This window comes from Acinetobacter rudis, from assembly GCF_031157835.1.
Taxonomy (GTDB): domain Bacteria; phylum Pseudomonadota; class Gammaproteobacteria; order Pseudomonadales; family Moraxellaceae; genus Acinetobacter; species Acinetobacter rudis_A.
Genome location: NZ_JAVIDR010000003.1, coordinates 173,014 through 230,684 on the forward strand (window position 1 = coordinate 173,014; position 57,671 = coordinate 230,684).

The 57,671-nt window shown below is 38.6% G+C and carries 55 protein-coding genes (1 of these 55 running past the window's edge); 21 read left to right on the top strand and 34 right to left on the bottom strand.

Annotation, left to right across the window (positions count from 1 at the left end; genetic code table 11):
• Positions 1-359 precede the first annotated feature (359 nt).
• Entirely contained in the window at positions 360-1,505 is a 1,146-nt protein-coding gene (locus tag RFH42_RS04745; protein ID WP_308974438.1) for a porin, read from the top strand.
• Between the two features lie 46 nt (positions 1,506-1,551).
• Here the strand turns inward: RFH42_RS04745 and RFH42_RS04750 are convergent, their stop codons facing one another.
• Complete coding sequence (locus RFH42_RS04750; RefSeq protein WP_308974440.1) at positions 1,552-2,319, bottom strand: hypothetical protein; 768 nt, start codon at positions 2,317-2,319, stop codon at positions 1,552-1,554.
• 78 nt (positions 2,320-2,397) lie between these two features.
• On the bottom strand, positions 2,398-3,234 hold the full coding sequence (ppsR, locus tag RFH42_RS04755) for a posphoenolpyruvate synthetase regulatory kinase/phosphorylase PpsR (protein WP_308974441.1): 837 nt from the start codon (positions 3,232-3,234) through the stop codon (positions 2,398-2,400).
• A 157-nt stretch (positions 3,235-3,391) separates the two neighbouring features.
• Between ppsR and ppsA the strand changes: the two genes are divergently transcribed.
• The 17 genes from ppsA (at position 3,392) to RFH42_RS04840 (ending at position 21,418) form a co-directional block, all read left to right on the top strand.
• Positions 3,392-5,770 (top strand): phosphoenolpyruvate synthase, encoded by a 2,379-nt coding sequence (gene ppsA, locus RFH42_RS04760; RefSeq protein WP_308974442.1) that lies wholly within the window; start codon positions 3,392-3,394, stop codon positions 5,768-5,770.
• A gap of 130 nt (positions 5,771-5,900) precedes the next feature.
• A complete protein-coding gene (locus tag RFH42_RS04765; RefSeq protein ID WP_308974443.1) occupies positions 5,901-6,677 on the top strand; it encodes an RDD family protein in 777 nt (258 codons plus the stop codon).
• 277 nt (positions 6,678-6,954) lie between these two features.
• Entirely contained in the window at positions 6,955-8,001 is a 1,047-nt protein-coding gene (gene cyoA / locus RFH42_RS04770) for a ubiquinol oxidase subunit II (RefSeq protein WP_308974444.1), read from the top strand.
• A gap of 3 nt (positions 8,002-8,004) precedes the next feature.
• The gene (cyoB, locus tag RFH42_RS04775; RefSeq protein ID WP_308974445.1) at positions 8,005-9,987 is read left to right on the top strand and encodes a cytochrome o ubiquinol oxidase subunit I; all 1,983 of its coding nucleotides are present in this window, start codon (positions 8,005-8,007) and stop codon (positions 9,985-9,987) included.
• A 4-nt stretch (positions 9,988-9,991) separates the two neighbouring features.
• Positions 9,992-10,609 (top strand): cytochrome o ubiquinol oxidase subunit III, encoded by a 618-nt coding sequence (gene cyoC, locus RFH42_RS04780; protein WP_308974446.1) that lies wholly within the window; start codon positions 9,992-9,994, stop codon positions 10,607-10,609.
• A complete protein-coding gene (gene cyoD / locus RFH42_RS04785) occupies positions 10,606-10,938 on the top strand; it encodes a cytochrome o ubiquinol oxidase subunit IV (protein WP_308974627.1) in 333 nt (110 codons plus the stop codon). Before cyoC ends, cyoD begins: the two co-directional genes overlap by 4 nt.
• 10 nt (positions 10,939-10,948) lie before the next feature.
• Positions 10,949-11,827 carry a heme o synthase gene (cyoE, locus tag RFH42_RS04790; RefSeq protein ID WP_308974447.1) on the top strand — a complete coding sequence of 293 codons (879 nt, stop codon included), beginning with the start codon at positions 10,949-10,951 and terminating at the stop codon, positions 11,825-11,827.
• A gap of 187 nt (positions 11,828-12,014) precedes the next feature.
• Positions 12,015-14,138, top strand: coding sequence for a hypothetical protein (locus tag RFH42_RS04795; RefSeq protein WP_308974448.1), 2,124 nt, complete (start codon positions 12,015-12,017; stop codon positions 14,136-14,138).
• Positions 14,139-14,141: 3 nt separating this feature from the next.
• Positions 14,142-14,906, top strand: a complete 765-nt coding sequence (locus RFH42_RS04800; RefSeq protein WP_308974449.1) for a DUF3142 domain-containing protein — start codon at positions 14,142-14,144, stop codon at positions 14,904-14,906.
• Positions 14,907-15,095: 189 nt separating this feature from the next.
• Positions 15,096-15,482: a 30S ribosomal protein S6 gene (gene rpsF, locus RFH42_RS04805; protein ID WP_016656107.1), complete on the top strand. Its 387-nt coding sequence runs from the start codon at positions 15,096-15,098 to the stop codon at positions 15,480-15,482.
• A gap of 11 nt (positions 15,483-15,493) precedes the next feature.
• Positions 15,494-15,721, top strand: a complete 228-nt coding sequence (gene rpsR, locus RFH42_RS04810) for a 30S ribosomal protein S18 (RefSeq protein ID WP_004719336.1) — start codon at positions 15,494-15,496, stop codon at positions 15,719-15,721.
• Positions 15,722-15,729: 8 nt separating this feature from the next.
• Positions 15,730-16,176 (top strand): 50S ribosomal protein L9, encoded by a 447-nt coding sequence (rplI, locus tag RFH42_RS04815; protein ID WP_308974450.1) that lies wholly within the window; start codon positions 15,730-15,732, stop codon positions 16,174-16,176.
• Between the two features lie 92 nt (positions 16,177-16,268).
• On the top strand, positions 16,269-16,802 hold the full coding sequence (locus tag RFH42_RS04820) for a DUF4303 domain-containing protein (protein WP_308974451.1): 534 nt from the start codon (positions 16,269-16,271) through the stop codon (positions 16,800-16,802).
• Positions 16,803-16,991: 189 nt separating this feature from the next.
• The gene (dnaB, locus tag RFH42_RS04825) at positions 16,992-18,437 is read left to right on the top strand and encodes a replicative DNA helicase (RefSeq protein ID WP_308974452.1); all 1,446 of its coding nucleotides are present in this window, start codon (positions 16,992-16,994) and stop codon (positions 18,435-18,437) included.
• Positions 18,438-18,558: 121 nt separating this feature from the next.
• Positions 18,559-18,924: a hypothetical protein gene (locus RFH42_RS04830; RefSeq protein ID WP_308974453.1), complete on the top strand. Its 366-nt coding sequence runs from the start codon at positions 18,559-18,561 to the stop codon at positions 18,922-18,924.
• A gap of 251 nt (positions 18,925-19,175) precedes the next feature.
• Entirely contained in the window at positions 19,176-20,252 is a 1,077-nt protein-coding gene (gene alr / locus RFH42_RS04835; RefSeq protein ID WP_308974454.1) for an alanine racemase, read from the top strand.
• A 170-nt stretch (positions 20,253-20,422) separates the two neighbouring features.
• Positions 20,423-21,418 (top strand): helix-turn-helix transcriptional regulator, encoded by a 996-nt coding sequence (locus RFH42_RS04840; RefSeq protein ID WP_308974455.1) that lies wholly within the window; start codon positions 20,423-20,425, stop codon positions 21,416-21,418.
• A 333-nt stretch (positions 21,419-21,751) separates the two neighbouring features.
• Here the strand turns inward: RFH42_RS04840 and RFH42_RS04845 are convergent, their stop codons facing one another.
• The 5 genes from RFH42_RS04845 to zapE all read right to left on the bottom strand — a co-directional run bounded on the left by RFH42_RS04845 (position 21,752) and on the right by zapE (position 30,292).
• Positions 21,752-24,829 carry a MexW/MexI family multidrug efflux RND transporter permease subunit gene (locus tag RFH42_RS04845; protein ID WP_308974457.1) on the bottom strand — a complete coding sequence of 1,026 codons (3,078 nt, stop codon included), beginning with the start codon at positions 24,827-24,829 and terminating at the stop codon, positions 21,752-21,754.
• A gap of 11 nt (positions 24,830-24,840) precedes the next feature.
• Positions 24,841-25,965 carry an efflux RND transporter periplasmic adaptor subunit gene (locus RFH42_RS04850; protein ID WP_308974458.1) on the bottom strand — a complete coding sequence of 375 codons (1,125 nt, stop codon included), beginning with the start codon at positions 25,963-25,965 and terminating at the stop codon, positions 24,841-24,843.
• Positions 25,962-26,393, bottom strand: coding sequence for a DoxX family protein (locus tag RFH42_RS04855; protein WP_308974459.1), 432 nt, complete (start codon positions 26,391-26,393; stop codon positions 25,962-25,964). Before RFH42_RS04855 ends, RFH42_RS04850 begins: the two co-directional genes overlap by 4 nt.
• A gap of 225 nt (positions 26,394-26,618) precedes the next feature.
• On the bottom strand, positions 26,619-28,784 hold the full coding sequence (locus RFH42_RS04860) for a malate synthase G (protein ID WP_308974460.1): 2,166 nt from the start codon (positions 28,782-28,784) through the stop codon (positions 26,619-26,621).
• Between the two features lie 371 nt (positions 28,785-29,155).
• Positions 29,156-30,292: a cell division protein ZapE gene (zapE, locus tag RFH42_RS04865; RefSeq protein ID WP_308974461.1), complete on the bottom strand. Its 1,137-nt coding sequence runs from the start codon at positions 30,290-30,292 to the stop codon at positions 29,156-29,158.
• Positions 30,293-30,489: 197 nt separating this feature from the next.
• On the opposite strand from zapE, the gene RFH42_RS04870 reads away from it, so the two are divergent.
• Positions 30,490-31,398, top strand: a complete 909-nt coding sequence (locus RFH42_RS04870; RefSeq protein WP_308974462.1) for a lysine exporter LysO family protein — start codon at positions 30,490-30,492, stop codon at positions 31,396-31,398.
• A 92-nt stretch (positions 31,399-31,490) separates the two neighbouring features.
• Here the strand turns inward: RFH42_RS04870 and pyrF are convergent, their stop codons facing one another.
• The 25 genes from pyrF to RFH42_RS04995 all read right to left on the bottom strand — a co-directional run bounded on the left by pyrF (position 31,491) and on the right by RFH42_RS04995 (position 52,403).
• Positions 31,491-32,171 carry an orotidine-5'-phosphate decarboxylase gene (pyrF, locus tag RFH42_RS04875; protein WP_374990814.1) on the bottom strand — a complete coding sequence of 227 codons (681 nt, stop codon included), beginning with the start codon at positions 32,169-32,171 and terminating at the stop codon, positions 31,491-31,493.
• 176 nt (positions 32,172-32,347) lie between these two features.
• The gene (locus RFH42_RS04880) at positions 32,348-32,716 is read right to left on the bottom strand and encodes a LapA family protein (protein WP_308974464.1); all 369 of its coding nucleotides are present in this window, start codon (positions 32,714-32,716) and stop codon (positions 32,348-32,350) included.
• A gap of 24 nt (positions 32,717-32,740) precedes the next feature.
• On the bottom strand, positions 32,741-33,046 hold the full coding sequence (locus RFH42_RS04885; RefSeq protein ID WP_308974465.1) for an integration host factor subunit beta: 306 nt from the start codon (positions 33,044-33,046) through the stop codon (positions 32,741-32,743).
• Positions 33,047-33,206: 160 nt separating this feature from the next.
• Positions 33,207-34,883: a 30S ribosomal protein S1 gene (gene rpsA / locus RFH42_RS04890; protein ID WP_016656087.1), complete on the bottom strand. Its 1,677-nt coding sequence runs from the start codon at positions 34,881-34,883 to the stop codon at positions 33,207-33,209.
• A gap of 118 nt (positions 34,884-35,001) precedes the next feature.
• Positions 35,002-35,676 (bottom strand): (d)CMP kinase, encoded by a 675-nt coding sequence (gene cmk, locus RFH42_RS04895; RefSeq protein ID WP_308974466.1) that lies wholly within the window; start codon positions 35,674-35,676, stop codon positions 35,002-35,004.
• Positions 35,677-35,693: 17 nt separating this feature from the next.
• Complete coding sequence (locus RFH42_RS04900) at positions 35,694-36,143, bottom strand: SRPBCC family protein (protein ID WP_308974467.1); 450 nt, start codon at positions 36,141-36,143, stop codon at positions 35,694-35,696.
• A 48-nt stretch (positions 36,144-36,191) separates the two neighbouring features.
• On the bottom strand, positions 36,192-36,725 hold the full coding sequence (tadA, locus tag RFH42_RS04905; RefSeq protein WP_308974468.1) for a tRNA adenosine(34) deaminase TadA: 534 nt from the start codon (positions 36,723-36,725) through the stop codon (positions 36,192-36,194).
• A gap of 4 nt (positions 36,726-36,729) precedes the next feature.
• Positions 36,730-37,851 (bottom strand): enoyl-CoA hydratase/isomerase family protein, encoded by a 1,122-nt coding sequence (locus tag RFH42_RS04910; RefSeq protein ID WP_308974469.1) that lies wholly within the window; start codon positions 37,849-37,851, stop codon positions 36,730-36,732.
• A complete protein-coding gene (ung, locus tag RFH42_RS04915) occupies positions 37,848-38,567 on the bottom strand; it encodes a uracil-DNA glycosylase (protein ID WP_308974470.1) in 720 nt (239 codons plus the stop codon). The genes RFH42_RS04910 and ung overlap by 4 nt, the downstream gene beginning before the upstream one ends.
• Before the next feature lie 58 nt (positions 38,568-38,625).
• Complete coding sequence (locus RFH42_RS04920) at positions 38,626-39,222, bottom strand: 6-pyruvoyl trahydropterin synthase family protein (protein WP_308974471.1); 597 nt, start codon at positions 39,220-39,222, stop codon at positions 38,626-38,628.
• A gap of 186 nt (positions 39,223-39,408) precedes the next feature.
• On the bottom strand, positions 39,409-40,356 hold the full coding sequence (gspK, locus tag RFH42_RS04925; RefSeq protein WP_308974472.1) for a type II secretion system minor pseudopilin GspK: 948 nt from the start codon (positions 40,354-40,356) through the stop codon (positions 39,409-39,411).
• A gap of 32 nt (positions 40,357-40,388) precedes the next feature.
• Complete coding sequence (gene gspJ / locus RFH42_RS04930) at positions 40,389-41,066, bottom strand: type II secretion system minor pseudopilin GspJ (protein WP_308974473.1); 678 nt, start codon at positions 41,064-41,066, stop codon at positions 40,389-40,391.
• On the bottom strand, positions 41,063-41,455 hold the full coding sequence (gspI, locus tag RFH42_RS04935) for a type II secretion system minor pseudopilin GspI (RefSeq protein WP_308974474.1): 393 nt from the start codon (positions 41,453-41,455) through the stop codon (positions 41,063-41,065). The genes gspJ and gspI overlap by 4 nt, the downstream gene beginning before the upstream one ends.
• Positions 41,442-42,005, bottom strand: coding sequence for a prepilin-type N-terminal cleavage/methylation domain-containing protein (locus tag RFH42_RS04940; protein WP_308974475.1), 564 nt, complete (start codon positions 42,003-42,005; stop codon positions 41,442-41,444). The genes gspI and RFH42_RS04940 overlap by 14 nt, the downstream gene beginning before the upstream one ends.
• A 20-nt stretch (positions 42,006-42,025) precedes the next feature.
• Entirely contained in the window at positions 42,026-42,640 is a 615-nt protein-coding gene (locus tag RFH42_RS04945; protein WP_308974628.1) for a TetR/AcrR family transcriptional regulator, read from the bottom strand.
• 42 nt (positions 42,641-42,682) lie between these two features.
• Entirely contained in the window at positions 42,683-43,456 is a 774-nt protein-coding gene (locus tag RFH42_RS04950; protein WP_308974476.1) for a TatD family hydrolase, read from the bottom strand.
• A 79-nt stretch (positions 43,457-43,535) separates the two neighbouring features.
• The gene (locus RFH42_RS04955; RefSeq protein ID WP_308974477.1) at positions 43,536-44,531 is read right to left on the bottom strand and encodes an AAA family ATPase; all 996 of its coding nucleotides are present in this window, start codon (positions 44,529-44,531) and stop codon (positions 43,536-43,538) included.
• Between the two features lie 46 nt (positions 44,532-44,577).
• Positions 44,578-45,333, bottom strand: coding sequence for a 3-deoxy-manno-octulosonate cytidylyltransferase (gene kdsB, locus RFH42_RS04960; RefSeq protein ID WP_308974478.1), 756 nt, complete (start codon positions 45,331-45,333; stop codon positions 44,578-44,580).
• Positions 45,334-45,342: 9 nt separating this feature from the next.
• Positions 45,343-46,353, bottom strand: coding sequence for a tetraacyldisaccharide 4'-kinase (lpxK, locus tag RFH42_RS04965; RefSeq protein ID WP_308974479.1), 1,011 nt, complete (start codon positions 46,351-46,353; stop codon positions 45,343-45,345).
• 2 nt (positions 46,354-46,355) lie between these two features.
• On the bottom strand, positions 46,356-48,086 hold the full coding sequence (msbA, locus tag RFH42_RS04970; protein ID WP_308974480.1) for a lipid A export permease/ATP-binding protein MsbA: 1,731 nt from the start codon (positions 48,084-48,086) through the stop codon (positions 46,356-46,358).
• Between the two features lie 205 nt (positions 48,087-48,291).
• Positions 48,292-49,179, bottom strand: a complete 888-nt coding sequence (locus RFH42_RS04975; RefSeq protein WP_308974481.1) for a ParB/RepB/Spo0J family partition protein — start codon at positions 49,177-49,179, stop codon at positions 48,292-48,294.
• A 1-nt stretch (position 49,180) separates the two neighbouring features.
• Positions 49,181-49,960, bottom strand: coding sequence for a ParA family protein (locus tag RFH42_RS04980; RefSeq protein WP_308974482.1), 780 nt, complete (start codon positions 49,958-49,960; stop codon positions 49,181-49,183).
• Positions 49,961-49,983: 23 nt separating this feature from the next.
• Entirely contained in the window at positions 49,984-50,616 is a 633-nt protein-coding gene (gene rsmG / locus RFH42_RS04985) for a 16S rRNA (guanine(527)-N(7))-methyltransferase RsmG (RefSeq protein ID WP_308974483.1), read from the bottom strand.
• A gap of 84 nt (positions 50,617-50,700) precedes the next feature.
• Positions 50,701-51,390 carry an N-acetylmuramate alpha-1-phosphate uridylyltransferase MurU gene (gene murU, locus RFH42_RS04990; protein WP_308974484.1) on the bottom strand — a complete coding sequence of 230 codons (690 nt, stop codon included), beginning with the start codon at positions 51,388-51,390 and terminating at the stop codon, positions 50,701-50,703.
• The gene (locus RFH42_RS04995; RefSeq protein ID WP_308974485.1) at positions 51,387-52,403 is read right to left on the bottom strand and encodes an aminoglycoside phosphotransferase family protein; all 1,017 of its coding nucleotides are present in this window, start codon (positions 52,401-52,403) and stop codon (positions 51,387-51,389) included. Before RFH42_RS04995 ends, murU begins: the two co-directional genes overlap by 4 nt.
• 118 nt (positions 52,404-52,521) lie before the next feature.
• Here RFH42_RS04995 and RFH42_RS05000 point away from each other — a divergent pair, with 118 nt between their 5' ends.
• Both RFH42_RS05000 and RFH42_RS05005 read left to right on the top strand, forming a co-directional pair.
• Positions 52,522-54,969, top strand: coding sequence for an LPS-assembly protein LptD (locus tag RFH42_RS05000; RefSeq protein ID WP_308974486.1), 2,448 nt, complete (start codon positions 52,522-52,524; stop codon positions 54,967-54,969).
• Positions 54,969-56,288 (top strand): peptidylprolyl isomerase, encoded by a 1,320-nt coding sequence (locus RFH42_RS05005; RefSeq protein WP_308974487.1) that lies wholly within the window; start codon positions 54,969-54,971, stop codon positions 56,286-56,288. The genes RFH42_RS05000 and RFH42_RS05005 overlap by 1 nt, the downstream gene beginning before the upstream one ends.
• Before the next feature lie 98 nt (positions 56,289-56,386).
• Here RFH42_RS05005 and hfq read toward each other — a convergent pair whose 3' ends face one another.
• Together hfq and miaA are read right to left on the bottom strand one after the other, a co-directional pair.
• A complete protein-coding gene (gene hfq, locus RFH42_RS05010; RefSeq protein ID WP_308974488.1) occupies positions 56,387-56,893 on the bottom strand; it encodes an RNA chaperone Hfq in 507 nt (168 codons plus the stop codon).
• Positions 56,894-56,996: 103 nt separating this feature from the next.
• Positions 56,997-57,671, bottom strand: partial view of a tRNA (adenosine(37)-N6)-dimethylallyltransferase MiaA gene (gene miaA, locus RFH42_RS05015; protein WP_308974489.1) — the 3' portion only. Its footprint extends 270 nt past the window's final position; only the last 675 of its 945 coding nucleotides appear in the window; its start codon lies beyond the right edge, outside the window; the stop codon is at positions 56,997-56,999.

The window sequence follows — 57,671 nt, forward strand, 5'->3', positions numbered from 1 at the left end:
CTTTAAAAATTAAAATAATAAATAAACACAAATACTAAGAAAAATAAAATATAAGATAAAAGTATTGTCATATTTTTAAAATACCATTCAATATTTAAAAATGACTGAGTTAATGACTAAATTAATAATAAATTTTCACAAAAAACCCAATAAGCAAAGGATACAAGCAAATGATAAATAAAATATTTTTCAATAAACACAAACAAGCAATAGGAGTAAAAAAATCTAATACCATTAATTAATATTTTAAAATCATGTGAATAGTTATTTTTACATTAAATAAAATACAAATTTAATTAAACCCTAATCAAAACCGCACCAAAATAAGCTTAAAAATAGAAAATATTATTGAGAAACGTATGAAAAGAAAAAGTTTATATTTAAATATTATGATTCTTTCTATATCAAATGGTATGTTAAATACAGCCCATGCAGAAATGGATATTATCAAAAAAGGGCAACTGACTGGTGACCTACTCTCACCTATTCGTTTTCAGTTTGGTGGCCAACTTCGACCAGAATGGATTTTTAAATCAGGAGACCAACAGAAGTATCAACGTAATTTACATGACGGTGCAAGTCGCTTACGTTTTACTTTAGACTACGAACTCAGCCCTGAAACCCTGTTAACTGGCTACTATGAGCTCGGTATTAATATTCCTAAAATATTAGGTTGGGAAGATCACTATGTACCTAATGCCCCTTCTCATGATCGACGTCAAGCTTATATTGCAATTGAGGATTTAACTTTAGGTCGCTTAAGTTATGGCAAGCAATATGGTATGCAATACTCAGTAATTGGGATAAAAAGTGATGTATGGGATAATGATGGTCTAGCAAGCCCAAGTTCCCTTGGAATTAATGGTGAGTATGATGGTGCAAGTACTCGTGTTAGAAATAGCCTCATGTACACCAAAAAGTTTGACCGTTTAAAACTCTACGCCAATATACTTTTCCCTGAGTCTTCAATTCCAAGTGCAGATGATTCCATCCGATATAAGCGTCAATCAGGAGCAGGTTTAGGTCTTGATTTTTCAATTAAACCTGATACCACACTGAGTGCAGCTTTTAGCAACACTAAAGCAAAAATTTATAACCTCACCGAAGAAAAACAGCTAAACCAACAGATTTTAGGCACTGCAATTACATTTAATCCGAATCAATGGTATCTCGTTGGAACTGCATCGTATTATCACAACTTTGTACCTACTCATCAGGAACCACAGCCACAAAATTATTTCTATGGCGATGGTTATGGCTTAGAAGCATTTGCTGGCTATAATTTTAAATTTGATCGCAATTATTTTTATGAATTACAACCCTATATTGCAGCAGATCGGCTAGTCTTAAACTCAACGGCTCAAGATAATGTTAACCATCAATTTATTGGCCTCATCACCCAAGTAAACAAAGATATTAAGGTTTATACTGAGTACACTTTTGTTAATGCAAAAGATAAAAGTTTAAAAGATATGGCATATATCACAATATATTATAGTTTTTAAATCACACACCTTAACCCTAAGCCTCAAGACTTAGGGTTAAGTCAATCTAAGGTTTTACTGTACCGCTATATTGGTATGTGGATGCAGTTTTTTTATAACGTAAGTATTTATTTTGTGGTGCATACTTTTGATCAAGAAGACGAATATCTACATATTGCAATTGAGGATCAACACGAATTAAATATTCAGAAATAGTTCTCCGATCTGCAAGTTGAGGACTGTCATCTGGGTATGCGCCACAATAAAATGGTACAGATATATTTTTCAAACGTTGATTCTTGGTTTGAAAAATATCAGTAGATACTATTTTAGTGGTTGCTAAATGATATGCCGATATATTTGCAACTCCATCACAACTGCTTGCAACCGCTTGGGATAAAATTAAGTATGTATCACGACCAGCAAGAGACGTTTGATATATTTCTCTAATGAGAGCATCTTCTTCAATCAATTGTGTTCGAGTACCTGATGCTGTTTGCCACTGTGCTAAGTTAACAGACATACGCATTGTTCCACCACTGGACGTATCCATATGGTAAATTTTAATTTTGCGATCAGGGCTATAGTAAATGTCCAACATATGTTTATCGACTAAAGCAGGAAATGTATAAGACCAGCTTTGAGGATCACGCTTCACCCTAGCACTGATCGCTTCAGCGATTTGACTATTATATTGATCCGCTTCGACTCGGCTGGTAATTTCTGCCTGATAATATTGTTTGATCAATTTATCTTCGAATTCTAACAAACTTTCAGCATGACCAATCATGGGCCAATAACAAGCAAATGCCAAAAGTGTTAATTTTATTTTCATCAAAATTCACTCTAAAAATACGGTCAGCCTCAAAACAATAAATGAATATGTTTGAAACTGACCGTCTATTTTAATCCATTAGCCAATCCGACGTTTTAAACCTGTCATTTGTAAAATACGTGTTGATATTTCTTCAATCGACATTTCTGACACATTCAGATATTTAATCCCCTCTGAGATAAAAATACCTTCTACCGCACGAAGTTCCATTTGGCATTGACTAAAACTTGCATAACGGCTATTCGCCTTACGCTCTGTGCGAATAGCAACTAAACGATCTGCATCAATCATGAGTCCAAATAGTTTGTTTTTGTGTGCCTTTAATACCTGAGGTAAGCGGTTATCATCTAAATCTTCCTCAGTTAGAGGATAATTCGCTACACGTATACCAAATTGCAATGACAGATAAATAGAGGTTGGGGTTTTACCAGAACGAGACACCCCAATTAAGATTAAATCAGCCTTATCATAGTGCCGTGTTAATGCACCATCATCATTATCCAAAGCAAAGTGAACAGCATCAATTCTGGCTTTATAGTACTCAGAATCGGTAACCGCATGGGTCTGTCCGACTAAAGTTGTAGGCTGTGTTTCTAAGATATCAGATAATTTGCTAATTAATCCTTCAAAAACATCAAGATTCACTGCATTTGCTGTATTAATAATATCGCGTACATAAGGGTCAACCAGCGTATCAAAAACCAGTGGTGGCTCACCATCAAGGTCCGCACAGCGATTGATATCAATCACTACTTCCATAGCAGCTTCTTCAGTCGTGATATATGGAATAATGCGAATATCAAATTCCACGTTTGGAAACTGCGCCAGGAGTGAATGACCTAAAGTTTCTGCTGTAATTGCGGTGCCATCGGATATAAAAAATACGCTTCGCTTTATGAGTTTACTCTCTGACATTAAAAATTCTCCCCAAACATTTGTCTTAGCGATATATAATCTTTATAGTAAACCCATCTTACATGACTGTCGCTTAGTAATCATATATCACTAAGTCTATTTGCTAAATTTTCATGCCAAGATATTGATTAATATCTGCATAAGTGGAGTAACAACTTTGGAAGCACGCGTTATCGGTCTGGAAAAACTAGGGAAACACGACGTTGAGATCGTGGGTGGTAAAAACTCTTCACTTGGAGAAATGATCAGTCACCTAGCGAATGCTGGTGTTTCTGTTCCAGGTGGCTTTGCAACGACCGCAGATGCTTATCGTGAATTTCTTGAACAAAGTGGCTTGAATGCACGCATTCAAGCTGAATTAAATCAACTTAATGTTGATGATGTAGATGCTTTAGCTATCTCAGGTGCTAAAATTCGCCAATGGGTTGTAGAAACTCCACTGACTGCGGCCTTGGAAAAAGAAGTGCGTGATGCATTTAATGACTTAGCTAAAGGCAACCCTGATATTGCAGTTGCTGTTCGTTCATCTGCAACAGCAGAAGATCTTCCAGATGCATCTTTTGCTGGTCAACAAGAAACTTTCTTAAATATTCGCGGTATTGATAATGTCTTAATCGCAATTAAAGAAGTTTTCGCCTCTCTTTATAACGACCGCGCTATTGCCTATCGTGTGCATCAAAACTTTGCTCACGACATTGTTGCTTTATCTGCTGGTGTTCAACGCATGGTACGCTCAGAAACGGGTGCTGCTGGTGTAATGTTTACCCTAGATACAGAAACAGGTTTCCGTGATGCAGTCTTTATTACTGCATCTTATGGTTTGGGTGAAATGGTGGTACAGGGCGCGGTAAACCCTGATGAATTTTACGTTTCTAAGCCATTACTTAAAGCAGGCAAACATGCTGTTTTACGTCGTAATCTCGGTTCAAAACATCAAAAAATGATTTACAGCAATAGTGGTAGTGCTGGTAAATCAGTGACTATTGTTGATGTTGAAAAAGTTGATCGTCAACAATTTGCGCTTAATGATCAAGAACTCCAAGAGCTTGCTAAACAAGCTTTAATCATCGAAAACCACTATCAAGCACCGATGGATATCGAGTGGGCAAAAGATGGTGACGATGGCAAAATTTATATCGTTCAAGCACGTCCTGAAACAGTTAAAAGTCGTGAAAATGTTGGCACAATGGAACGTTACCTCCTTAAACAAAAAGGTAGCGTAATTTGCGAAGGCCGTTCAATTGGTCAACGTATTGGTGCAGGTAAAGTCCGTATTGTGACTTCAATTAAAGAAATGAACAAAGTTCAACCTGGTGATGTGCTTGTGTCTGACATGACTGACCCAGATTGGGAACCAGTAATGAAGCGTGCTGCTGCGATTATTACTAACCGTGGTGGTCGTACTTGTCACGCAGCGATCATCGCACGTGAACTTGGTGTACCTGCGATTGTTGGTTGTGGTAACGCAACAGAAGTACTTACAGATGGACAAGAAGTAACTGTTTCTTGTGCTGAAGGTGATACTGGGTTTATTTATGAAGGTGCTTTAGATTTTGAAGTACAACGTAATACAATTGACTCAATGCCGAACCTTCCATTTAAAGTCATGATGAACGTTGGTAACCCTGACCGTGCATTTGACTTTGCTCAAATTCCAAATGCGGGTATTGGTCTAGCTCGTCTTGAGTTCATTATTAACCGTATGATCGGTGTTCACCCTAAAGCTTTACTCAACATTGATAGCCTACCACGTGAAACTCGTGCTGCTGTTATGGCGCGTACTGCTGGTTATGCTTCTCCAATTGAATTCTATGTTGAGAAATTAGTTGAAGGTATTTCTACTTTAGCTGCGGCATTTGCTGACAAACCTGTCATCGTTCGTATGTCTGACTTTAAGTCAAACGAATATGCAAACTTGATCGGTGGTAAGCTATACGAACCTGAAGAAGAAAACCCAATGCTTGGTTTCCGTGGTGCTAGCCGCTACGTTTCTGATAACTTCCGCGATTGCTTCGAATTAGAATGCCGTGCCTTGAAAAAAGCACGTGATGAAATGGGTCTAACTAACATCCAAATCATGATTCCATTTGTTCGTACAGTTTCAGAAGCGAAACGCGTGATTGAACTTCTTGCACAAAATGGTCTTAAACGTGGCGAAAATGGCCTCAAAGTGATCATGATGTGTGAACTTCCTACAAACGCATTGTTGGCTGAACAGTTCCTTGAGCACTTTGATGGTTTCTCAATTGGTTCAAATGACTTAACTCAGTTAACACTGGGCTTAGACCGTGACTCTGGTATTGTTTCTCACCTCTTTGATGAACGTGATGCTGCTGTGAAAGCACTTCTTTCAATGGCAATTCATGCTTGTCGTAAAGCAGGTAAATATGTAGGTATCTGTGGTCAAGGTCCTTCTGACCATCCTGATCTTGCTAAATGGCTTATGGAACAAGGCATTGAATCAGTATCTTTAAACCCTGACTCAGTACTTGAAACTTGGTTCTTTCTTGCAGAAGAAAAGACTAAACAAGCATAAGAAAACATGATACAAAAGACCCATTCATGTAATGGGTCTTTTTTTTAATGCTTTTAAATGTCATCGTTGCACTTTAAGCCTTACAATACCCCTTAAAGATTTAGACATACGTTTTAGAGATTAGAGTCTTATGCAAATATATTTGGCACGGAATAACCAACAGGCTGGGCCTTATACCGTAGAACAAGTCAATCAAATGTTGAGTAGCCAACAAGTTTTACTCACTGACTTAGCTTGGTATCAAGGCATGACTGAGTGGAAGGCATTGGGTGAACTCACCCAAGGAAAACTCTATTTTGAGCCTGAATTTAAAACAGCACCTTTAGCCACTGAAACAGTCACTACTCAAAATACTGCCACTCAAGTACGATCATCAAATATAAGTAAAACAACTTTTCAATTAGCAAGTGTGAATCAACGCTTAATTGCTAAACTCATCGATTTACTTTTTTGGTTACCTTTAGTCGGTATCCAAATTTACATTGTTGCACAAGATAATTATGAAAAAGTCCTCATGGCTTTAGAAAAAATGCGCGCAAGCTCATTAAGTCTTGACTATCAAGCAATGGAGAGCGCACAAGCTGACTTTGCAGCATTATTGCCTGTGTCTTTAGATACAATTCAAATTATCTCTTTTTGTACATTGCTGATGTTCATTGTACAGGCTGTGTTTATTACCAAATATGGGCAAAGTATTGGTAAAAAAATTATGAAAATTAAAATTGTTGATGCGCAAAGCAATGACAAAGTTGGTTTTCTACGCGTTTTTGCTATACGAACCTTCTTATTTGTATTAATCATCAGCGCATTACCGTTATTCATTCTTTTTGACCTGGTATTCGCTTTAAATGAAAAACGCCAAACACTACATGATAAATTAGCTAAAACTAAAGTCATTAAACTTTAAACATTCTACTTAGGGGTGTAAATGCACCCCTGGTTCCCCTCCATAATTCCGCTCAAACACCATAAAAACAAAGCCCTTTTACTACAAAAAATGATTGCGCGAACAATTCTTTAATGCGTCTTTAGCTGTAGCTAAGTTTGGCGATATCAGGCATAATCCCCTACAACGTAGCGGTGCCCGAATATTTACTCATGTAAAACACAAATGTGTATGATTCGAGGCACTACAATCGCTATCCCATATTATAGGGAATGGGACTCTTCACCGAGGTTGTAAAATGAGACAAACAATTTTAGCTGTATTGTCTTTATCAACGCTTGCCGTACTTTTAACAGGTTGCGGTGGTGATATAGTACTTCTAAACTCTAAAGGTCCAGTCGCAGCAGGTCAAAGTGATCTGATGATGAAAGCGATTGGCCTAATGCTATTGGTGGTTATTCCGTCAATTATTATGGCATTGTGGTTTGGTTGGAAATATCGCGCGTCAAATAAAGATGCAGACTATGAACCGACATGGGCACATTCAACTACGATCGAAGTCGTTGTTTGGGGTGTACCAGTCATTATTATTGGTATTTTAGCTTGGTTAACTTGGTGGGGTTCCCACAAGTATGACCCATACCGTCCGATTGAATCTGAAAAAGCACCTGTTAACATTCAAGTTGTTGCTGAAGCGTACAAATGGATCTTTATTTATCCTAATGAACAAATCGCAACTGTTAACGAAATGCGTTTCCCAGAAAAAACTCCGGTTAGCTTACGTTTAACTTCTAACTTTACGATGAACTCATTCTTCATCCCTCAGTTAGCTGGTCAAATCTATGCAATGGCGGGTATGCAAACTCACCTGAACATCATGGCTGACTCTACCGGTGAATTCCGCGGTTTCTCTTCAAACTATAGCGGTTACGGTTTCTCACAAATGCGTTTCAAAGCATACAGTATGACTGAAACGGATTATCAAGCGTGGGTAGCAGCAGTTAAAGCAAACGAAGGCACTAAAGTTAACCCAGCAGCAATTCAAAAAGGTCTTCTTGACCAAACTGAATTTGCAAGCTTGCGTGACGGCCATCGTGCAAAAGTTCAAATTGAGCATATTGTCGCTCGTGCTGTAACACCAGAAGAAAAAGCTGAAGCAGCGAAAATTGCGGCTGAAGGGACTTACCCAACTAAGCCACATCCTGTGACATATTACTCTTCAGTTGAACCTAAATTGTTCGAGTCGGTGATTAACAGATATATGAGTAACTATCATGGTGCAGATCACTCTGCAGCAAATACTCATGCAAACGTTGAACATGCGAAGGCTTCTGCAGAGGAATAACACATGTTTGGAAAGTTAGGTTTTGACGCCATTCCGCACGATCCAATCGTGCAAGTTACCATTGCACTTATGGTATTGGGTGCACTTGTTGTTTTTGCAGGTGTAACATACTTTAAGAAATGGGGCTATTTATGGAATGAATGGTTTACTTCAGTAGACCATAAAAAAATTGGTATCATGTATATCATCGTATCCATCATCATGTTACTACGTGGTTTTGCTGATGCGATCATGATGCGTTTACAACTTTTCCTCGCCCGTGGTGGCGGTGAAGGTTATCTCCACCCAGAACACTATGACCAGATTTTTACTGCGCATGGTGTAATTATGATTTTCTTCGTTGCAATGGGACTTGTAGTTGCAATGATGAACATTGTTGTACCTTTACAAATTGGTGCGCGTGACGTTGCATTCCCATTACTTAACTCTTTAAGTTTCTGGTTATTTGCTGGCGCAGCTGCACTTGTAATGGTATCACTTGCATTGGGTGAATTCGCAGCAACTGGTTGGATGGCTTACCCGCCTCTTTCTGGTATTCAATACTCTCCTGGTGTTGGTGTAGATTACTACATTTGGGCACTACAAGCTTCAGGTCTTGGTACACTCTTAACTGGTGTTAACTTCTTCGTTACCATCATTAAAATGCGTACTCCTGGCATGAAACTTATGGATATGCCAATCTTTACTTGGACTGTACTTTGTACAGCAGTATTGATTATTGCATCATTCCCTGTATTGACTGCAACGATTGCAATGTTGTCACTTGACCGTTACTTCGGCTTCCACTTCTTCACTAACGAGCTTGGCGGTAGCCCAATGCTTTACGTGAACTTGATTTGGACTTGGGGTCACCCTGAAGTTTATATCTTGGTATTGCCAGCATTCGGTCTATTCTCAGAAATCACTGCAACTTATAGCCGCAAAGCATTGTTTGGCTACAAGTCAATGGTTTATGCGACTGTTGCAATTACTGTATTGTCATTCATTGTATGGGTTCACCACTTCTTCACTATGGGTGCCGGTGCCAACGTTAACGCCTTCTTCGGCTTAATGACGATGGTTATTGCTATCCCTACTGGTGTTAAGATCTTCTCATGGTTATTCACCATGTATAAAGGTCGTGTAACTTATACATCTCCAATGCTTTGGACACTTGGCTTCCTTGTGACTTTCGGTATTGGTGGTTTGACTGGTGTATTAATGGCGGTTCCACCTGCGGACTTCTTAGTACATAACTCACTATTCTTAATTGCTCACTTCCATAACGTGATTATCGGTGGTGTGGTATTCGGTATGTTTGCCGGTATCATTTACTACTGGCCAAAAATGTTTGGTTGGAAACTCAACGAAGCTTGGGGTAAAGCAGCATTCTGGTTCTGGTTCACTGGTTTCTATTTTGCATTCATTCCACTTTATATCCTTGGTTTCATGGGTATGACTCGTCGTTTGAATACATATGACAACCCTGAATGGGACCCATACTTAGCGATTGCTTTAGTTGGTGCTGTTCTCATTGCTTTGGGTATTGCATGTTTCTTAATGCAAATCATCATGGGCTTCTTACAACGCAAAGACAACATGGATTACACAGGCGATCCATGGGATGCACGTACTTTAGAATGGGCAACTTCATCTCCAGCACCTTTCTATAACTTTGCTTACCTACCGAAGAGCGATTGTATCGACAGCTTCTGGGAAGACAAAGAAAAAGGTATTGCTTATGTACGTCCTGAAAAATACGAAGACGTTCATATGCCAACTAACCGTGCTGCTGGCTTTGTAATTGCTGCGTTCATTACTGTACTCAGTTTTGCACTCATCTGGCACATTTGGTGGTTAGTCGCTGTTAGTTTCGTTGGCGCAATTGTCAGCTTCATCGTGAGCTCTTTCACTAAGAAAGTAGATTACTATGTTCCAGCTGCAGAAGTTGAGCGTATCGAAAACGAACGCTATGCCCTACTTGAAAAACACTTGAAGAAGGACTAAGGAAATGGCTGAAGTACTTCATCACGACAACCATGGACACGATGCACATCATCATGATGATAGTGACATCACCATCTTTGGTTTCTGGACCTACTTGATGAGTGACTTGATTATCTTCGGTACACTCTTCATCGCGTTCGCTGTTTTAAGCAGCCATATACCTGCTGGTACGCCAAGTGCAAAAGACTTGTTTGGTGATTCATTAGGCTTTGTTTTAGTTGAAACATTCGCTCTTTTGATTTCTTCAGTAACGTTTGGTTTTGCCGTACTTGCGTCTTACAAGAAAAATGTTGGCCAAGTTTTACTTTGGTTGGCAATTACTTGGGTGTTTGGTGCAACATTCATTGGCATGGAACTTTATGAGTTTAATCATCTTGTTCACGCAGGCCATGGACCTACAACGAGTGCGTTCTTATCTTCATTCTTTACCTTAGTCGGAACCCACGGGATCCACGTGACTTCTGGTTTAGTGTGGATGATCATATTGATGATTCAAATCAAAAAATATGGTTTAACGACTGCAAATACACGTCGCCTTGCTTGCTTAAGCTTGTTTTGGCACTTCCTTGACATCGTTTGGATCTGTGTATTCAGCGTAGTTTATTTGATGGGAGTTCTATAATGAGTCACGATCATAACTCGGCTGGTGCATCGCACGGTAACGTTAAGCAATACAGTATTGGTTTTATTGTTTCTGTATTATTAACCATTGTTCCTTTTTACATGGTTATGCATGCAGATAACTTTAGCCGCGGTTCAATTGTTGCCACAATTGCAATCACTGCTATTGCCCAAGTTCTTGTTCAGTTGGTGTTCTTCTTACACATGAACTCATCTTCTGAACAACGTTGGAACGTAATTGCATTTATCTATACCATCATGACAATCGCTGTATTGCTCATTGGTTCAGTATGGATCATGAACTACTTACACTCTAATATGATGATCTAAACTGATTGTCATGTTAAAAAAGTACTTATTCCTGACTAAGCCAGGAATTCTGTTTGGTAACTTCGTTACCACCTTGGGCGGCTTCTTTTTAGCCGCCCAAGGCTCAGTCGATTTCCTTTTACTCCTGATTACACTCCTTGGAACAACCTGTGTTGTTGCATCGGGTTGCGTCGTGAATAATGTAATCGATCAAGACATTGACCATAAAATGCAGCGTACTCAAAACCGAGCACTGGTCAAAAAAACCATCACCCCCACTATCGCATTAATCTTTGCAACTGTGCTTGGTGCAATAGGCTTTGGCTTGTTGTGGTTTTTTGTTAATGCTTATGCATTCGGTTTTGCTGTAGTTGGTTTTGTTGTTTATGTGGTGTTTTATAGTCTTTGGACAAAACGAACCAGTATTCATCAAACCATTATTGGCAGTATCTCTGGGGCGAGTCCACCAGTCATTGGTTACACTGCTGTAAGCAATGAATTTGATATTGCTGCATTGCTTGTGTTTTTGGCTTATGCGCTTTGGCAAATGCCACACTCATGGGGTATCGCAATATATCGTTTGGAAGATTATACCAATGCGAACATTCCGATTTTACCTGTGGCACGTTCAGTGTATCGCACCAAAGTAGAATGCTTGATTTATGTATTATTATTTACGGCAGTACTAAATGGTCTTTATTGTTTTGGCTATACCAACATTTTATTTTTAATTATCTTTAATGCACTTTGTGCGTATTGGATTTATTTATCAATTATTGGTTTCAAGGCAGAAAACGATCAACTCTGGGCAAAACGCTACTTCCTCTATTCAGTAATTCTGGTTACTGCTTTGAGTATAAGTTTTGGCTTTACTTATATGAGTAATGCTCCGCATTTACCCCTGTTTTAAAAGATAGAGATCTTCTCTATCTTTTTTTTGTTTTATTCTTCTCAATAATGAATACACCATAATATTTGCTCTCATTTAAAAATAATGCAGTGATTGTATTATATAGATCATTCTTCAAACTATTATTTAATCTCTTTCTCAAGCTTGTTATGATCAGATTTATCTTTTAAATCAAAAATATCTTTTTATGTTATTACTTAAGCACCTCTACTTTAAACGTGCCCTATTTCTAAGCCTAACCCCACTTGCATTAAGTTATAGCTTATCTGCACAAGCAGGCATGGAAATGGAATGTAGTCCTAATTTTGATCTAACAGATAGCCGCTCCTACAATGAATGTAGTAACCTCCCGGTTCTTACACCGGGCAATGACAACAAAACCAATATACTTTTATTATTAACTGATCTAGGGCTAGCGCGACTCGAAACAGAAACACATATCGACCAAGATATTTGGTCTGCTAATTATGCATATGTTCCCTTTGAAGCAAAAAATTTTTTAGCCTTGACTCAAAATAAAGTGGCCAACCAGCGTAATGTTACAACATCACAAGCATCTCAATATATATTTGATGAACGTTGCATAAACTTAACCGATGCAGCTAAACAGTTTAATGCCCAAATCCAACAACACCCTAAACTCTCAGCTTCAGAAAAGAAAATCCTTATCCAAGCACGTAACCAAGTTCAAAGCTGTGATGATAAACATCAATTTATCGCTGTGGATCAGCAATGGTCACAAATAGCACAACAATATGCTTCTTACATAAATGCAAGTATCGCCTTTTACAATGCTAACTATTCTGCAGCAACTAAAATATATACTGTTTTAAGTCAAGTAGAAGATCCTTGGATTAAAGAAACTGCACAATATATGCTTATACGCAGTAGTCTAAATAGTGCATTTGCAACAGGAGTAGACCAATATGGTGATATAGATATTAATAAAATTAATCCACAATTATTAAAAAGTGTACAAGACAATATCCTTACCTATTTACAGCTTTATCCTCATGGCCAATATGTTGCCAGTGCTCAGGGGTTATTAAGACGTTATTTTTGGTTAGCAGGTCGCCAAGACCTACTCATTAATGAAATTGTTTGGCAAATGCACAATAGCCAATCCCCTCGTTACAACCTTAATATAGCTGAACTTCCAGCAGAAATTGATCGACGTATTTTTCAAAGCAGTCATTTTAATCAAAATAATCTAAATGACCCGTTATTACTTGCAGTGCATGATTTAATGCAAATGCGTGATAGTAATGATCCAAATTTCAAAGCATTAACTTGGTCTATGCTTAATGCACAAAAAAATCAATTTAAAACTCAGCCAGAATTATTTAAATATTTACAAGCAAGCCATTTGTTTTATGTTCAAAATAAAGCGGCTGATGCTCTCACCTACTTACCTCAAAGTTTTTCTTTAAATAGCCACCTTGATCTTAGTCAAGCCTTTTTAAAAGGATTAATCTTAGAAAAAACGACTCCTCATCAAGCAGCTTCATATTGGACTCAACTACTTAAACAGAGTAAAAATACAAACCAGCGTGGATTATTTGAGGTTGCCTTAGCACAATCTTTAAACCAACAACAAAACTACCAATCCTTTATAGGTAAGCGACCGCTTATTAGCCAAGTCAATTTACAACGTGACTTTATACTGTTTCATGCTAATGAACAAAGCCTAGAAAAGATCATTCAATCTTCTGAGGCAAATGAAGCACAGAAACAAGCGGCATTATTCGTGTTATTGGCTAAATCCTTAGGTTATCAAAATTTTGCATTATTTAATCGTTACTATGAGCAAATGCCAAAAGATGCAAATCAATACCAAGCTTGGCAAAGCCCTCAAAATAAATATCAAAATAAGCCCCCATTTGCTCACCTGATTTGGAATGGTCATACGATTAGCCCAACATTACAATGTGCAGCACTTCCAAAGCTCAGCCAAGCTTTGGAAAAAAATCCACAAGACCTTACACTTCAAACATGTCTCGCTGAATATATGCGTAGTGAAAATGCGTATAGCGTTTTACAACACCTCGATTTCGAAAGTCCTCGTCCACTTGCTTTTAACGGTACAGTGTTTACTCGCGGACAAGTCTATAAAAATATTATTGCAACCAAACAAAAATCCGAGCTGACGGCCTATGCACTTTATCGTTCAGTACAATGCTATGCACCATCTGGATTTAACGATTGCCAAGACAAAGAGGTTCCCAAAACAGTACGTAAACAATGGTTTGATCAATTAAAAAGAGACTATCCTCAAAGTAGTTGGGCGAAATCATTAAAATATTATTGGTAGGCCATGCGCAAATTCGCTCAATTAATTGTTCATTCTCGATCTCTTGGGGCTATATGTACTAGCCTCATCTTCATATTCATACTCTGTTTTTGGAGTCATATTGCACTTAGTAAACCAGTCCGGATTGATGCCAATCAATATCATTCTTTCTGGATTTGGGGAGATATTCGTAGTGCACCTTATTTATCTCAGGCAAAAACTTTGTATATTTTACAAGGAGACTTCGCTTATCAAAAAAGGCAGCAAAAAGTCATTTTTCAACCCCAAGGGATTGCAGCGAAGACATTACCCCAACAAAAAATTTGGTTAGTATTTCGTAATCATGATCTAAATTGGTCTAATGAACATTTTCAGCTCATCATTCGTAGGCTGAATACTTGGCGCAATCATTCCAATCAGGTTGTTGGTGTACAGATTGATTTTGATAGTAAAACTCAAGCACTCTATCAATACGCCTTATTCTTAAAAACACTGCGCCAGCATTTGCCAAATGATTACCAAATTAGCATCACTGGCTTAATGGATTGGACCAATGTACAAGATGCGGCAACACTTAGCTTATTAAAAGAAAATATTAACGAACTGGTTATACAAAGTTATCAAGGGAGACACACTGTTGATAATTATCAAAGCTATGTTAAACGGATTGAAGCAATGAAAATTCCTTATAAAATAGGCCTTGTTCAACATGGGCAATGGGACGATACGCTGCATTTTGACTCAGATCCAAACTTTAAAGGATATGTGGTTTTCTTACTGAAAAATTAGTTTTGAATGCTTATTTAAAATGAGCCCTTTGTAAAAATGCATATTTAGCATCGCTAATGCTTGTATTTATGAGATAAACCCTCTAAAATTCAGACCTCGCAATTTTTGCGACGCAATCGACTTAGTCGACTGCGACTCCTTGCTTCAGAGTGTTTACTTTGAAGCTGTATAATCCGTAAGGAGCTGACAATGCGTCACTACGAAATCGTACTTTTGGTACATCCTGACCAAAGCGATCAAGTGGTAGGTATGGTTGAACGCTATATCTCTCACATTAAAGAAGCTGAAGGTCAAATTCACCGTCTAGAAGATTGGGGCCGTCGCCAATTGGCTTACCCAATTAACAAGATTCATAAAGCACATTACATTCTTATGAATGTTGAATGTGGTCAAACGACTCTTGACGAACTTGAAGAATTATTCCGTTATAACGACGCAATCATTCGTAGTTTGATCATCCGTCGTGAGCATGCAATCACTGAAGAGTCATTGCTTGCTAAGAGTGCTGAAGAAAAGCGTGCGCGTAAAGCTCAACGTGAAGAAGCACAACAAGTTCAAGACTCTGCTGAAGCTTAAGGAGAACATCAATGGCACGTTTTTACCGTCGTCGCAAGTTCTGCCGCTTTACAGCTGAGAACGTGACTTATATCGACTACAAAGATATCGATACTTTAAAACAGTACATCACTGAAAACGGCAAGATTGTTCCTAGCCGTATCACAGGTACTAAGGCTCGTTATCAACGCCAACTCGCGCTTGCTATTAAACAAGCTCGTTACTTGGCTTTGATCCCTTACACTGACAACCATAAGTGAGGTGATCTGTGGACGTTATTTTATTACAACGCATTAAAAACCTTGGCAAACTAGGTGATAAAGTTTCTGTGAAAGCTGGTTACGGCCGTAACTACCTTATCCCTCAAGCTAAAGCTGTTGCTGCGACTGAAGCAAACACTGCTGCTTTCGAAGCACGTCGTGCTGAACTTGAAAAGCAAGAAGCTGAAGTATTAGCTGCTGCTCAAGCACGTGCTGATCAATTGAACGAAGTAAACATCGTTATCACTGCGAAAGCTGGTGACGAAGGTAAACTTTTCGGTTCTATTGGTACTCGTGACATCGCTGATGCTTTGACCAATGCTGGCCTTACAGTTGACCGTGCTGAAGTTCGTTTACCGAACGGCGCACTTCGTCAAACTGGTGAATTCAACATCTCGATTCAATTGCATCATGATGTTGTTGCTGAAGTACTCGTAACTATCGTTTCTGAGTAATTCTGCATTCGCAAGAAAAGAGCATGCTTTTAGCATGCTCTTTTTTTATGTATATAATACAATGACCCTGCCCTTGATATTACGCTCTACTCATGAACTTTGATCAGCTTAAATTTAAAATTGAGCAAGCGACAAAACAAGCCTTCACTGAAATATATCAACAACATGCAGCTGAAGGAATCTATGCATTTGCGTTATATAGTGATGAAAATGCAATGACTGTTTGTCCTGCAACAAATTGTCTCACTGCACTCACTAGTATTGATCCAGAAGATCTAGACTATTATCGATTTGAGCCTGCTGAATGGGCGTATGAAATGCAAGGTGCTGATCTTATATTCAACCAAATTGCTACAGAACTTCGTAATACAGTAAGCCAATATCTGTCTCAGCCTGAAAAACTGGTGCAATTTAGAGATCAACTTTATCAATGCTGTATTGAGGTTTTATTAAAACTTAAACAAGAACATTTTTTTAGCCAACTCACTCAACAAGACATTTTTTTATTATTTACTGTCAGTGACTATGAATTTGAAATGAGTCGAATACAAGAAATTGTTACTCAACTCAATGACAACCACTATGCCACTGAATATCTCACATGGATGAAAACTTGGGGAAATTAAAGTATGATCACTAAAAACTGATCTTAAATCCCCTATTGCATCATCTTACACCGACTAACAGTTTTTCAATTATGAACTTCTCTACTTTTGCTTTAATATAAGTAGATATTCCCCGTACTGAGTAGAGGCAATCAATAGATTGCATCAATAATACTCATTTTTTGTTTTATTTAATGATCAAGGTCTTATATGTCTCAGGCGACTGCCGCTGCGGCTACTGTAACATCACGTACACCCCAACAAAACAATGAACAGTCACAATTAAAAGAATTTCGTACCCCACCCCATAACCTTGCTATTGAGCAAGCCGTACTTGCAGCTCTAATGACTGTTGCCGAATCATTTGAACAAGTCAGTGATGTACTTAAAGAACAAGATTTTTATGCAACACGTCACAAATATATTTTCCGTGCTATTGAAAAATTGGCACAAGAAGGCTCTCCATACGATGCTGTATTAGTAAATGACTGGTTAATCAAGCAAAATCTAATTGATGCAATTGGTGGTGAAGAATACCTCATGCAATTAATGGCAGATTCGCCAGCCAGTTTCTATAATTTAGAAACCTATGCCAATAAAATTCGTGAATTTGCTACGCTCCGTAATATGATTAAAGTGGGTAATGAAATTCTACAAAATGCCTATGACACCAAAGGACGTGAAGTTTCTGAAATTCTTGATTTAGCTGAAACTAATATTTTCTCTATTGCAGAACAACACAATAATAATGCGAAAGCTCAAGGCCCCAAACCCATTACGTCTGTTGTAGCTGATGTCTTTGATAAACTAAATGAATTATCACAAATGGAAGGCAACATCACAGGACTAACAACAGGTTTTGTTGAACTTGATAATAAAACCTCTGGTATGCAAGGCGGTGATTTAATTATTGTCGCTGCTCGTCCATCAATGGGTAAAACCACATTTGCCATGAACTTAGTTGAAAGTGTCTTATTCAACTGTGATCTACCTGCTTTGGTTTATTCTATGGAAATGCCAGCAGACTCAATTGCGATGCGTTTGATTTCTGCTTATGGCAAGGTGCACCAAGGTCATTTACGTGCAGGTAAACTTGATGGCGACGAATGGTCAAAAGTTACAGGTACCATTTTACAGTTGCAAGAAAAACATCTTTATATTGATGATTCTTCAGCACTTCCTCCAACAGAGGTACGTGCTCGGGCTCGCCGCATAGCCAAACAACATGGTGGAAAACTCGGTTGTATCATGGTCGACTATTTGCAATTAATGAAAGTTCCTGGAATGGGAGATAACCGTGTAGGGGAAATCTCTGAAATTTCTCGAAGTCTAAAAGCTTTGGCCAAAGAGATGAACTGCCCTGTGATTGCCTTATCTCAGCTTAACCGTTCACTTGAGAACCGACCAAATAAACGCCCAGTAATGTCAGATTTACGTGAATCTGGGGCAATTGAGCAAGATGCTGACTTAATTATGTTTATCTATCGTGATGAAGTGTATAACAAAGAATCTAAAGAGATGGGTACAGCAGAAATTATCATTGGTAAACAACGTAATGGACCAATTGGTACTGTACGTTTAGCCTTTGAAGGTCAATATACACGTTTTAGTAACCTTTCTCCTGAATACTACAGCCAGTATGATGACGAAGAATAGATCATAATCTGTAAAAGAGCATCATAGTGAGCTATAACTTCAGTATGATGCTTATCTTTTTCATAATAATAGCCCTCCGATCTGAAACATTTTCTTTGTACCATCTTGCAGCATTATTCAAATGAAAAGCATCGTAATCGTTTTAATCACATGTTTAACGTCTGCTTGCAGCAACGCCAGCCCAAGACCGACAGGTCAGGTGTATGGTCTTAGTCATGCTAACGAGCAACAGCTCATCACAATTCAAAACTCACTCCTAAAGCAAGCCATTCCACTTTGGCACAATGCAAACTGTCATCAGATAGATCGGATTGATCGTCAAAGAGTGAACCCTCATCAAAGTACCTTAAGCTCAAGTACAGTGATTTACGAAAAGTGGCGTATAACGGCGTGCGGTGTGGTGAAAACTTACAATATTCGCTTTCAAACCGATACTCAAAGAACCCCAGGATTTGTTATTCAAGTTCCCCCTTTAGAAGACCATTAATACAATCATTCTTCTGTAGCATTGTCATTCAGTTTCATATATAAATTTACTCCATATAGGCATACAATAAGGTCCGCATGACTTATGTAAGTTTTAATTTCTAATCAACAAGTTGAACTAAAACATAGCCGAGAATGTGACCTCTATACCTCGCCAATGACGTTTGTATAGAAAATATTATTTTAATTTCATATAAGACCGTGCCAATAAATGACTATTTATTCACGCTCTTAGTACAAGGAGTTTGTCAGGTGCGCCAAGCAACAGTCTCTATCGATCAACAAGCACTGCAACATAATCTTCAACGTGTAAAACAACTCGCACCACATGCGAAAGTTGTTAGCATGGTCAAATCAAATGCCTATGGACATGGTGTAGCCAATTGCCTAGATGCACTTGCTGCAACCGATGCATTTGGTGTTGCTTGCTTAGAAGAGGCTTTAGAAATTCGTCAACTTGGTCATCAACAACCAATTACATTGGTTGAAGGTGTATTTACAGAAGATGAAATGGAAGTCGCAATTGCTCAACGGATTGAGCTCGTTATCCACCATCAACAACAACTCGATTGGTTATTGGCACACGCTGATGCCTATTTAGCACAAAATTTAAAAGTATGGGTCAAGCTCAATAGCGGTATGAACCGCTTAGGTTTTAAAATCGCAGAAATCATTGAGATTATTCATAATCTACAAAGCAAGGGCTTTTGCTGTGTACTCACCATGCACTTTGCCAATGCAGATGCAGATCACCCAATGAATGAGCAACAAAAACAGCAATTTCTACAGGTAAAAGCAGCTTGCGACCCTATTTTAGCTTCATGTTGTAACTCAGCCGCAATTTTTAGATGGCCTGAACTTCATTTTGACTTTGTCCGTCCAGGGATCATGCTCTATGGTTCAAGCCCATTTGCTGATCAAGCAATCAGTCAACTTGATTTACAAGCGGTAATGCAATTTGATGCGGCAATTATTGCTTTGAATGACATTCAAGCAGGTGAACACGTTGGTTATGGTTCAACTTTTCAAGCAGCCAAATCAATGCGTATAGCTGTCGTTTCAATTGGTTATGGCGATGGTTATCCTCGAGCATATCATTCACAAAACTACGTTTATGTGCAAGGTAAAACAATGCCTCTGATTGGGCGAGTATCGATGGATATGATTGCAATTGATGTAACTGATTTAGATGTCAAAGTTGGTACTAAAGTTGAGCTTTGGGGTAAACATCGTTCAGTGGATGATGTTGCACAAGCCAACTCAACTATTGGCTATGAGCTACTATGTCGTCTGAGCCAGCGTCCCGTACGTCGTATTATTAATAAGTAATCCAACATTTAAAGCCAGTGATCACTTTGCTCACTGGCTTCACCCATTTTCAGTTAAAATAACATCAAGATAAATAAAGAACGAGCTTTTGTTCAAGGCTTGCCATTTCACTGGTTTTTTTCTATTGTATCCAATGTGCTATCTTCTTAACTTAACTCATTTAATTTCCTATGTCTGCACCAGAGAAAGAAACATCCAACAGCTTATATCGTCAGTGGCAAATCCTATCCCGACTGAGTACGGGTAAATGGATGGGTACTCGTCAATTACAAGAAATTTTACAACGTGAAGGCATTGATATTAGTCTACGTACAATACAACGTGACCTAAACCAAATTGCACAGCGTTTCCCAATTGAGAGTAATAAGACAGTCCCCCAAGGCTGGCGCTGGCAATCTGATGCACCCATTCAAAGTTTACCGCATATGACCAGCTCGCAAGCTGTTACCTTTATGATGGTTGAAGAACATTTAAAACATCTCTTACCACCTAGTTTAATTGAAGAAATGACGCCTTGGTTTGATTTAGCACGGCGCAACCTCTCAAGTCATAACAATGTCCGCCAATGGATTAATCGTGTACGTATTGTGCCTGCGACTCAACCCTTAGTTCCACCAACAGTAGAACGTCAGGCTCAACAAGCAATTTATGAAGGCTTATTACAAGACAAACAAGTAGAATGTATTTATCGTGCCCGTGGCCCACATGGTGAAGATCGAAGCTATATTCTTAACCCGCTAGCACTTGTTCAAAAAGGCTCTATCATCTATTTAATTTGTACTCGTCATGATAAATCAGAAGTACAAACCTTTGCTTTACATCGGTTTAAAACAGCAAAAGTGCTTGAGGCACGCTCCATGCACCCTGTAAATTTTGATATTGATGCTTATATAGAATCTGGTGCACTTGGTTTTCGTGTTGACTTCAATCAACCGACACATCATGTTGACCTCGTACTTTATATGAGTGAATCTGATGCACAGCACTTCACTGAAAGCCAGCTTTGTAATCAGCAGAATATTGAAAAGGTTAATGATGAGTTAATGCGTGTAAGTGCCCATGTGCCATTTACATCACAGCTTGTTTGGTGGTTAAGAAGTTTTGGTAAAAAAATTGTGCGTATTGAACCTGTAGAAGTGTTTAATGCAGTACATGAAATTGAATAACTCTCATAGATATAACCACTTTTAGTCGTTATCTCTACCTTTTTACTAGAAATAAAAAAGGAACCCTAAGGTTCCTGAGTTCTGCTGTTTTTGTTTTGTGCGCTGAGATATTTGTTATGTTTAATTAGAGCAATTTGAGTATATAAATTGATCTAACCGTTTTACTGACTACTATATTTGTCCATTGAAAGGCTCAAATTTAATATTAAACACACATACATCATTGTTATATGATCTCCTATGTCACAAAGTATAGGAAATATAACAAGCTCAGATACACGACATAAACAATGATTTATGATTTCCTTATGCATAAATATGCATAACAACACTCTATTCTGATTTCATCTGAATAAGCTCTTGATAACGTTTAGTTTGAGCCAATTGCTGATGCTCTCGCCCTAGAAAACTATAGACCGTAGGTAATATAAATAAAGTAAATAAAGTTCCTATGAGCATCCCTGACACAATAACTGCGCCTAAACCAAAGCGGCTATTAGCCCCTGCTCCCGTTGCAAATAACAATGGAATCAAACCAAATACCATAGCAGCAGTAGTCATTAAAATAGGGCGCAAACGAATTTTTGCAGCCTTTAAAATTGCATCATGACGACTCAATTGTTCATGTAGCTGTAGTTCATTTGCAAACTCAACCATTAAAATACCATGCTTACTAATCAGACCAATTAAAGTGACCAAACCAATTTGAGTATAAATATTAATACTCGACCACCCCATAATTAAAGGCAATAATGCCCCTACTATAGATAATGGCACAGTAATCAAAATAATTAATGGATCTGTTAGACTTTCATACTGCGCTGCTAATACCAAATAAATAACAATTAATGCAGCAATAAAAGCCAATAACAAACGACTACCCTCTTGCATATATTGACGCGCATCTGCTTGCCAGTCATAACTAAAATCAGCAGGTAAATCTTGTACATTCGCTTCTAAAAAACTCAAAGCTTGTCCTAAGGACACCCCAGGTGCAGGTATTGCTTGAAATGTTGCAGCATTTTGCTGATTAAATTGAGTTAATTTGTTCGGCTCAACCTTCGTAGACATAGAAACTACTGTAGATAAGGCAATTAATTGCCCACTTTCAGTACGAACATACTGCTGTGCCAAGGCTTCAGGGCTAAGACGCTGTTTTTGTATACTTTGAGGAATAACATCATATGCACGACCATATAGGGCAAAGCGGTTGATATAATTTTCCCCCACTAAAGTTGCCAAAGATTCTGCAATGTCTTGCATACGAATACCTAGACTGTTGGCTTTATCTCGGTTGACATCAATCTGTACAACTGGATTGTTGTAGTCCAAATCACTATCCACCACAACAAATAAACCACTTTCACGTGCTTTTTGCTTTAAAGCTTCCATGTTTTGATACAACACTGAATAGTCTTGAGCACTACGAAGCACCATTTGCACAGGCAAACCACCTGATGAACCAGGCAAAGCAGCTGGCTGAAAAACAAAAATACTGTTTCCCTCGACATCACCCACCATATTCTGCAAGTCTTGCTGTACTTGCGATGCGTTACGTTTACGCTCATTCCAACCTGTTAAAGTTGAACCACCAAAACTTTCTGCAGGCCCATCCGTACCATTAATAATCCAGCTACTGGCTGTTTCAGGTAACCGGAAAAAGATTTCATCTAACTTTTGTGCAAATTTTTCCACATAATGAATATTGGCATATTGAGGTGATTTAATCGCTGTCATCACACTAGCCTGATCTTCTGTAGGCGCCAATTCTTTTTGTGGAATCTGATAAAGAAATACCAAGCTAGTTAAAATAGCCAAAGCAATAGTCGATGTAATCCAACGATGTTCTAATGAAAAACTGAGTATTTTGGCATACCCATGACTTAATTTATCAAAGAAGTATTCTGATTTTTGCGCCATCTTACTATGCTGTTGTTCAGCATTAAGTAAATAAGAGCTCATCATTGGTGAAAGTGTAAGTGCAATCACCCCTGAAATCACCACTGCACCAGCAAGCGTAAAAGCAAATTCTTTAAAGAGTGAACCCGTGAGCCCACCCATTAAACCAATTGGTGCATATACTGCCGCCAAAGCAATGGTCATTGCAATGACTGGACCTGCAACTTCACGAGCCCCCAAGAGTGCGGCTGACAAGGGGGAACGACCCATTTCAATATGGCGATGTACATTTTCTACAACAACAATCGCATCATCTACAACCAGACCTATCGCAAGCACCATTGCCAACAAAGTCAGTAAGTTAATACTGAATCCAAAAGCAAACATGAGCCCCATAGCGCCCAATAATGATAATGGAATGGTAACAATAGGAATAATAACGCTACGTAACGAGCCTAAGCACAAGAAAATCACAACAACCACTATAAGTAATGCCTCAACAAAGGTTTTAATCACTTCGTCAATTGAAGCATCAATAAAACGCGCTGTTTCATAGGCAAGCTCAACATGAACACCTGGTGGTAATGTTTTCTCAATTTCTGGTAAAAACTGTTTAATTCCTTTGACAATAATTAATGGATTGCCTGTAGGTGTTGATTGTAAACCTAAAAATACAGCAGGCTTACCATTCATAATTGCGCTTGTCTCAGTGGAGGCAGCTGCAAGTTCCACACTTGCGACATCTTGTAAGCGAATGATGCCATTGGCATTATTACGTATCACCAAATTTTTGAACTCATCTACACTGGTCAAATCAGTGGAAATATTGACATTAGATACTACATACTCTCCCTTTACCTGCCCAGGAGCTGCCTGATAATTATTGACTTGTATTGCTTGTTGGATATCAGCTGCGTTTATACCACGACCTGCCATTGCCTCTGCATCTAACCAAATACGCATAGACAAACGCTGTGCACCATAACTCTGTACTTTAGCAACACCATCAATGGTGGATAGCATAGGTTCGACTACTCTTGAGAGATAATCACTCAGTTCTGCCAATTGCCCATTTTCACTACTAAAACCAATATAAGCGACATCTGTAGATTCCCCAGAACTTCGTTCAATCACAGGATCAAATGCCTGCTTTGGCAACTTATAACGAACTTGATTGACCTTAGCCATGACCTCGGTGAGTGCTTGAGTTGAATCACTATTCAGAAGCATTCTCAAAGTAATCACACTTCGTCCCTGTACGGTTGAGGATGACATATAATCAATACCCTCAACCGATGATACAGCTTGTGTAATAGGCTGGGTCACAAAGCCTTGCATCAACTCTGCACTAGCACCAGGATATTCAGTACGAATTGTAATTGATGAACTTTCTAGTAATGGATATTGGCGTATTGGTAACTGCTGAGATGCAAATATTCCAAGCAATAAAATTAATACACTGATAACAACAGATAAAACTGGTCGTTTAACAAAGAGATCTGTAAATTTCATACATTCATCTCCTATTTAACGACTGCAACAGTTGCCGAAGCTGCATTCTGATCAGAAAGAAGCGTGTCCTGCGCAATTGCCTCAATGGGCATGGCATCGCTCAGCTTCAATTGTCCTGAGCGAATCACTTGATCACCTTGCTTCAAACCAGATTTTACTTCTACCCAACCATCACTGCGCTCACCCACTTTAACGGCAACCTTTGTTGCTTGGAGCTGCCCTTTATGTTCAACAGCCTTAAAAGCCGTTTCACCATAAGCGCTATAGGTCACAGCTGTTTCAGGCATCATTAATACCTGTTGTTCTTGCTGTTTCAGCACAACGTTGGCATACATCCCTGCTTTAAATTGATGCTGTAAATTCGGTAATTTAGCTTGTACAGAAACTGTTCTTGAATTTGAAATCAGTGGATCTATTGCTGTGACCTGTGCTGTAAATAACTGATTAGGAAATGCATCTAAGCCAACACTAATTTGCTGACCAACCCGAATATTGGGTGCACTTCGTTCGTCTAAGTTAAAGTTAACTAACAGATATTGTGAATCCACTAAACTCACAATGGGTTCACCAATATTTAAAAATTGACCTTGATGTACACGCCGAATTCCGATTACCCCTGAAAATGGTGCTCGAATTTTCTTTTGCTGGATTTTTGCATTTAATTGCTGGATTTGACCTAACATTACATCGCGATTTGCCTGAGCATTTTCCACTTCTTCTTGTGCTACAGCATTAATCTTCAACAAACTTTGGCCACGTTGATACACAGACTCGTTTAATTTCAATTTTGCCTGCAATTGTTTAATTTCAGCCTGTTCAATATCGTCATTTAATTGCAGTAATAATTGGCCAGCACGAACATACTGACCAGACTGAAAGTAGATATGCTGAATACGTCCTGAAGACTCCGAAGCAACCTGAATTTGCCGTACAGCTTCAAGTTCACCAACTGCTGTTAGTTTTTGTGGGGAGGATTTTAGACTGACGGTTGCCAAGGCCACTTTAACAGGTGGATACTGAAATGCTGTATGCTCTTGTTGTTTCGATTTTATCCAGAAATAAAATATTATTGCTGCACTTAATAGCACCACAATTAATATGCACACTTGCCATTTTCGACTCATCATTTTCATCATGAATCTCCTTGACTAAGGTTGGGTAAATGCTGACGGTATACACTGAGCATCGCAATTGAAATTAAACCACCGATCACAGCCAAATGTTCTAGAACAAAATACAAAGAGATCTTTGCAGCCGATGCTGACATATTCCAAAACTGATGTACAAATATAATCGTAAGCAGCAAAAATGCTGACAACATTGCAGCACCCAACCAAACATGACGATTAAATAGAATGAAATAACTTCCTGTTAATAAAACTAGGGCACTCGCATAATTATAAAACCATGCTGGATTTAAATTTGCTGCTCGCATTTCTGCAAAACTCCCCTCGACGTCCAGTAATTTTGCAAACCCTGAAGAGAGAAAAAGAAAAGCAATTAAGCAGCGAACAATAAACCACATTGTGGTGCTAAATAGTATTTTGTGAATGAAGAGAGGCATAGGAATGTCCACGAAAAATAAGCCAAACTCCTTGCTTTGAGAGTCAAAATTAGGACAACGCAGCAAGTATTAAGTGGACACACTATAAAAGTTCAAGTTAACTTGAGGTCAAGCATTATTCTCTAGAAGTCATCAACATTTTGACAAAAATCATAGAGATAAAAAAACCTCTCCGTAGAGAGGTTCTTTCATATTAACCTTTTAAAATCAGATTATTAGAAACAATTAGTCGCCAGTGTAACCTTTAAGTTTTAAACGTGCTGCATGTAACAATGGTTCAGTATATCCTGATGGTTGTTCAGCACCTTTAAAGATCAAATCAGAAGCGGCTTTGAATGCAATGTTGTTTGCAAAATCAGCAGACATTGCTGTGTAAAGTGGATCATCAGCATTTTGTTGATCAACAATTTTGGCCATACGTTGCATTACTTCTTCAACTTGTGCTTGTGTAACTACACCATGACGTAACCAGTTAGCAACGTGTTGAGATGAAATACGTAGTGTTGCACGGTCTTCCATTAAACCAACGTTGTTAATATCAGGCACTTTCGAGCAACCTACCCCAAGATCAACCCAACGAACAACATAGCCTAAAATCCCTTGACAGTTATTTTCAAGCTCTTTTGTTTTCTCTTCATCAGTCCAGTTCGTGTTGCTCGCCAAAGGTGGTGTTAATAAATCATCAAGCGGTAATGCTTGAGTATTCAATAACTCTTGTTGACGTTCAGCAACATTAATTTGATGATAATGAATCGCGTGAATCACAGCACCTGTTGGAGATGGAACCCATGCACAACTTGCACCAGCTTCTGGGTGTTCTGTTTTGCTGTTGTACATGTCTAACAACATATCTGGTTTAGGCCACATTCCTTTACCGATTTGTGCTTTACCACGTAGACCTGCTTGTAAGCCAACCATAACATTACGGTTTTCATAAGCTGGGAACCAAATTTGGGCTTTAACTTCACCTTTACGTACAAATGGACCAGCTTCCATAAAGGTATGAATTTCATCACCAGTACGGTCCATGAATCCTGTATTAATAAAGATTGTGCGATCTTTTGCTTGAGCAATACAGTTTTTCAAGTTTACAGATGTACGACGTTCTTCATCCATAATACCGATTTTCAATGTTTTCGCTGGTAAACCTAAAGCTTGTTCCGCACGTTCGAACAGTTCAACAGCAAATGCAACTTCTTCAGGACCATGCATTTTAGGTTTAACGATATACATCGAACCTTGGCGTGAGTTCTTAATTTGATTTTCACCACGAATGTCAGCAAAGCTCAATAACGGTGTGATCAATGCGTCCATGATACCTTCATAGATTTCAGCACCATCAACCAAAATAGCTGGGTTTGTCATTAAATGACCAACATTACGCAGCAACATCAATGAACGACCGTGAACAGAAGTTGTACCACCAACAAGGTTATGATAAGTACGATCAGCATTGAGTTTACGGGTAATTGTCTTACCATTTTTCTCAATACTTTCTTCTAATGTACCTTTCATTAAGCCTAACCAGTTACGGTAGCCTTCCACTTTTTCTTCTGCATCAACTGCTGCAATAGAATCTTCTAAATCTTGAATAGTTGTAACAGCAGCTTCGAGTACAAGGTCTTTAATACCAGCAGCATCTGTTTGTCCAATCGGGCTATTTGCATCAATTTGGATAATGACATGTAGGCCATTATTTTTAAGTACGATCTCTGTAGCCTGTGCTGCATCGCCATTGAAACCAACAAACTTATTTTCATGTGCTAGCGTAGTCGTGCTGCCATCTTTTAAAATTACTTTAAGTTGGTTATTTTCAACAACATATTGCGTTGCATCTGCATGAGAACCTTGTACTAATGCAAAAGTTTCATCGAGGAAGCGTTTTGCAAATGCAATAACTTTTGCACCACGAACTGGATTATATCCTTTACCTTTTTCCGCACCACCGTCTTCGGAAATTACATCAAAGCCGTATAATGCATCATAAAGTGAACCCCAACGCGCATTAGCAGCATTTAAGCAGTAACGAGCATTACGTACAGGTACAACTAGCTGTGGACCTGCCAATAACGCAATTTCTTCATCGACATTTTCTGTGCTAATTTTGAAATCTTCAACTTCTGGTAGTAAGTAACCGATTTCCTTTAAGAAAGCTTTGTAAGCTTGTAATTCAAATGTGTTATTACGATGCCATTCATCGATTTTTGCCTGAATCTCTTCACGCTTAGCCAGAAGCATTTTGTTTTTCGGACTAAGATCAACAACAACTTGTTCAAAATTTTTCCAGTATGTATTACTGTCCAAACCAGAACCGGGTAAAGCTTCATTTTCGATGAAATCGTAGAGTTCTTTAGCAATCGCTAATTTACCTTTTTGAATACGTTCAGTCATTGTCTTTCCTGATATGGCTATTTTTTATAAACACGAGATAATGAGTATACTGATTTAAATCAGACTGAATACGAATATAACGGTGCAAAATAACAGACATTTTATATAAGTATATAAAGACCCTATAAAGTAATACCGTATCTTGCCTCATATTTTCGCCTCATGACCGGCTAAACTTAGCGTGTCTAGACCAAAAGAAAAGTATCTATTAGACCAAAGTTCGATAAATTGGCTTCAGTCCTGTATCCATTTTGGCCATACACCCTATTTGATGTACCACGGAAGTTTTAAAAAGTCGATATTTTTATCGAATCAAAATAAAAACAGCACCGTATTCGGTGCTGTTTTACTAAAAAAATAATAACTTAATACTATGATTCTGTTTGAGTTATTTGGCGATGTTCCTCTTGTAGATACTCATCAGATTGCATCTCTAATAAACGTGAACGCGTCCGTTCAATTTCGAATGCCATTTTCTCACCTTTATAGATATCAATAATAGTATCTTCAGAGGTTAGCAATAATTTAACTCCTCGATCGTAGAATTCATCCACTAGATAAATAAAACGACGCGTGCCCTCAGATAAATAATCCGTTAAATGCGGAACACCACTAATTAACACCGTATTATAAATATTCGCAATTTCAATAAAATCAGCAGGACTACGCGGTTTTAAACACAGTTCACCAAATTCGCACCAAAGTACATCTTCACTATGTCCAATGGTTTCAACTACACGATGATTAATCATAATCGCTTCATTGGAAACTTTTTGGGTTTGGGTTAATGCTGTAAAACGCTGTTTTAACCACTGATCATGTTCTTCAGACAATGGTGATTTAAACAATTGTGCTTGTTTTAATACACGTAGACGATAGTCAACACCAGCATCGACATTTAAAACCACACAATTCTTTTTAACCATTTCAATTGTAGGTAATAGACGATCACGATGGATTCCATCTTTGTATAACCCATCAGGTGCAATATTTGATGTTGCAATGAGCGTAATACCACGTTGAAAAAGTTTTTGAAACAAATCACTTAAAATCATTGCATCTGTTACGTTCGTAACAAAAAACTCATCAAAACAAATAACAACTGCTTCTTTATAAATTTGATCTGCAACTGTATCTAGTGGGTTGCGTTGGCCCGCTAGTTTGTTTAATTCTTTATGTACATGCTGCATAAAATGATGAAAATGCATACGTGTTTTACGACGAAATGGTACGGAATCATAGAATTGATCCATAAGCCAAGTTTTACCTCGACCAACCCCTCCCCACATATATACACCACGTGGGGAAGTTTGACGACGGAAACGACGAAATGCTTTTTTCGATGCTTTATAGCGGCTAAGTAACTCTTGCCAAACACGTTCTAGCTCTTCAACTGCTTGAGCTTGTGCCTCATCAGGCATAAATTTCCCAGAATGTAGCGCTTGAGCGTATCGCTCTGCTGGTGACTGGGGTTGTTGCGCATGGTTTACAGCATTTAGATCAGACATAATGATTGAGAACTTAATCAGCAGTTAAATGTATAAATTGATGAAATGGCAGTATAACCAATATTTCATTGTAATTAATAAAACTTTCTTGCTTTCGATGTGGAATAATTACTTTTACCATCTCAACACAGTAGACACGAGTACAATTTCTACAAATCCGACTATAATTAGCGCATATTTTTTACCGATTTTTTCTTATGCAATCCTTTGTGCTTATTGCTCAACTTATTATCTGCTTATGTCTTGGTTTAGTTCTTGCTAAACGCATTCCTCGTGTAATTGAAAAATTTGCATTTAAAATACTCCCCTATTTTACCTATATTTTGTTACTGGCAATCGCCATGGAGTTTGAACAAACAATTAAGCAAATAAATAGCTTAGGAGAAATATTGACACCAGCATTGAGTTTAGCATTCAGTACTTCTCTTGGTGCTTTTTTTTGTTGTTATTTACTTTTCAAGTACTTAGGTATTCAACCTATGCAAGGTAAAATTTCAACTGATTTGTTCTTAAACTCATTAAAAAATATTAGTTATGCTTTTTTTGCGCTCATATTCGGCTATTTCATAGCATTAGGATTACAGCAGCTTAACCTTCAACCACATATTAATACTTGGTATTTGCTACTTATTTTTATGTTTATTATTGGACTAGACCTAGCTTACTCTCCTTTAAGTCGTAGCTGGTTAAATTGGCGAGTACTCTTAGTTCCCTTAAGCTGCGTGATAGGTTCCTTGGCAGGTGGCATATTTTGCGCTCTGATCTTTACTGAAATTAACATCAAAGATTTTATTATGTTGTCACAAGGATTTGGTTTTTATTCAATGAGCGGCATTGTAGTTAGTGAGTTACGTAATCCGACTCTTGGTAGTATTGCCCTAATTAATGATCTTTTTAGAGAAATCGTTGCTATTCTCTTTATGTATATTATTGGTTGGAGATATCCACGCTCCGCGATTTCATCTGCTGGTGCAACAGCCATGGATGTTACCTTACCCATGATCAAGCAAGCGTGTGGCAATGAGTTTATACCTCATGCTATGGTCAGCGGCATGGTTCTATCTATTCTTGCCCCAATTTTGGTCAGCTTACTGACAACGATATAAGCAATTAACAATTCATTTAAAATTTAATTTATAAAAAAACCCAACTTTATTTACAATCAAGTTGGGTTTTTTTAGCAAAAGACATCTAAACGTTAAATCGACGCAAAAATCTCTCTTAAAGCTTGATCTGGTTTAGCTGCTTGTGTAATAGGACGCCCAATCACCAAGTGAGTAGAACCATCTTGCATGGCTTGTTGTGGAGTAACAATACGTTTTTGATCATCCGCATTCGAACCTGCAGGGCGAATACCAGGAGTCACTAATGAGAAATCAGCACCTAAGGCTTGACGCAACATTTTTGCTTCCTGAGCTGAACAAACAACACCATCTAGACCTGATTCTTGTGTAAGCTTAGCCAAACGCATCACTTGCTCAAAAGGCTCAATATCTAAACCAATATCACGTAAATCTTCACGCCCCATTGAAGTTAAAACGGTCACTGCAATAAGTTGAGTTTTATAGTTTCCAGCTTGCAGACGAGACACACATGTTTCCATCATCTTACGACCACCAGAAGCATGTACATTCACCATCCACACACCTAGATCAGCAGCTGCACAAACGGCTTGTGCTGTAGTATTTGGAATATCATGAAATTTTAAATCAAGAAAAACATCAAACTGACGTGCATGTAATGCTCTTACAATCTCAGGGCCACCATGTGTAAAAAGCTCTTTACCTACTTTCACTCTGCACAGCGCAGGATCTAGCTGATCAGCCATAACCAATGCATCTTTATGGCTTTTTGCATCTAAGGCAACAATGATACTCAAGAGATTTATCCACCACACAAAAATATTGCGGTATTATAGTCATGTTTATGTCTGAGTGTAAGATCAGCTGCGTTTAAGTTTTAAGCTTAATCACTATTTTATCACAATACCTAATACTCAAAAATGCAAAGGCAGCCCTAAACTTAATAGTTTAAGACCGCCTTTCACAAAAAAGATTACAGATTTTGAGTTGGTTTATCCTGATTAGGATGGATCTCTAGTACTGTTTTTTCATGCTTTGCATTTGCAGCGGCGTCTGCTGCTGCAAGTTGGGCAGTTTGGATTTGTTCTTTACGTAAATGTGCAATATCTTTACGCAACCGTTTGATCTCCCAGCTGTTTTGAAAAACTTTAAACACCTGTACACCAATCAATAGGCCAATCACAACACCAATTACCAATGTAAGTAACAACAACAAACCTAGGCGCATTGCTGGAACTTGTGTAAATAATAAATCTACAGGAAGCTCAGTTTCATTTTGCAAAACCAGCGCTAAAGCATAGCCAAATATAACAATTAATACCGAGACCAATAAATAGCGCATATGAGCACCCCTTTTTAATTTTTTTTACGTATCTGCTGACTCGTTCACTGCATCACGCAACGCCTTACCCGGCTTGAAATGCGGAACTGCCTTTGCAGAAACTTCTACAGATCGCCCTGTTTTTGGATTGCGACCCACTCGTGGATCACGATGATGTAATGCAAAACTTCCAAAACCACGAATCTCAATGCGGTTATTAGATGATAATGATGCAATCATCTGATCGATCATTATTTTAACAGCATCTTCCACTAATGGCTCAGCTAAATGTGGATTTTTAATAGAAATCCTTTCTATTAAGTCTGACTTATTCAATGCTTCAGTAGTCATCGATGACCTCGTTAATTATCATACTGCTAGAGTAACCATGTGAATAATAACCTGTTCAAATACAAAAAGGTAGCGCAGAATAGTTATCCTGCGCTACCTTTAACAGTTTTTATATAAAACGTATTATTCAGTTACATTAAATAGTACGTTATACAATCACTTAGTTGTTCATTTGAGCTTTGATCAAGTCACCAATAGTCTTAGGACCATTGTCTTGAGTCGTTGTTGCTTGACGTAAGTTAGCAACTGCTTCTTTCTCTTCAGCTTCGTCTTTCGCTTTGATAGACAAGTTGATAGAGCGAGATTTACGATCTACGTTGATGATTTTAGCTTCAACTTCTTGACCTACTTCTAGGAATTTAGTTGCATCTTCAACGCGATCACGGTTGATTTCAGAAGCTTTTAATTGAGCTTCAACTTCGTCAGCCAACTTCACAGTCGCACCACGAGCATCAACAGCAGTTACAGTACCTTTAACAAGCGCACCACGTTCGTTCGCAGCTAAGAAGTCATTGAACGGATCGCTGTTCAATTGTTTGATACCTAGGCTGATACGGTTACCTTCTGCATCAACAGAAAGGATAACGGCTTCAACAGTATCGCCTTTCTTAAAGCGACGAATAGCTTCTTCACCTTGTTCGTTCCAAGAAATATCAGACAAGTGAACTAGACCGTCGATACCACCTGGTAAACCGATGAAGATACCGAAATCAGTGATAGATTTAATCGTACCAGAAACTTTTTCGCCTTTCTCATGTGCTTTAGCAAACTCTTCCCATGGGTTAGCACGAGTTTGTTTGATACCAAGAGAAATACGACGACGTTCTTCATCAACTTCAAGAACCATAACATCAACTTCATCACCAATCTGAACAACTTTAGATGGGTGAATGTTTTTGTTTGTGTGGTCCATTTCTGAAACGTGAACTAAGCCTTCAACGCCTTCAGCGATTTCAGCAAAGCAACCGTAATCAGTTAAGTTAGTAACGCGAGCTTTAACGATAGAACCTTTAGGATAACGGTTCATGATCGCTAACCATGGATCTTCGCCAAGTTGTTTAAGACCTAGAGAAACACGGTTACGTTCTTTGTCAAACTTAAGTACTTTAACAGTAACTTCTTGACCAACTTCAACAACTTCTGAAGGGTGTTTGATACGTTTCCAAGCCATATCTGTGATATGAAGTAGACCATCAATACCGCCAAGATCAACGAATGCACCGTAATCTGTAAGGTTTTTGATTGTACCAGTAACAGTTTGACCTTCTTCAAGTTGAGAAAGAAGAGCTTCACGATCAGCAGAAGACTCAGCTTCCATTACCGCACGACGTGAAACAACAACGTTGTTACGTTTAGCATCAAGTTTAATTACTTTAAACTCAAGCTCTTTACCTTCAAGGTGAGTTGTATCACGGATAGGACGTGTATCAACCAAAGAACCTGGTAGGAACGCACGAACTGGACCGATGTCAACAGTGAAACCGCCTTTAACCTTACCAGAGATAACACCAGTAACGATTTCGCCGTCTTCAAAGATTTTTTCAAGTTTAGTCCAAGTTTCAGCACGTTTAGCTTTTTCACGTGATAAAACAGTTTGACCCATGCCGTTGTCGAGAGCTTCAACAACAACGTCTACAGTATCGCCAACTTGAACTTCAAGCTCACGTTGTTCGTCTAAAAATTCAGAACGTGCAACAACACCTTCAGATTTAAGACCAGTGTCAACAGTTACCCAGTCAGAGTCGATGCTAACAACGATACCTTGGATTACGGCACCCTTTTCAACGTTAAGGTTTAATTCGCTTTCTTCAAAGAGGGCTGCAAAAGATTCGGTCATGATATACCTAGTAAATTCAGCGGTCTTGGATCAGACAAGGCCGGTTTAGTTAGGCAAACACATAGTCCGTATAAGACTGATCAAGCTATGCATTTGCTCATAATTTTGATATTTTGGATTAAGATCGATTGATATAACGTGTCATCAACTCAAATACCTCATCAATAGTTAAATTTGAACTATCAATAATGTATGCACCTTCTGCAGGTCTGAGCGGTGCGACGCTACGTTCCATATCACGTTTATCACGTGCTTCGATATTGGCCAAAATGCCGCTCATTTTAACATCGTGCCCCATAGCCTGCAACTGTTTTACTCGACGCTCTGCTCTAGATTGTGCTGAAGCGGTCAAGTAAATTTTAGAATGGGCTTCAGGAAAAATAGATGTGGCCATATCTCGCCCATCTGCAACCAAACCAGGTTCTTGTGCAAAAGCACGTTGGCGTTCAAATAATGCTTGTCTAAGTTCAGGAATTGCAGCAACTTTTGATGCATATTCCCCAACCTGTTCAGTCCGAATCTGTTGGCTTACATCCTGACCATCTAAATAAACTTGAGTACCATTTTCATTACTCTTAAATTCAATATCTAAATGTGTCGCAATTGTAACGCTTTGTTTAAGACAGTTCTCATCTGAGAGCTTATCCAGTAAATCACGTTTAAATAAAGACAGCCCCAAAAGACGATACAGTGCACCAGAATCTAATAATCGATATGCATAATGTTCAGCCAAGCGCGCAGCCAATGTTCCTTTGCCAGAACCACTTGGACCATCAATCGTGATGATGTGCATTGTATTACTACTCCAATTTAAACAAAAGAACGAGATAACTTTGATAAACCACGTTGAATGGATTGATGAAGCTGAGCAAGTACAAACTTAGTCAGCATTGGTACACGCAATTGTAAATCAATTCGATAAGTAACAAGCGTAGCGCCATCTTCAAGACTTTGAAAATCAATACGACCTAAGTGATATTTCACCAAAGGATTTTGAATAATTTTATATTCAATACAAACATTAGGTTCAACTAGACTAATTTGTTCTTTTAAGGGTTTCACTGGACCAAACCCCATACGACGAATTGAACCCAAACCATCTGGATTGGACTGATCTGCTGAATCCTGTATGCGCTCTACTTGTATAGGAGCAAATGCTTGATTATAAGTCGCATGTTTTGAAAGCAATGCGAAGACCTGTTCCACAGGTGCAGGAAATTTTTTTTCAATGACGATATTTGGATAGTGAGTTTCGCTCATGATTTTCAGCCCAATCATTATATGTTACACGGACATTGACTTAACAGTTCATCGATTTAAGCGCTCGCTTGATGAATCTAAGGAACTATTCGTAAGTCTTTGTTGTTTTTTTTGTTCACGACGCATTTTAAAAAATGCTGAAAGCTGTTCTGCACACTGTTGTTGTAGACATCCTCCTTGGAAGTGAAAAACATGGTTATAGTAACCACTATCTAGCAACTTACGTTCACTCACCAATGCACCTGCCTTGGGCTCTGTGGTTGCAAAGACAACTCGCCCAACTCTTGCATGAATAAGTGCTCCCACACACATTGTGCAAGGCTCCAAGGTCACATACAACGTACTTTCAGGAGGCAATCGATAATTTTCAATAGATTGGCATGCTTGACGTAAAGCCTGAATTTCAGCATGTGCAGTCGGATCATGGGTTCCTATTGGGCAATTATAGCCCTGTCCAATAATTCGACCCTCACTCACAATCACAGCACCCACTGGTACCTCAGCATGATCTGCTGCAATTGCAGCCTGCGCATAGGCAAGCTGCATCCACTTTTCATCAATGCGGATTTGATCTTCTGACATATACTTAAATAACGTTATAAAGTCTTAAAAGCTCATTCCAACTTTCAATATTGCTTACTGGTGGGTGTTCAGACAAAATACCTTTTAAAGACATTTCGCTAACTTCTTGCCAATCAGGTGATAAATCTTTATCAACCAAACGTGCACGCACCCCTTCTACAAAATCAGGATGACGAATTTTCCAGTCAGAAATTTGCGCTTCTAGGTCAAAAACTTCCTGCCAAGAATGAACTTGTCGGCCCCACTGCCATAACAGCCAAGTAATTGCAGCCGTACTCGGTGAACCCTTTTCTAAGTTTTCACTTGCTTGGCGTAACCAATCACTACGCGCATCACTTAGACCTAAAATCGCTTCATAGTCCTGCTCAAACTGCACGCCACGACATACACTATGGATAACATCAAGTGAATTTTGTAAAGGTCCTGGCGGAACAGGTCTATGCATTCCATTTAATGTATCGTCTAGCGCACGAAAATCACCAGCAGGATAATGCTCCCAGTCAATATCAATTAACTTTTGCAGTACAACATCTCGTTGAGTATCACAAATATGTGTAGCCCAACCAATACCATAAGCCCCTGCCGCAGTCATAATTGACCCAGTCAAACCTGTAAATAAACCAATTGGTCCACGATCTGCTAAAAAGCGACTTGCACCGACATCTGGGTATAAACCAATATTCACTTCAGGCATAGCTAAGCGTGAATGTGGCGTGACCAAACGAAATGGTGCAGCCATAAACAAACCTAAACCACCACCCATCACATAACCCTCACCCCATACCACAATAGGTTTAGCATAGTTATGTAAGAGTAGATCTAAAGCATATTCTTGCTCAAAGAAACGATTCGCAGTTTCAACTTCGTGATTAATGACTAATTGACGTAGTTTACGCACATCGCCACCTGCACAAAAAGCTTTAGGCGTTGTTGAATCCAACCAAATCGCTTTAACACTGTCGTCTGCATGAAAATCTTCAAAGACATTAAACAATGCTGTCACAATCGATTCATCTAAAGCGTGTAAAGACTTCGGTCTATTTAAGCGAATAATACGCCAGCCATTTTGAGCTTCCTCAATAATCAAATCAGCGTGATAAGGCTTAGTATAAGGTTTGTTTGTCATGCGTCCAGCTGCCAGTTGATTGGCTCTATGCCATTTTGTTTTAAATAATGATTGGTTTTTGAGAAAACCTTGCAACCAAAAAAACCACCTCTATTGGCAGCTAAAGGAGATGGATGAGCAGCCTTTAGCACCAAATGTTTAGTGGTATCTATTCGTTTTCCTTTACGTTGAGCATATGCACCCCATAATATAAATACGATATGCTCTCGTTGTTGATTTAACACATCAATCACTTGATCTGTAAATTCTTCCCAACCTTGTTTCTGATGTGAGGTTGGTAATCCTGCGGCTACCGTTAATACACTGTTTAGAAGCAGTACACCTTGTTCAGCCCATTGCGTCAAATCACCTTGAGTCGCTATAGGCACCCCTAAATCATTGTGCAATTCGTGGAATATATTACGCAATGAAGGAGGTAAAGCAACACCTCTTTGCACTGAAAAACTTAAACCATGTGCTTGATTTTCGCCATGATAGGGATCTTGACCCAAAATCACAACCTTAACCTTTTGCAATGGTGTTATATTTAGTGCATTAAAAATGAATGCATTAGGTGGATAAATAACCTTATTTTCAGTCTTTTCATTCAGCAAAAAATTTCGCAAGTTTTCCATTTTCTGACTGAGCAGAAAATCACTCAATGCAACTTTCCAGCTGGGATCCAAGCGAACCTGATCAAGTTTAGCTTGCTCCTGTTCAGTAAAGTTTACACTCATTGATCTTTTATCCTTAATTCCCTAATCAATATCTTTAGTTTAACCATTTTAAAATGATTTAAAGTTTAACTTGTAAATACACTTCTGGATTAACAAATTGTACGCCTTGCAGCAATTTCTCATACATCTTTGGATCAGCCCATTCTGCTACAACTTGGTCAGAAAACTGAATTTCCTGTAATGACAAGATACCCATTTGCTTGTTTGCAACATCTTCAGCAAAACTTTGTGCATAGCCAGTATCAGTTTCATGCACTATTACTGAATACACTTCAACATCAGCCTCACCATTTTGCATAACTGTTGCCTGTAAAATCTGCTGTACCAAATAAAATAATATTCGGGAAAATTGTTCAGCAGAGGGAGATACAGGTAAAGCAATCCAACGTGCACTAAATGTCTTGCATGCTTGAATATAAGCAGGATCATCATGCTGCCAAAAACAAATTGCATGATCAAAGCTATCAATTACATCTTTAATTAATCCCTTCAATAAACCAAAATCATATACCATTTGGCCATGATCCAGCCTTGAAGCTTTCAATAATAATTCAACTTTGTAGCTATGCCCATGAATCGAACGTTTACAACGATCCGAAGTGCAATTACGTACAATATGTGCATTTTCAAATTTAAATAATTTGCGAATTAACATGTGTCAAATATTTCTTAAAACACCTAGAAAAGGATTATAGATCAAAATCATTTTTATTTCGTATAAAATTTCAAAAGCGTTGTCTATTCAACAAAAGTCGACCCTCTAACGTATATTTTTGGAGCATTTTCACCATAACGTACTTTATTTCATCATCTATGCCTAAAATAAAACAGCAGACAAAAATTAGAATGCTTTTAAATTACGCTCATAAACATAAACACGATCATTTTTACGAAATAAATAACTTACCATTTGACGTTTACGTTCCCCCAGCTTCACTTCAATTTTAGCCTTAAAATAAGATGACTTTACATCAAAAACTTGGTTAGCTAACGTTTTGCTTTCAGGTGACAATTGCGCATAAACATCTTGTTCTAATAAGTTAGCAACACTTGGAAAATGCTCAAATTTAGCTTGCTTCGCCTGCAACATGAGCTGAACAGATTTACTGTCAATTTTTCGATCTAGACTTGCAAGCACAATAACAGGTGCAGTATTAATATTAATCTTCGTATCAATGCTTGGTAGCGCTGAAAGATAAGGAGCAATACGTTGATAATTTTGCCCTTCAAAACCACGCACCAATTTTAACTCTTCAACACTATTAAACATGCGGTTTGGTGGAACATACCCTAAACCCGCACTTAAATAATACTGACTTTCAGCTCCCATCGCACCGCTAGTTAAATCATCTGCATCCTGCCAATCAAGAACCGCTTGACTCAGTTCAGCTGGTAGCCCTACCCGTACCAATAAATTCTCAAAGACCTTACGTGTATTTTCATTAGGTTCATTGGCATTTTTCAATAAACTATTTAAATTAAACTTACCAGACTCATCTTCGAGTTGTGCTGAAATCATACCATCTTCAACTGGAAAAGGAGGCAAAGGCTGCGCCCAAGATTCTTGTAAGTAATCTGCTTTAGGGCTATTTTTTGCATCTTGTATTAATAACTCAGACAAAAAATATTCAGCACTCTTTGTATATTGTAATGCTTGGTTTTGTCTCATCATATAAGCAGTATTATCTGCAGTAAGATACTGACGTTTGACAATTGTCGCAGCAATAATACTGGCCAAAGCCACCATTACCAAAATTGTGATTAAAGCAATCCCACGCTGTTGCTTCATAACCAATACTCAATATTGTCAAGATTCATGGTTTAAACCAATATGCTCGGATCAGATAAAGTACGATCTGATGACTGTTTTATTAGACTATTTTTACTCAAATTTGATGAAATAAAATCTGTATTCAATAAATCAAAAATCCATTCATATTCAACATCATCAATACTAAATTTTAGACTAAAACCCCGCGGTAAACGTCGCAAAGCGGTCTGATCATTGGGATCAATCATATCTGGCCAATGATCTAAGGCCTGAGGATTTAAAATATTCATTTGCAACTGATCTACCCGTGCTAGTAATACACTCGATACTGGCTGTTGATTTGGCGTACCATTTATATAGGTATATTTAAGTCGATATAATTTTTTATCTTGCGCATTGTAATGATACTCCACCCTTTCTGTGGGCGCTTTTTTTTGTTGCAAGGGATCTACAACCCCTGACTTGGTAAAACTTAGACTCTGATCATGTAATATTAATGCCGCCTGAGGCTTCTCACTATTTCCAGCAACAACTGCTGTGATTTGTATACTGTCACGTTGGATCTGCTGATAAGCTTCTTGTAATTGTGCCAAATTTTCTTCATGTGTCGCATTTCGATCTTTAATCTTTGCAATATGATCAAATGTTTTCCAACCAAGCGCAGACAAAATCGCAAAGATTGCAATTGCTACAAGTAACTCAACCAAAGTGAACGCATTTTTTTTCATGGATTATTGGCAATTTCTGGATAATTAAAAAACACCACATTAGTGATGCCCGATTCTACTTTACCTAATTCGTTATTATATAAACTCACTTGTATTTCAACACGTTGAACATTTGGACTAATTGTAGGTTGTGCTTTTTTATCGATCTGCCATGTTTCACCTTGCGAATCAATCTGTTGGCTTTGGGTTCCTGTTAAGCGTTCTCGGTTAATCTGCATGAGTGCAATTTGATTTTGCGCCACAAATTGTGCTTTAGTTCGTAAAATAGCATTTGCTGTAGCTTGCGTATATTGCATTGCAACTTTAGTTAGAGCCATCGCCGAAACAGCAAAAATAGCCAAAGCGACGACAACCTCAATCAAAGTAAAACCAGAATCATGGTGTCGCATCAACTTTCCCCAAATAATCAATAAGAATAGGCGCACCTATTTCTTTATTCGAGTAATACATCTGTATCTGCACAGGTTTGGCTTCACCATTACCAAACCAAATAAGCTGTGGAGAATGTTCCCCTAATAAATCAGTATTATTGGCCTGAGCATAATTTTGTTCTTGGCTTATAACCCGAAACGACACTTTCGCTGGCAACTCCCGTACAGGAAATTGTTTTAACTCCTGCCAAGGGTTTTGCTGAGTAACACTCATTGTTGGTAATTCTGCTGCAACTTGAGGTTTATAATAGGTCATAACACGGTATTGGAATGGATGAACGTCTGTTTCAGGTTGAATACTCAGTGCATATACGCTGGCCTGATCATTTGCTTCACGATTAATTTTTTTTAGATCAAGAATAAGTAATTCTCGCTGTTGCATCACTTTACGCATATCCATGCCTTCGATATTTAACATCACGAGTGACATTAATATCCCCATAATTACAATGACCACCATCACTTCAACAAGAGTGAAGCCTGTTTGTTGTTTATTGAGGTGGTCCATAAATTAAGGTCTATATGATCTTAAGCCATTGCTTCAGCATGGCAAGATTGTTTTGGTAAATTCAAAGCTTGTTCAATCAAAGCCACCCTTAAACTATCTCGCTCACCTAAGTATCGCTGATAAAAACTCGAGTTTAAAATCGCAGCACCACCATGAGTAAGTGCCCAAATTGCAGCTAAATAATCCCGAACAGACATATCACTATGAATTGATTCAAGGTACTGTTCTGTCAAACGGATGATCAAGCGTAAGCGTTGTTTACGAATTTGATAGAGCTGATAAAATAAATCGTGTAAACCTTGCGCCGTAGTAGATAAACGCTCCTCAATCTGATGGAACATCACGATTTGATCAGGATGATGCAAGTGATGCAGCATAAAAAATGCCAGCTGTTCAGCGAATAACGTCTCTGAATTTTGCAACATCTCAAGCAACATCCGTTCATTACGAATAATCAATAACAGATACAGCTCATCTTTACTTTGAAAGTGTTTATACAAAGTACCTTTTGCTAGATCTAGTTCTGCCGCCAAAGCATCTAAAGTCATGCCTAGCTCACCGTTTTCTAGCAGCAAACGCTCTGCCACTTCAAAAATCAACGTTTCTCTTGCTCTAAACTGAGCTTGACGATCCATCTTCACGCGCTCAAATACCTCTTCGACCAAACAACAATCGATTTATTTAAGATCTAATAAGTTGTTAAAATTTTGCGTAGTAATTCGCCCAATTTCCTCAAGGCTCATATCATAAACATCACTCAATGCTTTTGCCACATAAGGAACATATTTAGGCTCATTATTTTTACCACGATACGGCATTGGGGCTAAATAAGGACTATCCGTTTCAATCAACAATCGATCTAATGGAACTTGTTTTGCAACATCTCTTAAATCTTGTGCATTTTTAAAAGAAACAATACCTGAGAAAGAAATATAATAACCACAATCAAGTACAGCCTTAGCCGTTTCCATATCTTCAGTGAAACAATGTAAAATTCCATGTGTGGACTTTTCAGCACGAATAATATCAATTGTGTCTTTTTTTGCAGAACGCGTATGAACCACGACTGGCTTTTTCAACTGTTGGGAAGCATGAATGTGCCGTGCAAAACAACGTTTTTGTTCATCTACAAATTCACAGCTATGGTAATAATCCAAACCAGTTTCACCAATAGCCCATACTTTATCTGACTGGCCCAATTCGACCAAACGCTCAACACTCGCACTTTGCATCATTGCTTCATCCTCACAAGGATGAACACCAACGCTATAGCCAACATCAGCATGACGTGCTGCAATTTCAGCCAAAGCAATATGATCATCTAAACTGACCGATATTCCCATAAAACCAGAAACACCATTTCCCCTTGCTGCTGCCAAAGCTGCATCAATACTTCCTTCGTAAGGTTCTAGATTTAACATAGTTAAATGGCAATGGGTATCAAAGAACACAACACTTCCTTTATTCACTTTCATCTGAAGACGTATTTAAAAGCAACACTCAATGAATGTTGCTTATCATGCTTGATCGTTATGAAACATTCATTAAAGTAACAAATAGTTCATCAAGAATTAAATTACTTTGTACATTTTGCTGTAATAGTTGTTTAGCCTCGGTCAACTGATCATATAAGGAAAATAAATCCTCAAGCCGATATTGCTCAGCAAGTACGGTCAAATCAATATCACTATTTTTTACCCATTGCTGCATTTTAAACGCCAGTATATCGGTTAACAGGTATTCAAACATTTGCAGAAAATCGACTATATTCAGTTCTTTATTCCACTTTGTTGCCAGCATCATTGGCATATTTTTATTCGATACCAATTTCTGCCAATCATTTACAAAATTTTGCCGTTGCGCAAACCATGGACTATTAAGCAATTCGATTGCTTTTAATGGCATTTGATTTGCCAATCCCAAAAGCAAATCAATATTTTGCTGTTGATCAATAGCAATTTGCGTTTGTAAATAATGTTTAGCAACCGTCTGATCGATTCGATCAACTGCAAAGTGCTGCATCCGACTACGGATTGTTGCAGGTAATTTCAAAAAATGCTCTGCAATAAGAATAATCATGACCCGCTCACCTGGCTCTTCTAATGTTTTTAATAAAGCATTAGATGAAGCAATATTTAATGCCTCAGCAGGATCAATCACAATGACTCGCCAACCATCTACTGTTTGTTGTACAAATGGCAATAAATCACGAATTTTCTCAATTTTAATCTTTGCATTATGTTTTTTATTGTCTTCATCTGTAGACACATAAACATAATTTGGATGCGTATCGGATTTCAACCAAACACAGCTACTGCACTGACCACAAGCAGAATCATGTTGTTTGTTCGAACACAACACCCATGCCACAAATTGCTCAACAAATGTATGTTTTCCACAGCCTGACTTGCCATAAAATAACAAACCGTGTCCAAGATTAGGAAAACGATGCGTCAAAGTTTTCCATAATGCTTGTTGCCATGGATAGAGGATTGTTTCAGGAGAATCGACAGAATTAGTGCTCACAGATATACCATCGCTTGCAACACATGACTCAAGTTAAACTGATGCATTATTCAAACATACTCACAGGCATTTGATTCAAACGCTGTAAATCTTCTTCCGTATCAACGCCTGGTGGAAGCTGTGCTGTAGCAACAGCAATCGCAATTCGATGATTGTTTTCTAAAACTCTTAATTGCTCTAAGTTTTCTAACTGTTCTAATTGACCACGTTGCCAAGTGACATATTGTTGTAACAATCCTACACGGTAAGCATAGAGTCCTAAATGTCTAAATGCGTGTTTAGGCACAAGTGCACCGTCTTCAGCATCACGCTCATGCGGAATGCTCGCACGACTAAAATATAGTGCCTGATTGTGTTGAGTCATAACAACTTTAACGATGCTAGGACGTAAAAATTCTTCCATAGTATGAATAGGTTCACACAGTGTGGACATACTACAATCAGATTTTCGTACCAATAGCTCAGCGACCTGACAAACTAAATCAGCCGGTAGTAAGGGCTCATCACCTTGTACATTTACGATAATATCATCAGCATGCCAACCCTTAATTTTTGCAACTTCACTCAAACGATCAGTGCCTGATGGGTGTTCTGCACTTGTCATTACAACATCAATACCTTCAGCTATACATAGCTGTGCAATACGATCATCATCTGTTGCAACACATAAATCATCAAAACCTGCGACCTTTTTAGCTTGATCAACAACTCGCAAGATCATGGCACGGCCATGAATTTCTAATAATGGTTTTCCAGGTAACCGTGAACTCGCATAACGAGCAGGAATAACAATATGCTTCATAGTAGAACCTTAGATGAAAGTAATATTTAGTGCAGCGAGTTGCTGTCTTAGCTGTTGATAACATGCATCGGAAAGTACCGCATCAACGGGGACCACCCAAATTTGACGTTGATAATCTGGATATTGCTTTAGTAATGGTAACAACTTCACCGCATCTTTTTCAGTGGTAATAATTGGGCTTTGATCATCAAAACAAATATCCTCAATATCGTATTCGTGATGATCTTTAAACTCATAACAATGAAACTGAGTCACGCCAATTGAAGTTAATGTATTATAAAAACGTTGTGGGTAACCAATCCCAACGACGGCATTATAATATTCATTGGCTTGAAATATTTCTTGCTGACCATCTATAGAATTAAGTAAATAGGGTCGCCCTACTTGCAAATGCATATTAAGATCAATACTTGGGCGCATTGCATGTTCTATTACCGTCCCTTCCTGTAAGCGTGAAGCAGGTTCACGTAGAAAGCCTTCCGGTAATAATTTTGCATTTCCTAACCCACGTTGTTGATCCAAAACGATCCATTCAACTTCTCGCTCTAATGCCCAATGCTGCAAGCCATCATCACAGATAATCAAATCAAACTGATCTTCAGCCAACAATAATTCAATACTGGCTTGCCGATTTGGTCCTACAGCCATAGCCACATCAGTCGATTGAACAATAAGACAAGGCTCATCACCCACCTCTTGTGGGTCTGAGTCTAAAGTGACGCGTGCAGGAAATGGACCTTTACCGCCGTAACCACGACTGATCACAGCAACTCGTACCTGATGGTGTTGAAGATATTTCACCAGTTGGATAAGTAAAGGTGTTTTACCACTACCACCCACAGTAATATTCCCAATCACCATCACTGGAATTGGTGCTCGATAGCTTGTTTTTAAGCGCCAACGATAGCATTGTTTATTCAGGAGAAATCCCATTCGGTACAAACAGGAGAGTGGACGCAACAACTTTAACCATCCAGCCTGCCTATTCCAAGCATCTTGTAGTTGCTGCGCCAATGACATAATTAGTCCTCAAAATTTCGCTGATGCAACTGATAGTACGCACCATGTTTCGCTAAAAGTTGTTGATGCGTCCCCTGCTCTAAAATCTGTCCTTGATCCATCACAACAATAAGATCTGCATTTTCGATGGTTGATAAACGATGTGCAATCACGATTGTTGTACGACTTTGGTCTAACATTGCCTCATCGAATGCTTTTTGAATGAAATGTTCCGACTCATTGTCTAATGCACTAGTCGCTTCATCCAAAATCAAAATTGGAGCATTTTTCAAAATAGCCCGAGCAATCGCAATACGTTGACGCTGTCCACCAGATAATGATAACCCCTGTGTACCCAGCTGCGTATCATAACCATCAGGAAGACTCATAATAAAGTCATGTGCATAGGCTGCCTTAGCTGCTGCAATAATCGCATCTTCTGATGCGCCTTCGAGCTGACCATAGGCAATATTTTCACGCACACTGCGATCAAACAATACAACTTGTTGATTGACCATAGCGACTTGAGCGCGTAAGCAAGACAATTCAATGTCATTAATGGCGATCTGATCAAGAAAGATTTGGCCACTGCTTGGCTCTTGAAAACGCACCAGCATATTCACCAAAGAGCTTTTACCGGCACCAGAACGTCCAACCAAAGCAACCGTCTGTCCTGCCTCAATTTTTAAGTTAAAATCAGTAATGGCTTGAACCTTATTTTGATAATTTAGTCCCACTGTATCAAAATAAATTTGCCCTTTTAACTTCGGTTGTTGTGTACCATTATTATTTTCTTCTGGCATATCCAACAACTCAAAGACCGAATGTGCTGCTGCTAAACCACGTTGTAATTTTTCATTTACATCAGTTAAGTTCTTAATTGGTTTACCCAATAAACCAGCAGCAGTGATGTAAGCAACAAACTCACCAGCAGAAGTATCACCAAAAATTTGAGGACGTAGCGCAATCCAAACAATCAAACTCATTGCCATAGAGATCACTAACTGAACTAATGGACTATTGAGATTTTGCACGACCACCATTTTCAGGCTACGTTTTAAATTCTCTTCAGAAGAAGTATAAAACCGCTTTTGTTCACTTTTTTCGCCAATAAAACTTTTTACAACCGACTGACCATTAATACTTTCTTGTACCACATGGTTAACATCGCCCATGGTATCCTGCACTTGAATTGACAGTTTACGCATACGCTTTGAGGCTTTACGAACCAAAACACCAATAATGGGTAAGAAAATAAAAATTAATAAGGTTAAACGCCAGTTGCTATAAAACAGATAGCCCAATAAACCCAGTGTAATTAATCCATCTTTAACAATTGTTTTTAGTGATTCTGAAGACGCTGCCGTTACTTGCTCTACGTTATACATCAGCTTTGCTGAAATATGCCCAGCCGAGTTTTCTAAATAATATTGTGATGGCATACGTAATAACTTTGAATATACTTCTTGACGCATGCTAAACACTAAACGCCGTGAAATAACCGCAGTAAAGTAGCCGCCCATAAACAGACCTAAACCGCGAAAAAACATAAGTAACACGATCAACATTGGAAACCAATCTAGATTCTCTTGGCTGCCATGTTGGATTGCATCAATAATATATTTAATTAACTTTGCTACAGAAACTTCAGTTGCAGCATTAAGACCAAACCCGATGAGGACGAGTAATGCTATCCCCCAATAAGGTTTTAAATAGGCAAGAAGGCGAAAGTAAACTTTTACGTCTTGATTCACAGATGAATGACCTCTGGGTAGAGCTGAAAGTATAATTGTTGCTCATTTGCCAGCACAATTAGAGCGCAGCAAGTTTCGCAGATGCGACTAGAAGATATCATATTCATTTAGAGCTAACATATTGTTGTGTTATCGATTCAAAGCTTATAAATGTATTTATAACATTCATAAGCTCCTTAATCTGATCAATTACACAACAAACACTTTATTCTGCTAAACAAATATTCAAAATACCATCTAATTCATCAAGCGAATGATAATGTATAACTAACTTGCCTTTACCCTGTTTATTGTGATCAATTTTAACATTAGCACTGAAGCGTTCAGATAATTGCTTGGTTAAGCTCTCTATATCAGCTGAAACTTTAGTTTTCTGTTGATCATTTTTTGGCGTATTCCACTCACGAACCAACTGTTCAGTTTGACGTACAGACAAACCTTTCTCAACAACAATATGCGCAATCTTAATCTGATCCTGCGATTTGATCGTGAGAATTGCTCGAGCATGCCCCATATCTATTTGACCTTCTTGCATTAAAGTTTTAACTTCTTCTGTCAAACTTAATAAACGCAACAAGTTACTAATCGTTGTACGAGCTTTACCAACGGTATCGGCAATTTCTTGATGACTTAAACCGAACTCTTCATGAAAACGCTGTAAGGCCAAAGCTTGATCGATTGGGTTTAAATCTTGGCGTTGAATGTTTTCAATTAATGCCAAAGCGATTGCAACTTGATCTGTTAGATCACGTACAATTGCAGGAACTTCAGTCAGACCTGCAATTTGTGCAGCTCTCCAACGTCGCTCACCCGCAATGATTTCATATGGATGTGCTGCATCATCAACAGGACGAATCACAATAGGCTGCATTACACCATGTTTTTTAATTGATGCTGCGAGTTCTTGTAAATCTTGTTCATGAATAAAACGGCGTGGTTGATAAGTACCCCGTTTTAATTGACCCACGGCAATTTGTTGTAATTGACCTTGGTCTAAACCCTTAACATCGAGCTGTAACTTTTCTTTTTGAATGGAACCTAATAAGGCATCTAAGCCACGACCTTTAGCTAAGCCACGTTTTTTAATGGTCATGTTATTTCCCTTTCGCTTTCACTTTTGCTTTTTTTAAGATTTCAGCAGCCAAATGCAGATATGCAATTGCACCTTTTGAACTCTTTTCAAAATAAATAATTGGTAAACCATGTGCTGGTGCTTCAGCTAAACGTACATTTCGGGGTACAACAGTTTCATATAACTTCGTACCGAAATACTGTTCTAATTCAGCAGAAACATCACGTGTCAGTGCATTACGAGCATCATACATTGTACGAACCACACCAACAATTTCTAAATCAGGGTTTAAAGCTTGTTGGATTTTATCTATGGTCTGCGTTAAGTCAGCCAAACCTTCCAGTGCATAATATTCACATTGCATTGGAATAATGACACCTTTAACTGCAGTCAAGGCATTGACAGTAATCAAGCTTAAACTTGGTGCACAATCAACAATGATATAGTCGTAGTTATCTGCAATTTCTTGAAGTGCTTGTTGTAAAATATACTCACGACCTTCTTGATCGGCAATAGCCAGTTCAACGCCAGCTAAATCACGGTTTGCACCTAAAACTTTATACCCAACTTCAGATTGATATATAGCTGTAGCAATAGGTACTTCACCAAGTAAGACATCTGTAATTGAATAGAGTAAATCGTTTTTCTGAACACCAGACCCCATGGTGGCATTACCTTGCGGATCCATATCTACCAGTAATACTCTTTTTTTCAACACCGCCAAAGATGCTGCCAAATTGACAGCCGTTGTGGTTTTACCTACACCACCTTTCTGGTTGGCGATCGCAATAATTTCAGCCATGGTAATCCCGATCCTAATAAATATTAAATATGTTGTAGTACAAGTAAGTGTCGTTGTTCATCTAAGCGTGGCACACGAAGCGCTATCGTCTGACATTGCCACTGTGAAGCCAATTGCTCAATTTCATCAGTAGGGACCAAACCTTTCATTGCTGCAATTTTACTTTGTGCATGCATATAAGGAGTGGCTGCTGTAACGAAATCCGTCAGTGATGCAAAAGCTCGACTTGTGATGACATCGAATTTTCCTAAATTATTTATACTATCCTGATCTTCTACACGCGTTTGCACGGCAATCACGTTTGTCAGCTTTTGATCTGCAATAAACTGTTTTAAGAACCGAATTTTTTTTCCATTTGAATCTAATAACACACATTCACGATCAGGTTGAGTTAACGCAATAATCATTCCAGGCATGCCACCTCCTGTACCAATATCGAGTAAACGACCACCAGGAAGATCATTTAATATACTCAAACTATCCAGTAAATGTTTAACTAACATTTCTTCTGGTTCACGAATGGCGGTTAGGTTATACGCTTTGTTCCACAGCAACAAAGCGTCTTGATAACGCAGTAGAGCCTGCAGCGCATCATCACTGAGTGTAAGCCCCAAACGCTGGCTATCGCGCTTGAGTACTGAAAAATAAGAATGCATAAGCGAGCTAAGTCTATAAATTTAGGTAAGAGTATACCGATTTATAGCGCGTGGAACACCTAGCAACGACGAGTTAATATGCATTTAAGCCAGCTCATCTGCATAAATCTGTCGATCTAGTTCAGCTAAGCGCTCTGGTGTACCCACATCAACCCAAATTCCTTGTAATTTTTCTGCACTTACTTGACCTGCCTGCATCGCCTGCTTAAACAAAGGAAGCATTGCTCTCTTTCCTGCCTCCAAGCCTGCAAACATTTTTGGTGAATAAACAGCAACACCGCTATAGGTAAGATGCTCACCTGGCATATTTTGCTCAAATAAATAGCTTTTACCCTCAGACAAACAAAAATCACCTTGTGGATGTTGAATAGGATTTGTCACCAAAACCAAATGAGCTAAAGATGGCCCTAAATCAACTTTAAGCAAAGGCGCAAAATCCATGGTGGTCCAAACATCACCATTGACCAATATAAATGGCTCATCACCTAAAAGCGGCAAAGCATTAATAATGCCACCAGCCGTTTCTAAGCCTTCACCTTCATGTGACCAATAAATTTTTACACCAAATTGCTCACCATTTCCTAACGCTTCAACTAACTTATCTGCAAGCCAAGCGGTATTAATGACAATTTCACGAATACCTATGGCGCGAAGTTTTTCAATATGCCAAACAATAAGAGGTTTCCCTCCTACCTGTAATAAGGGTTTAGGCGTATGTAAAGTCAACGGACGCATACGATTGCCTAACCCTGCCGCCAAAATCATTGCTTTCATGCGGTAATTGCCTCGAATTGCCCATATTTCTCTGTAAATGCCGGCATGAGTCGTTGCTCAACAAAGTTTAAAAATTCCTGTAATTCAGCATACGGCTGTGCCTCTGTACGTAGATACCACATCACTCGCGGTAAATCATTTAAATACCCTGATTTGCCATCACGTTCAAATAAACGTACAAAAATACCGAGAATTTTAATATGACGTTGAATTGCCATTAAATCTGCATCACGTTTGAATTGTGCAAAACTACGCTGTTGTTTCGAAATCTCTGGCAAAAGATCATAAAATGCTTGGAACCATACATGCACTCGTTGAACAGGCCATTGCACATAGGCATCACGTGTGAGTGAAATCAAATCATATGTATCAGCACCGATGACTGCATCTTGAAAATCAATTACGCCCAATTCAACATCATCCGCTACTTTCATTAAATTTCGACTATGAAAATCACGGTGTACAATCACTTGTGGCTGAGCCAATGCTGCTTTAGCCAAGAAATCAAAACTTTTTTCAATCATTTCCATTTCAGCTACACTTGGCTCGACAGCCAATGCAGGTAGCATCCAATCAACCAGCAATTGCATTTCACTGATTAATTTTTCATAAGAATAAGCAGGTAATATTTCTTGTGCAGCAATTGATTGTAATTGCACCAATTGTTTAAAACATTGATGATAATAAGCATCAACTGTATTGTGATTGATTAGTGTAGACAATAAGACATCGCCAAAATCTTCAAGTAATAAAAAGCCTTGTTGTAGATCTTTGGCATAAATATGTGGAACTCTTACCCCATTTTTATCGAAAAATTCATCTATATTCACAAAAGGAAGACAATCCTCTTTCTCAGGAGGTGCATCCATTAGCATAAATGCCTTATCATTGCTCTTTATACGTGCATAGCGACGAAAGCTCGCATCACCAGCTAAAAATTGTATGTCAAACTGTTCTGTTTTCAGTACAGTAGAGACCCATTGTTGGATTAATTGTTCACGTTGTGTATTCATTTGCGGCAAAATCTGATTTGACTAAATTTTTAAAGCACTAAGTGTAGCTAGTTATCAAGTTTTTCTCTATGATGCCACAATAATTAATTGCGAATTGCACACTTAATTAAGGAAGCAAATGAAGCGACAGTTTAAATTTAACCCTTTAGCAACTGCTATTTTGACCCTACTCTGTGGCCATTCAGTTTCCAGTTTTGCTGATTCTTCTTCATCTGGCTCACAGACCAGTAATGATCAATTGAATGCCGCATTACAAGAACAATATCCAGGGCAGCAGTTTTATCAACAATATTATGTTGATAAAAAAACTCTTCCCCCTCAAGAAGGGCAAGAAACCATTGCGAATCGCTGGTGTGAAGGTGTTTGGGCAACCCCTTTTGCTACCACCACCAAAGCCGCTGATGCAAAGAATTCGACCTCAGTTATTACTGCAGATCAAGCCTATTACAACCCTAAAGGTGACTCAGTTCTGAGTGGCAATGTTGAAATTGATCAAGAAGGCCGTTTAATCCGAGCCAATGAAATGATCATTGATCAAACACAAACCTTTGCTAAAGCCAAAGGAAATGTGCAAATTGCGCAAGGTGGCTTAATCACTCAAAGTAATCAAATTGACTACAACCTAAAACAACAAACTGGTGAGTTAGACAATAGCTTCTATATTTCTGAAGCAACACATGCACATGGTCATGCAGACAAAATTCAACGCACCTCTGCAACAACTGTTGTTCTGCAAGACGCAAGCTATTCCACTTGCCCACCTGAGCAAAAACCAACTTGGAAAATCCAAGCAAAACGTATTGAGTTGAATCAAGAAACTGGTCGAGGTGTGACTCGTAATACCAAGTTCTATGTTAAAGATACTCCTGTTTTAGCTGTTCCATATTTCAACTTCCCAATTGATGATCGACGCACCACTGGATTACTTACACCAACTTTTGGTTTTACCAACCATGGTGGTTTCCAGATCAGTACACCGATCTATCTTAACCTCGCTCCAAACTATGATCTTACATTTAGACCTGAGATTTATAGTAACCGTGGCCTGATGTTAAATGGTGAATTCCGTTATATGACGGAAGATTTTGGTGCCGGTAAGATTTGGGGCGGATACTTACCCTCTGACCGTGATTACGCTAAAGAAGATCGTAAAGATTTACACATTAATCACTTTTGGAGCATTAACAAACAGTGGTCAAGTACTATTGACTACAACTATGTCTCTGACAAAGATTTCTTTACCGACCTTAATGACAACCCTAACTCTAAAACTGATTTAAACCAGCGCCGAGCTTGGGAACTCAATTATGCTAATGGTATACCTGGTTTAAGCGCAAAACTTCGTGTCGAAAGCTTCCAAACCTTAGACAAAAATATCGCTATGGTTGACCGACCATATTCTCGTCTACCTCAGTTATTTGTTAACTATATTGGTGGAAGCCCAGTTGGTTTTGAATATGAGTACAACAACGATACAGCCTACTTTAAGAAAAATATAGACACCTCTGAAAACACCCTCACTCAACCGAGTGGTATGCGTTTCTATAATCAGTTTGCAACACGCTACAACTTTAGAAATCCATGGGGCTTTATTGTTCCTGAGCTCTCTGTACGCTCTATTCACACCTCATATGACCAGGATACCACTCAAGCCAATGAGTTTTATTCAAACACCAAGAATAATTCAGTGGTTGTACCACAATTTACCTTGGATACAGGTTTAAGTTTCGAGCGTGAAGGTAAGTTCCTACAAACAGTAAGCCCACGCGTATTTTATGCTTACTCACCCTATAGAAACCAAGACAACAATCCAAACTTTGACTCAACAACTGCATCTATTAACTACGATCAGCTATTTAACCCAACGCGTTTTTATGGTCATGACCGTTTAGATGACAATAATTTTGCTTCTGTTGGGATCAGCTATAGTCTAGTTGATCCTGCTGGTCTAGAACGTTTACGTGCTGGTATTGGCCAAAGTTTCTTCTTTGACGACCGCCGTGTACTTTTAAGCAAAGAAAAAGACAATACCGAGCTTAACACTGCAAAACGTACTGGGCCGATTGTGAGTTTATCAAGTCAGCTCTCACCTAATATAAGTGTAGCGGCCAACTCAGCATGGATGTCAAACGGCAATAACGCACAACATGATTTGCAATTCTACTTCACAGGCAATCAGGGTAATCTCTATAACTTTGGTTATTTTTATCGTGATTATTTACCTGATCGTCAAGCTGCATATCATCAAGTGGTTGCATCATTTGTACAACCAGTTAAAGGCAACTGGCGTATTATGGGGCACGCCCAGTATGACATCGACAATCACGTTGCACGTGAATATCTACTCGGTGTAAATTACGAGTCTTGTTGTTGGGGAATTTCAGTCTATGGTCGCTCATATTTCAACGACCTAGATGATGTTACCTTGCCTGATGCAAAACCTAAACGTGCGATCATGGCAGAACTTACGTTTAAGGGTTTAGGCGGTTTTAATAACAAATTGAGTTCATTGCTAAACAGTCGTGTACTCGGCTATGACAAAGTTAATCAATCTTGGACACATTAATGAAGACAAACAATTTAAAAAAGCTTTTTCAAGCCACAGTTCTTAGCCTCGCCGTGACCACCTCTGCATCTGTATTTGCAGAATATAGTGATAAAGTTGTTGCAATAGTTGGTAATAGTGCAATCTTACAAAGTGATTTAGATCAAAGTGTTGCTGAAGCAGTACATCAATTAAATGCACAGAAAAAAACCATACCACCAGAAAATGTTTTGCGTGCGCAATTACTCAATCAATTAATTTTGCAAAATGCGCAACTTGAACAAGTAAAACGCTACGGCCTAAAACTTGATGAAAAGTCATTAAACGAAGCAGTAATGTCGGTTGCTCAACAATCAGGTGCCAATAGTCTAGAGGCTTTTCAGCAAAAATTAGATAACATTGCCCCTGGTACTTATGAATTACTTCGTAGCCGGATTGCTAATGATTTGTTAATTCAACGTCTACGCCAACAACAAGTCATGTCACGCATTAAGATTAGTGATCAAGATGTTGAAAACTTCTTAAAATCACCAGAAGGTCAAGCTGCTGTAGGCAGTCAAGCACATGTACTTCATGTTCGAGTTTCAGGCAGCCAAAACCCTGCAGAGCTACAAAAAGTAGCGCAACAAGTTAAAAATGAGCTTAACGGCAGCAGCGATTTGAAACAAATTGAGAAAAAATACTCAAATGCTTCAATTAAAGTCGAAGGTGCCGATATGGGCTTTCGTGCACTTTCTGGCATACCAGCAGAGCTTGCTGCACGTGTAAGCGTACTTAAACCAGGCCAAACCAGTGAGTTAATCACTGTACAAGATGGTGTACACGTACTTAAATTACTTGATCGCAAAAGTAATGAACAAAAAGCGCTCATCCCACAATATAAAACCCGTCATATCCTGATTAAAACATCAGAGATTGTTAGCGCTGAAAATGCCAAACAAATGATTGATAGTATCTATAAACGCTTACAAGCAGGCGAAGACTTCTCAACTCTTGCAGCAACTTATTCTAACGACCCAGGTTCTGCTCAAGATGGTGGCAACCTTGGTTGGGTAAGCCCAGGCATGATGGTGCCGGAATTTGATCAAAGAATGCAAAATACGACTGTAAATCAAATTTCTGAACCCTTCCAAACTCAATTTGGTTGGCATGTTCTCCAAGTTACAGATAGTCGTCAGCAAGATATGACCCACGAATACCAACAACGTATGGCTAGACAAATTTTGGGTGAACGCCAATTTGACACTGAAATTGATGCTTGGTTGAGAGAATTACGTAGCAATACCTATGTAGAAATCAAAGATCCAAGTCTAGATCCACGTAAAGCTAATAAATCATAGATCGATTTCACAATTATTCAATTAGTCACTCTATTTCGATTCAAATAAAAAGGCGCTTAAAGCGCCTTTTTATTATTCTATCTAGTACAAACAATCAATTAACGATTGTTTTCGTCATCTTGTGTATCTTCAAATTTAGTTTCATTTTCAAAACCATTTGAAGGTTGTGCACCGAAGCCACCTTGACCACCGAAGCCACCTTGACCGCCGAAGCCTTGACCACCGAAGCCACCTTGACCACCGAAGCCACCTTGACCACCGAAGCCTTGACCACCGAAGCCACCTTGACCACCGAAGCCACCTTGACCGCCGAAGCCACCTTGACCACCGAAGCCACCTTGACCACCGAAGCCACCTTGACCACCAGCTGCTTGTGAACCACCAGCAGCACCAACTGGACGTGGATTACGCGCAGGTACAACAGTAGAGATCGCGTGTTTGTAAACCATTTGGCTTACAGTGTTTTTAAGTAACACAACATATTGGTCAAATGACTCAATATGACCTTGCAATTTAATACCATTTACAAGGAAGATTGATACTGGAATACGTTCTTTACGGAGAGAATTCAAGAACGGATCTTGTAAAGTTTGACCTTTAGACATTTTATACTCCAAAAAATTAAAAAAAATCAGCGCAAAAACTATCTTTATTTTTCAATTAAAAATTTATAAAAAATTATAAATAAGATAGTAGGTAAATTTTGCTTTATCCGTATGAGTTTCGCAAGTCTTCTTGAGCCTGCTTAATCGACAAATATACGTTAAATTGATGTGTTTGTTGCAAAGATCGAAGCCAAGTGTATTGACGTTTTGCTAATTGTCGTGTTGCAAACAAAGACTTTTCTTCCATTACAGCTTTATTTTTTAGGCTTCTATCACTTTTTTGTAAAAAATCCAGCGCTTGTCGATATCCTACTGAGCGGGCTGAAGGTAGATTATCATTGAGATCGTATTTTTCCATAAGATACTCAACTTCATTCAAAAATCCAATCTTCCACATTTTTTGCAAGCGAAGTTCAATTCTTGCATGTAGCTCAGCTCTATCTGGCAATAACGCGTAGTTATGAAAAGCATAAGCATAGGATTTATTTTTTACTTGTTTCGCCTGTAGCTGTGTTATTGGCTCACCTGTTAAACGATAAACTTCCAATGCTCGAATAATACGCTGCTTGTCACTTGGTTTAAATTTAATCGCAGCTTGCGGATCTACACGCTCAAGCTCAGCATATACATTTTCCCACCCATCAACTAATGCTTGCTGCTCAATCTCAGCACGCACTTGATAGTCGGCGCTTGGCAAATGATCAGAAAGCCCTTCCAATAATGCCTTAAAATAAAGCATTGTGCCACCAACCAAAATAGGTATCTTCCCTTTAGCATG

Coding starts and splice junctions, on each gene's coding strand:
- lpxK (WP_308974479.1), bottom strand. CDS start 46,353: ATGTCATTGGCGCAGCAACTACAAGATGCTTGGAATAGGCAGGCTGGA.
- RFH42_RS04855 (WP_308974459.1), bottom strand. CDS start 26,393: ATGCCTCTCTTCATTCACAAAATACTATTTAGCACCACAATGTGGTTT.
- RFH42_RS04975 (WP_308974481.1), bottom strand. CDS start 49,179: ATGACCATTAAAAAACGTGGCTTAGCTAAAGGTCGTGGCTTAGATGCC.
- gspJ (WP_308974473.1), bottom strand. CDS start 41,066: ATGAAAAAAAATGCGTTCACTTTGGTTGAGTTACTTGTAGCAATTGCA.
- RFH42_RS04900 (WP_308974467.1), bottom strand. CDS start 36,143: ATGAGCGAAACTCACTATCCAAATATCGTCATTGAAAAAAAATTTCCT.
- rsmG (WP_308974483.1), bottom strand. CDS start 50,616: ATGCATTCTTATTTTTCAGTACTCAAGCGCGATAGCCAGCGTTTGGGG.
- cyoE (WP_308974447.1), top strand. CDS start 10,949: ATGTTAAAAAAGTACTTATTCCTGACTAAGCCAGGAATTCTGTTTGGT.
- tadA (WP_308974468.1), bottom strand. CDS start 36,725: ATGTCAGAAGATCAAATCCGCATTGATGAAAAGTGGATGCAGCTTGCC.
- dnaB (WP_308974452.1), top strand. CDS start 16,992: ATGTCTCAGGCGACTGCCGCTGCGGCTACTGTAACATCACGTACACCC.
- RFH42_RS04840 (WP_308974455.1), top strand. CDS start 20,423: ATGTCTGCACCAGAGAAAGAAACATCCAACAGCTTATATCGTCAGTGG.
- rpsF (WP_016656107.1), top strand. CDS start 15,096: ATGCGTCACTACGAAATCGTACTTTTGGTACATCCTGACCAAAGCGAT.
- RFH42_RS04745 (WP_308974438.1), top strand. CDS start 360: ATGAAAAGAAAAAGTTTATATTTAAATATTATGATTCTTTCTATATCA.
- RFH42_RS04820 (WP_308974451.1), top strand. CDS start 16,269: ATGAACTTTGATCAGCTTAAATTTAAAATTGAGCAAGCGACAAAACAA.
- murU (WP_308974484.1), bottom strand. CDS start 51,390: ATGAAAGCAATGATTTTGGCGGCAGGGTTAGGCAATCGTATGCGTCCG.
- RFH42_RS04750 (WP_308974440.1), bottom strand. CDS start 2,319: ATGAAAATAAAATTAACACTTTTGGCATTTGCTTGTTATTGGCCCATG.
- RFH42_RS04845 (WP_308974457.1), bottom strand. CDS start 24,829: ATGAAATTTACAGATCTCTTTGTTAAACGACCAGTTTTATCTGTTGTT.
- RFH42_RS04910 (WP_308974469.1), bottom strand. CDS start 37,851: ATGACAAACAAACCTTATACTAAGCCTTATCACGCTGATTTGATTATT.
- RFH42_RS04885 (WP_308974465.1), bottom strand. CDS start 33,046: ATGACTACTGAAGCATTGAATAAGTCAGACTTAATAGAAAGGATTTCT.
- RFH42_RS04860 (WP_308974460.1), bottom strand. CDS start 28,784: ATGACTGAACGTATTCAAAAAGGTAAATTAGCGATTGCTAAAGAACTC.
- RFH42_RS04940 (WP_308974475.1), bottom strand. CDS start 42,005: ATGGACCACCTCAATAAACAACAAACAGGCTTCACTCTTGTTGAAGTG.
- RFH42_RS04920 (WP_308974471.1), bottom strand. CDS start 39,222: ATGTTAATTCGCAAATTATTTAAATTTGAAAATGCACATATTGTACGT.
- RFH42_RS04995 (WP_308974485.1), bottom strand. CDS start 52,403: ATGAATACACAACGTGAACAATTAATCCAACAATGGGTCTCTACTGTA.
- rpsR (WP_004719336.1), top strand. CDS start 15,494: ATGGCACGTTTTTACCGTCGTCGCAAGTTCTGCCGCTTTACAGCTGAG.
- gspK (WP_308974472.1), bottom strand. CDS start 40,356: ATGAAGCAACAGCGTGGGATTGCTTTAATCACAATTTTGGTAATGGTG.
- RFH42_RS04795 (WP_308974448.1), top strand. CDS start 12,015: ATGTTATTACTTAAGCACCTCTACTTTAAACGTGCCCTATTTCTAAGC.
- ung (WP_308974470.1), bottom strand. CDS start 38,567: ATGAGTGTAAACTTTACTGAACAGGAGCAAGCTAAACTTGATCAGGTT.
- zapE (WP_308974461.1), bottom strand. CDS start 30,292: ATGTCTGATCTAAATGCTGTAAACCATGCGCAACAACCCCAGTCACCA.
- kdsB (WP_308974478.1), bottom strand. CDS start 45,333: ATGAAGCATATTGTTATTCCTGCTCGTTATGCGAGTTCACGGTTACCT.
- RFH42_RS04980 (WP_308974482.1), bottom strand. CDS start 49,960: ATGGCTGAAATTATTGCGATCGCCAACCAGAAAGGTGGTGTAGGTAAA.
- cyoC (WP_308974446.1), top strand. CDS start 9,992: ATGGCTGAAGTACTTCATCACGACAACCATGGACACGATGCACATCAT.
- RFH42_RS04945 (WP_308974628.1), bottom strand. CDS start 42,640: ATGGATCGTCAAGCTCAGTTTAGAGCAAGAGAAACGTTGATTTTTGAA.
- cyoB (WP_308974445.1), top strand. CDS start 8,005: ATGTTTGGAAAGTTAGGTTTTGACGCCATTCCGCACGATCCAATCGTG.
- RFH42_RS04800 (WP_308974449.1), top strand. CDS start 14,142: ATGCGCAAATTCGCTCAATTAATTGTTCATTCTCGATCTCTTGGGGCT.
- RFH42_RS05000 (WP_308974486.1), top strand. CDS start 52,522: ATGAAGCGACAGTTTAAATTTAACCCTTTAGCAACTGCTATTTTGACC.
- cyoA (WP_308974444.1), top strand. CDS start 6,955: ATGAGACAAACAATTTTAGCTGTATTGTCTTTATCAACGCTTGCCGTA.
- RFH42_RS04850 (WP_308974458.1), bottom strand. CDS start 25,965: ATGATGAAAATGATGAGTCGAAAATGGCAAGTGTGCATATTAATTGTG.
- gspI (WP_308974474.1), bottom strand. CDS start 41,455: ATGCGACACCATGATTCTGGTTTTACTTTGATTGAGGTTGTCGTCGCT.
- hfq (WP_308974488.1), bottom strand. CDS start 56,893: ATGTCTAAAGGTCAAACTTTACAAGATCCGTTCTTGAATTCTCTCCGT.
- ppsR (WP_308974441.1), bottom strand. CDS start 3,234: ATGTCAGAGAGTAAACTCATAAAGCGAAGCGTATTTTTTATATCCGAT.
- RFH42_RS04880 (WP_308974464.1), bottom strand. CDS start 32,716: ATGCGCTATTTATTGGTCTCGGTATTAATTGTTATATTTGGCTATGCT.
- RFH42_RS04830 (WP_308974453.1), top strand. CDS start 18,559: ATGAAAAGCATCGTAATCGTTTTAATCACATGTTTAACGTCTGCTTGC.
- RFH42_RS05005 (WP_308974487.1), top strand. CDS start 54,969: ATGAAGACAAACAATTTAAAAAAGCTTTTTCAAGCCACAGTTCTTAGC.
- rpsA (WP_016656087.1), bottom strand. CDS start 34,883: ATGACCGAATCTTTTGCAGCCCTCTTTGAAGAAAGCGAATTAAACCTT.
- cmk (WP_308974466.1), bottom strand. CDS start 35,676: ATGCACATCATCACGATTGATGGTCCAAGTGGTTCTGGCAAAGGAACA.
- RFH42_RS04765 (WP_308974443.1), top strand. CDS start 5,901: ATGCAAATATATTTGGCACGGAATAACCAACAGGCTGGGCCTTATACC.
- RFH42_RS04870 (WP_308974462.1), top strand. CDS start 30,490: ATGCAATCCTTTGTGCTTATTGCTCAACTTATTATCTGCTTATGTCTT.